Below are 57047 nucleotides of genomic sequence, written 5' to 3' on the forward strand. Positions count from 1 at the left end.
GACGGTTGTTGTTATATTAGTTATTTCTAAGTAAACTTATTAGTGACTAATTAACTTTTTTTAAAGTTATACAGTCTATTTACTTGCTTAGTTTTCAATGATCTCAAACTATCTAAAAACCTCTACTCAAGGCTTCTTCAGGTCCTAAACTTTAGGTCTCTGTGTTTGTGGATGGGAATTATAGACAAATGATTCTTAGGAGAGGCTTAAATTTTAGGGGGATTTGGAAAGTTTGAATATTTTATTTAATTCTCTTCTATCCAGCCTCCGCCTATCAACTTATTACCTGTATAAAAAACGGCTGCTTGACCCGTTGCTACGCCAAAAGCACTCTCTTTTAACTCTACATATGCCTTAGAGTCTTTTACAATGACATGGCATGCTACGGCTTTGGTTCTGTATCTTAACTTAACTGTAGTATCAAACTCTTTTTCTTGCGTATAAAGGTTTAGGTTGCCAAGAACAACGCTATTGCACTCTAAATCCTCTTTTTTTCCTACTACTATCTGATTTTTTTTGGCATCTATACTTACTACATAGTGAGGGTCATGAGCGCCCTTAACCGTAAAACCTTTTCTTTTTCCGATTGTATAGTGCATATATCCTCTGTGTTCGCCTACTACATTTCCCTCTTTATCTAGTACTTCGCCTATCTTATCTACTTCAACATAATCTTTCAGTAAGTCGGTATAAGTAGTTTCAACAAAACAGATTTCTGTTGATTCGCCCTGCGATGCAAATGACGCAAGTCCTTCTATGGAAGCCGCTAGCTCTTTAATCTCGCTTTTTTTCTTATTTCCGAGTGGAAACAGAAGTCTTTGCAATATATTTTTATCGACATAAAAGAGAAAATAGCTCTGATCTTTTGTATCATCGTCCGCTTCATAAAAATATTTTCCGTCAGTTTTTATGTAATGTCCTGTTGCAATATAATCTGCTCCTATCGTATCTGCAAACTTAACCATTTCGCCGAATTTTAAGCTTCTATTGCATAATGCACAAGGATTCGGTGTTTTTCCTTCGGCATAAGTATCTATAAAGGGTTGAAAAACTTCTCTGTTAAAAGTATCTTGCAAATCTATTACATGTAGTTTCATGCCTACAAAATCAGCAGCTCTTTGAGCTCTTGCCTGATTAATCTCATGATATCCTACTTTAGAGTGAAGCTTCATATATAAACCTTCAACTTCATAGCCCTCTTCTTTTAAAAGCAGTGCAGATATCGTAGAGTCTACGCCTCCGCTCATTCCGACTAAAACTTTCTTATTTTTCATACTATCGGGCTTCTTTATTGTCTATGTTTTTATCTTTAAAAAATTCTATAAGTGATTTGCTATACTGAGTATCGCCAAGTCCACACTCTTGAAGAATTTTAATTTGATTTAAAACAGATGCCTCAATCTCCTCGACTACTTGCTCTAAATCATCTGTAAGTCTAATCTGTTCAAAATCTTCTTGAGTAATCATGCCGTTTTTATATAACTTATTTTCAATAAATTTAAAAAGAGGCTTGTAATAAGAGACTCCTATCATAAAAACTTTAACACCTGTTATTTTTTTTGTTTGTATAAGCGTCAAAGCCTCAAAGAGCTCATCCAACGTTCCGTAACCGCCCGGAAAAATAACATAGGCTATAGAGTATTTGACAAGCATTACTTTTCTTGAAAAGAAATAATCAAAACTTAGCTCTGTGGTAGTAAATTTATTTGGGATTTGCTCAAACGGAAGATCTATATTCAGACCGATAGATTCAACATTTTTATATTCAAACGCACCTCTGTTTGCGGCTTCCATAACTCCCGGTCCACCGCCCGTCATTATATTAAAACCTCTTTGTGCCAATATAGAAGACAACTCTTGCGCTTTTTTGTAATACTCGCTACTACTGTCTACTTTTGAGCTTCCAAACATAGTAACCGTAGGTCCAAGCTCTCCTAATTCGTCAAAACCTTTTACAAAATCTGCGATAATTTTAAAAACACTCCATACATCGGCTGATTTAATCTCTTTAATATATTTTTTGGCTAAATCATCTCTATTTTTACGCATTTAAAATTATCCCTTATGATCTTAACTGATTAAGTCTCTCTCTCTTTGTCCCTATTGTCGTTATCTGAACACCGAAATTACCGTCTACGATAACAACTTCACCCTCTGCTATAACATGGTCGTCTACTAATATCTCAAGCGGATCGTTTGCCAATTGATTTAACTCTACCACAGAACCTATATCCATATTTAAAACGTCTTTTAAGAGCATTTTTTTCTTTCCGATTCTAACTTTTACCGGAAGTTTAACATCCATAATAAGGGATATATTACTCATCTCTTCATTGTTTAAAGAAACTGCGGGTGCATTGCCTTGTGTTTTATAGGAGTCAAATGTTTTTTCTTCCACGGATGGTTTAGGTTTATTTAACATCGCATTTTCCAGATTTTCATCAATAATGAACATAAAAAGAGATTTTACATTTTCTATTTTAAAAGTGTAAACAAACATTTTGCTGTAATTTTCTAAAGAGATCTCTTTATTTTCTCCGATATACTCAACTTTGTCTACACTAAAAGAGAGAATCGGCAGCTCTTTTTGAGCAGATAAACTATTTCCGATTGCACCAAATATATTTGAAGTAATCTCTTTTGCAGCATCTAAGTCGTCATCGCTGATATCTTCTCTGCCGCTTCCCTCTTCGCCCATCATCATATCGGATAAAGAAGCAACCAAATTTGGTGTCAAAGCAATCATCGCCGATGCCTTTACACTTCCGCTTACGGTTATGTGCAGCAATACTATCGGAGGAATTATATTTGAAATAATACTTAACTCTTGCTCCTCTTTTAACTCTAACGATGGAGCTTGACCTATCAAAGCTTCAATAGTGCCTACTGTTTCGCTCTCAAATAGCTTCATAAAATTACTCATTGCCTACTCCTCTTCTAATCTCTGTTCTTCATCAAGCATAATATCTTTAACGCCTGATATTTTTTCTCGTCTTATAGTTTCAAAACTCTCCAATGCTCTTTTTACCGCATCTTTTTCAGTATCAATCACTTCAGTAATTTGAATGGATTTTCTGAATCTTCTAAGCCCGATTTTACCGCGAAATCTGTCTTTACCGTCAATACAAAGCGTAACAATATCATCAGCAGGGCTTGTAAGTCTGACAATATCACCGTTTTGCAGCTCCAAAATATCTCGCAAAGTTAATTCAACATTTCCCAGTATCGCTTCTATCCCTACTTTTGCACCGCCAAGAAGCACCTGAAGTTCCGTATTTCTACTCTTTTTTGTGCTTGTTTCATTTAGCATTAAATCTCTACTCGCTAATTTAGGCAAAATCGGCTCAAGCGCAATTACAGGATAACAGATATTCATCATACCTGAACTTTGTCCGATAATAATCTCCATAACGACCATTACGACAATCTCATTTTGAGCAACGATTTGTACAACATTCGGGCTTGATTCTTTAGACTCGATATTTGGAAAAATATCCATAACCGGTCCCCAAGCCTCTTTTAGAGTACTCATCATAACTCTTAAAATAGTTTCAAAAAGACTAAGCTCTATATCAGAAAATTCTCGGCTTGCATCAAACGGTTCACCTTTTCCGCCCAAAAGACGATCCAGCATAGGGAAAGCTATGGACGGATTAATTTCAATAACACCGCTTCCCTCTAACGGTTTTATCGAGAAAACATTAAAACTTGTAGGATTCGGCAGAGACATCAAAAATTCACCGTATGTCATCTGATCTACGGAGTGCAGTTGTATCTCGACGATTGATCGCATTATGGAAGATATCTGAGAAGCCAGCGACCTTGCCATTTTATCGTGAATACCGCGAAATGCACGAAGCTGCTCTTTTGAAACCCTATTTGGTCTTTTAAAATCGTAAAGAGTTACCTGCCTTTGCGAGACGGGCGAATCATCACCACTATCAAAGACATCACTATCTTCATCATCAACAACATCTAAAAGAGCGTCTATCTCTTCTTGTGAAAGTATATCTGCCATCTTAAGCTCCTATACTCTCTTTAATTTTATGGATTACAGATTTATGAATTTGTGAAATTCTTGATTCTGTAATATTTAGCATTTCGCTAATCTCTTTTAAACTTAGTTCTTCAAAATAGTAGAGTTGTATTATCAACTGTTCTCTCTCGCTATATTGGCTAAGAACCGTTTTAATAATATTTACTAATTCTTCTCTCTCTATATTTGCAAGTGATGCACCGTCATCACCTGTCTGAAGTTGATCATGCAGTGGCATTACCGTATAAATTGATGAAGCTATTCTTGCTTCATGTATTTTTTCTACGCTCTCATTTAAAATCTTTGCCAACTCTTCATCACTAGGTATTTCATCATGAATTGCTCTATAATCTTCAACTGCATAATCAATTGCCTTAATTAGTTTTCTACTAGCGCGGCTAAGCACATCTAGGCTTCTTAAATAATCAAGCATAGCTCCATAAACTCTTTTTTTGGCATATCCCCAAAACGAGTCATTTAAACCCTCATCATATCTTCGGGCTAATTTTATAAGCTCTTCAGTTCCTATAGCCGATAAATCCATATAGTCGATAGAACTGGGAAGCCTCTCTTTTAGCCTAAATGCCATAGCTTTTACGGCAGGCAAATATTGGATTGCCAGTTCATCTTTTTTGTGCTTAAGATCTTGTGTGTATGCGGTAACCATCTATTTTTTCCCAACATCTAAAGCATTTGTCTTTACTGCAATATCTGTAATTTTTATAGCTGAATCTATTAGTTTTTCTCGTTTATTTATCTCGTTTACAAATAAATCAAGCTGCTTCTCATGTAGTTCTTTTGGGAAAAAATAGAGTTTTCCGATAGTAGTTCTATAATAAAATGCAATAATTATATGAGAAAATAGGTAAAAAAATGCAGTTATAAAAAATGTATATATAAACAAGCCCTCCGCATCAAATGATTTTAGCACACCAAAAACTATTCCTACAAAAAAACCTTGAACAGTAAAAAAGTATACAAAATTTTCACCTAACATTTACAACTGCCCCGAATTTGATTTAGAAATGTTTTATCAAGCGTCTAAAAAGCCCCGATAACCCGCTCTCACTAGGTGTAACAAGCACATCTCGTTCCAAATTTTTATTAATTGCATTTGCTATATCGACTATATCCTTGTGCACTACCGAACCAGCATGTGAAACAGCAAAAAGTGCTCTCTGTTTTACGGAAGATGAAACCTTAATATCGCTGTTAATCTTTCCGATTAGTTTTAAATTTAATTTATCACCGATATTGGCCAAAGCTACTTTTTTTATCTTTTCATATACCGCCACCGCCTCTTTTTCACTTTTTACCTGATTCATTATCAGGCTTATATCATTTCTTGTAGTCGCTATCGTTTTTATAGTGGCATATGCATCCGTTATTGCCGCGGGATCCGGTACTGTTACGACTATAACATCATCCGCCGCATCCAAAAACATCTGAATATGCTCTCCTATGCCCGCGCCCGTGTCTATTATCATAATATCTAGTTTATCTAAAACTTCGGCTTCGCTCATAAATCTCTCAAATAGAGCTTTATCGGAATATTTTAGTATCTCATCACCGCTTTCGCCCGGAATAAGAATAAGATTTCTCGTAATTGGAATCAAAATATCCGAAACACTCGCTTCGCCTTTTAGTACATGCAATATATTTTTCTTTATTTTTACATTAAACATCACATCTAAATTTGCAAGACCGATATCGGCATCGAAAATACCGACATTAAGCCCGCTTTGAGAAAGAACATAGGCTAAATTAGAACTTATAGTGCTTTTTCCGACACCGCCTTTTCCGCTTGTTATAGCAATAAAACGGGTTTTTTTAGATCTTTTTTGCAAAGAAGATGAAACGAGTTCTTCTAGCTTTTGAGCCTGATGACCTATCATGTTTTACTCCTATTGAAGCCGTTTAACAAGCACTCCACTAAAAAATCACTGCTTGCACAAACCAAATCTTCCGGAACTTCTTGACCGACTGAGAAATAACTTATCGGTTTTTTTGTCTCATAGGAGAGAGAAAATATATTTCCAAAACCTCTAGTCTCATCCAATTTGGTAAACATGAGAGTATCGATATTGAGAGTTGAAAAGTTATCATATGTAGATTTTAAATCTTCATACTTGATGGAACTCGGCATAACTAAAACAACATCAATATTATATTTTGTATCATTTCCGTCTAAACACTCATAAATTTTTTCTATTTTTGTTTTATCATACGGACTTGAACCCATCGTATCGATAAGAATATAATCACAATACCTAAGCGAATCAAGCGCGCTTGCAAAATCTATCGGGTCCACAACCGTCTCAATACCCAATTTCATCATTCTAGCATACTGCATCAACTGCTCAACAGCACCGATACGGTAAGTATCTAACACTACTAAACCGACTTTATATTTTTTTTGCATAAGATATGAGTATCTTGCCGCCAATTTTGCCACGGATGTCGTTTTGCCGACTCCCGTAGGACCGACTAACATCATAACTTTTTTGTTTCCTACCGAAGGAGTACTCTCCAACCTGACAGGCACCATTTTTCTAAGAAGCGTCTGAAAATACCTTTTTATAGTTTCCGAATTTTCTCTCATTCTAAAAGGCATATGTTCCAGCGTCATTCTCATAATCGCATCAAGATGTTCTCTGTTCATACCGCTTTGAGAAGCAAGACGATAAATTTCCGCAAATTCTGAGGGAATATGACTCTCCAACTCAGGTGCCTTTTCGTCCCAAAACATATTTTGGATAATTTTAACTTTATCGCCTAGTTTTGCTATTTCTGCTTTTATCTCTTTGAGTTCTTTTGGCTCAAAAGTAGCTTGTGATTTAGGCTCTTGATACTCATGAAGAGGATCTCTTACATCTGCGATTTTAGATATCTGCTGCGCCGCATAAGAGATGTCATACAAAACATCGGCACTTTTTTGGGTAAGCGGTCTGCCGTCTTTTGGCATAGTGTTTGTTTTTTGGTATGTGCTATGCGTCGAGTCACTTTCTATGCCCATAACTATCTCATAAAGAGCCTCACGCCCTAATGATTTTTTCTGAACCTCTTTTGTATCGATATGAAGCATATTTTCATAATTTGGGTCTAATCTAGCTTTTTTAAGAGCCTCGGACGGTGTTTTTCCCGTAAAAGTTAATATCTTCATCTATATATATCCATTAATGGTATCAGCACACTCTTTCTCTCAAACCACTTAGCATGCGGGATTTGAAGCTTTGGCGTTTTAACAACTCTGTTATCAAAAAAAATAATATCCAAATCTAGCGTCCTTGGAGCATTCATAAAGCTTCTTTTGCGTGCAAATTTTTTCTCTAATCTCATCAAATAGCCTAAAAACACTCTGGGTTGCATATTTGTCCCCAGTAAAATTATTGAATTAAAAAAATCATCTTGATTTACAAAACCAAAAGGAGGATTTTTTAAAATCAACGATGTCTGGAGCAGCTCAACCCTTTTATCTTTTTTTAAATAAAAATATAAGCGATTAAATCTTCTCACTACATCACCGACATTTCCGCCGACTCCGACGGTAGCGATATATCTATGCGAATTCTTTCTAGAGCTCTTATAATCGGCGCGTAAATTTTTAAAAGTCTCTAAACTTCTATTTAATTTACGCTTTATATACATAGACTAGTTTGCTTGGGCAGCTTGAGACTGTTTTTGCATCTCTTGAACCGCTTTTATCTCATTCATTATTTGCACCATTCCGACCATTGCAAGATGATACCCAAAAGGTCCGAATCCTACGATAGAAGATGTACAAACGGGAGCAATCATATTTTGCTTTCTAAACTCTTCACGACGATGGATATTGCTAATATGAACCTCTATAGTAGGAAGATTTACGGCTGAGATTGCATCGCGTATAGCAATTGATGTGTGAGTGTATGCCGCTGCATTGATAATAATACCGCTAGCGTCTCCATAACACTCTTGAATTTTATCTACTAATTCACCCTCGAAATTACTTTGAAAAAACTCTATCTCTATCCCGCTTTGAGTTGCAAAATCTCTCATTTGCGAATGTATCTGCTCTAACTTCATTGAACCGTAAACTTGCTGTTCTCTTACTCCCAACATATTTAAGTTTGGTCCTTGAATCACTACTAATTTCATACTCTGCCTTTTTAAAATTACAATTTTTAAGGAGCTATTTTATCTAAATTAAGCATAATCTATTTTAAATTCTAAAAAAAGATTAAATATGCAGATAATTACTCCAAACTATATTTTAACGCCTGATACACTTCTCTCAAATATGTCGGTTGCTTTTGATAAAACCATACGAAAAATTGCTCCGCTTGAAGAGTTGAAAAAAGAGTTTGCTGATGCCGATGTGATAGAACTAAAAAAGAATTCACTTCTAATGCCCGGTCTTATAAATGCACATGTACATATAGAATTTAGTGCCAACAAAACAGAACTCTCTTACGGAGATTTTGTCTCTTGGCTTTACAGTGTTATAGAAAACCGCGAAGAGCTTGTAAACGGCTGCGGCGACGAATGTATGGCAAAAGCGATTAATTCCATGTTAGAGTCCGGAATTACGACATTCGGTGCGATTAGCTCGCACGGTATGGATTTAGATGTTTGCGCAAATGCTCCTCAAAATGTTGTTTTTTTTAATGAACTTATCGGTTCGCAGGCGACCATGGCAGATGCGCTTTTTGGCGATTTCTTAGCAAGGCTTGACGCTTCAAAAAGCGTTAAAAGAGAGGGATTTTACCCCGCCGTTGCTATCCACTCGCCATACTCCGTTCATCCGATTTTAATCAAAAAAGCACTCCAGAAAGTCAAAAATGAAAATCTTAAACTCACAGCCCACTTTATGGAGAGCAGTGCCGAGAGAGATTGGCTTGATAAGAGCGATGGTGATTTTAAGGGATTTTTTGAAAAATTTTTAAAACAAAACTCTGCCGTAAGTGATTCAAAAGAGTTTTTAGAGCATTTTGATGGTTTTAGCACTCTTCTAACACATGTTGTAAATGCTAATGATGAGGAGTTGAAAAAGCTCTCTTTAAATGGACATACAGTCATTCACTGCCCTATTTCAAATAGACTTTTAGGAAATGCTACGCTCAATATCAAAAAGCTAAATGACAATAATATAAAGTGGATAGTAGCAACGGACGGGCTTAGTTCAAACTATAAACTTGATTTGTTTGAAGAGATGAAGATGTCTCTTTTTATGCACTCTAATGCTCCTCTTGTGAAATTTGCAGATGCCCTTATAAAAAGTGTCACAATTAACGCTGCCGAGGCGCTTGGAATCAATACGGGAGCAATAGCTGAGGGTAAAAATGCGGATATGATTGTACTTGATTTAGACAAAGAACCAAACGATGAGTTAGCCGTTCATTTAATACTTCATAGATATAATATCTCAAAAATTTACATTAATGGGACATTAGTAAAATGCAGTCTATAAAAAATATATTTTCTCCGATTTTAGCAATAATGAAATTTATTCAAGATCATTTTAAAGCTATGATTTTTTTACTTATAGTTTTTCTGATTTTTGCACCGCAAAGCAATGATGATTTAACACAAAACAATCTTCAGCAAATAAACCTCTCCGGTCCTATTATGGAAGTTGCAGAGGTCGTAAAACAGATTGATGAAGCAGCCTCAAATAAGCTCATCAAAGGTATTTTACTAAATGTCGATTCTCCCGGCGGAGCGGTTGCACCCTCTATCGAAGTTGCCTATGCGGTAAAAAGAGCAAGAGAGATAAAACCGGTTGTCGTTTATGCCAGCGGAACGATTGCAAGCGGCAGCTACTACGCAAGTATTTGGGCAAATGAGATAATCGCAAATCCCGGTTCTATGGTCGGAAGCATCGGTGTAATTATGCAAGGGGCTGATGTGAGTGAACTTATGAACAAAGTCGGCATCAAATCCCAAAGCGTTCAAGCCGGAAAATATAAAAAAGTCGGAGCAAGTGATCGAGAGTGGACGGAATATGAAAAAAATGAGTTAAATAAAGTAATATACGGAACATACGACCTCTTTACTGCTGATGTTGCGGCTGCAAGAGGATTGGATATAAACAAAAGAGATACTTTTGCAAATGCCCATATATTTACGGCTCATCAAGCGAAAGATGTAGGCTTAATAGACAATATAGGTGTTGCATATGATGCTAAAAATAGATTAATTGAACTTAGCGGGGTAACTAAACCGAAATGGAATGAAGAGGATAAAATTGATAAAATCATGAAAAAACTCTCTGCACAAACGGCAGTTACTCTTCACACCTACTTTCCCGCTTTGGTGTTAAAATAAAATCTCTACTTTTACTCTTTCTCAAGAGAGAGTAAAAACTCTTTTCTCCATAATCCTCCGCTATACCCGCCTATGCTGCCGTTTGAAGAGATAACACGATGACAAGGTATAAGAATAGAGATTGGGTTCTTGCCATTTGCATTTGCGACTGCTCTTGTAGCTTTTGGATTGCCGAATATTTTTGCCTCATTTGCATATGATAGCGTTGAGCCGTAGGGTATTTTTAACAGTGTATCCCAAACACCCTTTTGAAATATAGTCCCGCTTGGAGAGAGCGGTATGGTAAAAATCTGTCGTTTTTTTGCAAAGTATTCCCCAAGTTCCACTTCTAATTGAATTAAAAGCGAATGGTTTGAGTTCTCATCCGCTACCGACAAGTCGTCTATAAAATCAAGATAAGAAAGAGCATCATCGTCTGCTTTAGCTATCATTTTGCCGATCGGAGTCGCGATAATGCGTACAAAAGAAGATGATTTCACGGGGCTGATTATTTCTCTTTTTTTTCTGGCTTTTTTCTAAACATATGGTATTTTTCTCTCTCAAGCAGATCTTCAACATATGACGGTTCTGCTTTTTTTACATTTTTCCAAATACCCGATGGAAGTCTTACTTGAAGTCTTTTCTTCTCTTTTAGTTTTATAATCTTTTTAATTGAGAGTATTTTTGAAACAGGAGAAAAGTCGACATCAGTTAAATCTATATCATTTTTATAAAAAAGCGTCTGCTTGTTAAAGTTTCCCCATCCCGGAATTCCATCTTCGGTATAGGGAACTTCATAATCGTTTTTAAAATTTACCATCAGTTTATAGTGGCTATTTTCAAAAATTTGAGAAACTTCACCTGCACCGAACACCAAACCATAGACGCTGTCTCCGACTTTAGCATTATCAAAATAAGCCATGTTATAATCCTCTTTTTTTTAGGATTATACACTATATTTATTACTAAAAAATTACAGTTCTACTACTTTAACGACGCTAGATTTGTTTTCAAATATTCTCTTAACTCTGTCTTGCCAAAGCGCACCGAACTCTTTTATCTCTTCCTTATTCGCCATACCGCCCATCATTTTTTGCATCAACTGCTGCATTTTAGGATTTCCGCCGATTGATGAAGGATCATAATATACATCCACGCTTTTGCCGCTGTCGGCTCTTGTAAATCTGACAGATGCACTGATATCTGCATTAAAATCCATCAAAGAGTGTCTTGCAAATTTCCCTGCCAGCCCTTTAAAACCGCTTTTGTCGGTTGCACCCGTGATTTGAGAAACAACATTGCTGATTACGCCTGCAACTCCGTCTTCAAGAGACTCTTTAAACTTAACTTTAATCTCCCCTCTAACTGCTAAAGAGTTAGGATAAAGAGCTTTTAATCCCTCTAAAGTGATTAAATAAGCCCCTGCAACAGTCGGACAACTATGCCCTGCCGATTTTACTGCATCTAAAAATGTAAACTCATATATGCCGTCTTCAAATGCACCTAAAACATTTGAGAGCGGATCTACAACTTTAATACTCTCTACACTGTTAAAAAACTCCGGATATTTCATACAAACCCCTTTATATCTATTTTTTTAAGAACTTTTGCGCTTACGACAACTTCATCACTCATCAAATCAAAGGTTTCATCTACTTTAAGCGATGAAATATCAATAACTTTGGAATCTTTAGAAATCTGTGCAAAACCCTTTTTACTTCTGAATTTTGGATGGTTGGATTCTAACATTTTTTGCAGACTTGATACTTGATTTTGAGCAATATTGATTTTATTCTCAATCACATAAGGAAATCTATCTCTTAAGAGTTCCATATCTTTACCAAAGCTTTGCATCTTAAATGAAATCGTTTGATTTAGCGTCTCTCTTATCTGCTTGATTTCATCTATTTTTTGAGTTATTTTTTTCTCAATCGAGTGTTGCAAATAGAGATTTGTAAGATGCGTAAGTTCCTGTTTGGAGTTATAAATTTTCTGTTCTATTTTTTGAGTAAAAGCAGATACAAGGGAGTCGATGTATTGATAAAGTTCATTAGAATCAGGCAATATCATCTGCATCGCGGCACTGGGTGTTGGAGCTCGCAAATCTGCTACAAAATCGCTTATAACCCAGTCTATCTCATGACCAACAGCGGAAACGATAGGCGTTAGGGCTTTAAAAATCGCATCTGCGACTATCTCTTCATTAAATGCCCACAAGTCCTCTATGCTTCCGCCGCCGCGACCTACCACGATTATGTCATACCCTTTGGTATCGGCCAAAGAAAGAGCTTTTACGATAGAAGAAGAAGCATTTTCTCCTTGAACCAAAACATCATAAATATCAATTTCCAAAGCTCTGTATCTGTTCTGTGCCACTCTTAGCATATCTTGAAGAGCTGCACCCGTTGCAGAGGTAATTAGGGCGATTTTTTTCGGAAATTTAGGAAGTTGCTTTTTCCTTGAGGCATCAAAATAACCCTGAGCCGATAGTTTGTTTTTCAACTGCTCGTAAGCCAAAGCCAAAGCGCCATGACCGGATGGCTGTATCGTAAAACAGTTTATTTGATACTCGCCGCGCGGTTTATATAAAGTTACGGCTCCATCAAGAATTACTTTTAATCCTTCTTGGAGTTGAAACTTTAGTTTTGCGGCGTTTGCTTTAAAAATAACGGCTTTAATCGTCGAGTTTTCGTCTTTGAGCGTAAAATAGATATGACCACTGTTGTGAAAAGTTATTCTTGAGAGTTCTCCCTCTACCAAAACTCTCTCAAATGTACTCTCAAGCAGAGTTTTTATCTGCTCATTGAGAGAAGAGACACTTAGGGTATACACCTTTTTACCTATTTTTTTCTTGCTATTAAGAGGGTTGAGATATCCATCGAGAAACTTTTTGCATAAACAATTTCAAATCCTGCATCAACAAGCTCTTTTTTCATATTTTCAACCGTTGAGAAATCCTCTATGGAGTTTGGCAGATATTCGTATGCTTCTAGGTTTTTAGAGATAAAACCGCCGATTTTCGGCAAAACTTTATTCATGTAAAAATCTCTGATTTTTCCAAGCATTGACGGATTTTCGTTTTTCATAAACTCAAGTATTACTACAAGACCGCCCTGTTTTAAAACTCTGTTAAACTCTCTTAGGGCTGCTTCTCTCTCAACGACATTTCTGATGCCGTATGTAATGCTTAAGATATCAGCACTGCTATCTTGAAGAGGGATTTCAGTTGCCTTTGATATATGGTAGTTAAATTTAGGAAATTTCTCTCTTGCTACACTCACCATTCCATTTGATGGGTCAACACCGACTATCTCTCCAACTGCTATACCGTTTGTCTCTGATCTTTTTTTCCAAAAGTCCATCATATCACCGGTTCCGCAAGCAACATCCACAATTTTATCAATAGAGTCTTGTGCATAAAAACCATATGCTAAATCACAAGCCTTTCTTCTCCAGCTCTTATCCACTCCCATGCTCATAACACGATTTGCAGTGTCGTATGTAGGTGCGATATTATCAAACATCGATACTATTTTTTCTTGTTTTTCCATAACTCTTAACCCCTTCTCATCCACATAATTATATCTTGCTCATCTTTTTGTATATTTAAAATATCAAATTTATCTTCAATTCCCGTAAAATTCATATTTCCGCCGATTTGCGCTGACAAAAAACATAGATAATAATCGACAAAATCTTTAGAGAGTTCAAACATACTTTGTCCCCCCTCAATCATAATGTTTTTATAATTTTCTAAAATAGAAAAATTGTCAGAAATTATTACTTTTCTGTCATTGACATTAAAAAGCGGGATAGTTTTATCAAACTCCGTGCTTTTTGATACGATTAATATATCCGGCGCTCTGCCATCAGCAAGCCTTGCATCTAAAGTAGGTCTGTCAATTCGTACCGTATTTCCGCCGATAACTAACAAATCACATACATCTCTCATGGCATGAACTAAAGTTCTGGAACTGTTTGAACTTATAGTTCCGCCGTCAACCGTACCGTTTAATCTCTGTGCCCACTTAAAAAAAACAAATCTCTTGCTTTGCCATAATTTAAAAGGGTTTAGCAAAGCATCGCACTCTTTTGCTAAAACACAATTTTCAACTTCAATATCTGCATCTTCGACTATTTTATTGCCGCCGCAAGCTGCTTCATTGGAGTCTAATGAACCGACAAAAAGTTTTTTTATTTTAAGTTTTGATAGAAGAGTCGCGCAAGAGGGTGTTTTGCCTATATGTGAACATGGCTCTAATGTTGTAAAAACAGTTATGCCGTTAAAACAGCCATTATGATTTTCTAAAAGATGTGTGTGTATTTGAGCTGAAGTAGTAAGTTCTAAAATTTTTTCATCATTTGTTAATTTAAAATACGCTGTTTTCAACGCTTCTACTTCAGCATGCGGCTCTCCTGCTCTCTTGTGAGCTTCCACTGCTAAAATTTCACCGTTATTTCCGACAATAGTACAACCTACTGCAGGATTTGCAAAAGTAACACCTTGATATTTCCAAGCCTCTCTCAAGGCTAAGTTCATGTAAAACTTTTTGTCAATTACCATTCAAAGTATGTTTTAGCTTTTGAAATTTGAGAAAAATCAACTACAACTTCTTCGCCATCAACATCTAAAAAAATCTTAGAATCTTCAACTTTAAGGAGTGTCCCCAGAAGTTTAACTTTTGCTTTTAATGTAAGAGCAACTTTTTCTCCGACTGACATTTCAAACTGTTTTATAGAGCTGATTTTTCTCTCTATTCCTGCACTTCCCACTTCAAGTCTATAATCTCCGGAAACAGGCGGTTTAACATCAAGAAGAGGGGAGATAAGACGGGTTAGATTAACGCACTCATCTAAACTGACACCCTTTCTTTTTCCATCTTCAAAAGTGCCTGAAAGCACATTTACTCTATAGATAGTGTCATCGCCGTCTCTTGCTACAGAGATATCATAAAGCTCTAAACCTACTGATTTGGCAAAAAGTTCTATATCTTTTTCTAAACTCATAAACTACCTACTCTTTAGCAATTTTTTTAAACAACTCTTCAATACTTTGAGCTTTTTTTAGTTGTTCATCAAACTCAAATGTAAATTTTACAGGGCGAAACCAGCCTTGATCTTTCATACAAAAATCTTCTACGATAGGTCTGGCTTTTTTTAGCAATTTTAAAAACTCACCCTTCTCTTCTTCACTAAATGAAGCTGGGTCAATGTAAACTTTAGCATCACTTCTGCCGCGTGAGCATTTGACATCTATAACGGTTAACTGATGCAATCTTTTATCATTTAAACTGCCAAGAGCTTCTGGAATCAATTCTAAGAGAACCGACTCCGTTCTCTTTACTTTTATCTGGGCTTCTGTCACAGAGATACTTTTTGTTCAATTTTTTTGAATGTTTCAATTACATCGCCGACAATAACATCATCATAGCCTTTAATCATAACACCGCACTCATATCCGTAACCGATCTCTTCAACATCATCTTTGAAGCGTTTTAGTGAAGTCAATGAACCCTCATGTACGACGACTCCGTTACGAATAACACGAACAAGACCGCCGCGAACAAGCTTACCGTCAACAACGACACATCCCGCAACCATACCCTTAGGAGATTTGAATGTATCTCTAACTTCTGCTTGACCTGTATTTTCTTCACTGAATTTCGGCGACATCATTCCAGTTAGCATGCCTGTCATATCATCAAGAAGTTGATAGATAATAGAATAAGTTCTTATATCTACATTTCTCTGTTTAGCTAACGCTTTTACACTACCTGTCGGACGAACATTAAATCCAAGTAAAACACAGTTTTCGCTATTTCCGACAAGTTCAACATCATTTTCGGTAATTCCGCCGACACCTGAGGAGATAATATTAATTTTTACTTCATCATTTCTCAGTTCACCAAGTGCACTTCTAATTGCCTCAAGCGAACCGTGAACATCTGTTTTAAGAACGACTTTAAGAGATTTTAATCTTCCCTCTGCAATCATGCTAGTCATATCTTCTAGCGTAGATTTTGTACTATGAGACAACTCTTTATGTCTGTCATACTCATGTCGTTTTTGTGCATACTCTCTAGCCTCTTTATCGCTAGCCATCGCCATCATGACTTCACCGGAAGGCGGAACTTCATTCAAACCTACAACCACTGCCGTATGACTAGGTTTTATGCTCTTAATCTGTTGCTTATTCTCGTTTATCAGAGCTTTTACACGACCGTACGAACTACCACAAACTACATAGTCTCCGACTTTTAAAGTTCCGTTTTGAACAATTACGGTTGCAACGGGACCGCGACCTTTTTCTAATGAACTCTCAACTACGGCAGCTTTTGCCATCGCATTTTCATTTGCTTTAAGATCTAAAACTTCTGCCGTGAGCAAAATATTTTCAAGCAAATCATCGATTCCCATTCCTGATTTTGCAGAAAGCGGAATAAACTCGATATCTCCACCCCAATCAATCGGATTAAGACCACGCTCAGCCATTTGAGCTTTTACCATATCAGGGTTAGCAGTCGGTTTATCCATTTTATTGAGTGCTACAATAACAGGAACTCCCGACTCTTTTGCCAACTTAATAACTTCATCCGTTTGAGGTTTAACACCGTCATCCGCAGCTACGACTATAATGATAATATCGGTAACATCGGTACCTCTTTGTCTCATTTGAGAAAATGCCGCGTGACCCGGAGTATCAATAAAAGTAATTGCTTTTCCGTGTTGCTCGATTGTATAAGCACCGATATGCTGCGTAATACCGCCTGCCTCGCTAGCCGTTACTTTTGCTTTTCTAATCGCATCTAAAAGTGATGTTTTACCATGGTCGACATGCCCCATTATAGTAATTACAGGCGGTCTCTCAGTGGCATTCTCATCTATCTCTTGTGATAAATCTTCTTCATAATTAAACTCATTTTTCGGGTCAATTATAGTTACTTCTACACCAAACTCTTCAGATAAAATCTCAATCTCGTCATTTCCTAAAAAGTCATTTTTTGTCTTCATTACACCGAGATTAAACAGAGTTTTTATAACATCGGAAATCGGGCGGTTTAATTTCTCTGCAAATTCGTAAACACGAATATCTTCAGGAATTTCAACATGTGTTATAACTATATCTTCCGGCTTGTCCTTAGAATATTTTTTTCTCTTATCGCGAGAAACATTTTTTACTTTCGGCGCTGATTTTTTATTTGAATTTCTACCAAGCGGCTTCGGAAGTTTAGATTTTTTTGGCTCATCTGCAATAATTTCATGTCTCTCCGTAGCATTTAAGTCAAGTAAAACAATCTGGTCATCCATGTCCATAGAAACTTCGCTTAAAGATCCTCCAAAAATATCAATTTTTACGCCTTGCTCTTGCTTTTTGGCTCCGGAACTCTGTTTTATTTTTTTCTTTTTTGCCAACTCTTCTAAAACTTCGGCACTTATTTTGCCGTAAGAAGATACTGTCGGAGTCTGTTTTACCGGCTGAGCATGGCTTTGAACATTTTTTTCCTCTTCTCTTGGCTGTTTCTTTTTAACAATTTTAAGTCCGGATGGCTTTATCTGCATTTTTTTAGGATCGACAATATCTAATGCACTGTCATCTTCTTTAGTCTCTTTTTCTTCGGCTTTTGCCACCGATGCGACCGCCTCAGAATCTTCTTTTTTCTCGATTTTCTGAACTTCTCTTACGGAAGTATCTTTGTTTACACTCTCCGTATGTGTTGCTTTTGGTGCTGTCGTCTCTATTTTTTTGATTTCATCTTTAGGAGTTTTTTCTTCTTTTTGAGTATCACTTATTGATTTAACAGGCGTATTTGTTTCTGATTTCGGCGTTTCTGCATGTTCACCGCTCATAATATAGTTCATTAAGCCTTCAGCTTCTTGCATTGTAACTGAACTGTTTGCTGATTTTACATCAATTCCCATATCCAAGGCTTTTTTAACTACATCTTTAGAAGCTATTCCTAGCTCTTTAGCAATTTCGTGTACTCTAACTTTTTCTGTCATCAGTGATGATCTCCTTTAGTATGTTCGAAAATTTGTCCCTATCCCCACTTTTGCATTGTCGCATAAGTGCTTTTAATACTTTTTTGCTATCTTCAAGACAAATTTTACATATATAAAAACTTCTACCGTTACCTCTAAAAAGACTAAGTTGTGAATCTACGCACTGAAGTCTGATAAGATTGTTTTGTGCATCTCTTTGCCTGCAAGATATACACATCCTAAGAGGTTGATTAAATTTTTTTGCCATTATATCCAAAAGTTCCTTGATTTATAGAAGAAGTAAACGAACTTATTTATCTACAATAAGCCCGTCATTATCAAAATCTAATATTTTTACGACAAATTCAGGAAATTTTTGACTAAGCTTGTTGGCTATCGCTGCCGAATCCTCATCGTAAACCATTGAAAAAAATGTAGATCCGCTTCCTGAGAGCGTACTCATAAGCGCTCCGCTCTCATACGCTATTTTTTGTACGTTAAAAAGCTCCGGCAGAGTTTTCATTCTGGCTTTTTGATGAAACCTGTCTTGAGAAGCAAGTTTTAAAATTTCCCAATCTTCATTAAAAAATGCAGCAACACTGAGTGCCGTATGAGAAAGATTGTAAACGGCATTCTCTTTTGAATATGATTTTGGAAGAAGCGTTCTTGCTTTTGCCGTACTCATCTGTTTGTTCGGTATAACAACAACTGCTTTAATATAGTTTGGAAGATGTTTCTTTTGGGAAAAAACTTTTCCTTTCTCTACCGTAGCGGCATTAAAACCGCCCATAACCGCTGGAGTAATATTATCGGGGTGGGATTCATAAACTAGCGCATGATTGAGTATTCTTCTGTTTGAAACTTTAATTCCGGCAGCCTCATGAGCACTTGCAATTGCACTTACAATTACCGCAGATGAACTTCCAAGCCCTCTTGACATCGGTATTTGGTTATAAAAGGTAAATTTAAAACTTTGTCTTTTTTTTGTCAATCTATTGTAGTGTTCATTAAAAATACTAATAAATAAATTATTACCTTTTAATTTTGGGTTATCTTCACCTTCGCCTTTAATGCTTACACTAAAAAATTTCGATGGATGAAATTCAACTATATTTCTTAAATCAACTGCTAAGCCTAAAGAATCAAATCCTGGTCCAAGGTTCGCACTGGTTGCCGGTACACTTACTGTCACTTTATTCCTATCCAACCGCCCCGATGCCATAAAGAGGAGTAGCAGTTGTGCTAAACTCACTATACTCAAGCACATCCGGAAGCATAAAACTTACCTCTGGCGCTATTTCTAGTTTTTGAGTTTTTATTTCTGATGAAACTTTAACAAAAAATAGCTTTCCAATCGCTTTGATTGGCTGATTTTTATTAAAATAAAATGCATCTGTTGCTAAAAGCGGTATATTTTTTAATATGCTCATTGATTTTAGAAATATATATGCTATTTTTATTGCCATAAAACTACCCGGTCCATTGGCATAAAAGAGTTTTTTTATCACATACTTGCGTGATAGCTCATCAAATATTTTTGGCAAAATATCTGAACTTTTTTCGTGAGTTACAATAGTCTCTATAAGTCTGTTATCTTCATATATTCCTACTTGAAGCGGGGAAGAGAGGGTAATAAAGAGTAAATCAACACTCTTAAGCATACGCTTTTTCTAACTCTTTTGTTTTCTCGCCGACAAGTTCTACCACTTCATAATTTTGAGCATCTTTTAAAAGCTCAAGTGTAAGCTTATGATTAAGGTCATGACTTCCCGCCATTGCTTCGTAATTACCTACAAAATTCATACCGATAAGAGCCATATCGCCGATTGCATCAAGTATTTTATGTCTTACAAACTCATCGGAGTATCTAAGCCCCTCTGGATTTAAAACTTTTTTCTCATCTAAAACGACGGCATTTTCCAGTGATCCGCCAAGAGCAAGACCTTTTGAGCGAAGATATTGAACTTCATGCAAAAAACCGAAAGTTCTGGCTCTTGCTATCTCATCTTTATAATTTTGCTTTGTAAAATTTAAAACATACTCCTGTTTTTGAATAACCGGATGCGGAAATTTGATAGTAAAACCATACTTCAAATCCGGTGATGGAGAGAGCTTTACATATTTGTCTCCCTCTTGAACTATCACCTCTTTTTTTATAAGCATAATTTTTTTAGGCACATCCAATTGGACTACTCCCGCCTCATCTAAAAGCATACAAAAACTTGCACTGCTTCCGTCCATTACGGGAATCTCATCGGCATCAACGACTATTCTAAGATTGTCAATTCCATAAGCATAAATAGCAGATAACATATGCTCGATTGTTGAGATAACATAACCGTCTTTTCCGATAACCGTAGCCATCTTCGTATCAACAACATTGTCGGGAATAAGAGGAATAGCTACATCTACATCGCTTCTGTAAAACACAAGCCCGCTGTTTGATTCTAACGGCTCTAGCTTTAATTTAACCGCAGAACCCTTATGCAACCCTATTCCAACCAGCTCGACACTCTTTTTTATAGTTGTCTGATACATATCATCCCTTGTTCATAATCTCTTTAGCACTATTTATAACATCCGTTATATTTAACTTCATCCAAGAACGATCCATCCACTCTGCAGGACGAACCTCAATACCTTGAATAAGGACTCCAAAATGTAGATGATCTCCCATAGCATATCCGCTTTTACCTGTATTTGCTATACTCATACCCGGTTGTACGGTATCCCCTATATTTACATTTAGAGTTGAACAGTGACCGTAAAGTGTATATAGACCCAAACCGTGATGAATAATAGGCATATTTCCGTACAAACCGTTATAAGCAGCATAAACAACTTCGCCGCCGTTTTGAGTTTTTATCTCAGACATTGCATTGCTGGCTAAATCTATTCCCATATGGTATGCCTCACTAACAACCTTCTCTTCATAAGAGTAGATTCTATGATCACCAAACTGAGCGACGACGGCACCGTTTATAAGAGGATACATCTCAGTTATGGCAAAATCGCTAATCATTTCCGTCGGTACTTTTGACGTTACCTCATGAATCAATTTCTCATTTTTTATTCTTACCGTTTCATTAATCATTTTAAACTGCTCTATCGGAACGGAAATACCCTGTGTTTCATCAAACTCTTCTGCCAAATCGGCAATCTTTCCTTTTAAAAAGTCATTACTTATCTTTATATTTGAAACATTATAAATTTTATTTTGTAAAAAGAACGGAACATACGCTTGAGATACATTTTGTGCATGATCTTTTGCAACAACGGTCGCTTTAAAGTTCTCTTCCGTAATAGGCCAAGCTATAAGAGATATAAAATATCCCTCTTTGTAAAACGGCTGTGCTAAAAATTTTTTACCGAAATTTGTTTCGACATAAAACTCTTTTAAATTTTCATCCTCTGCCTTAAATATAACAAGTGCGGCACCGCCCCTGCCTATTTTATATGAATTTGAAACAATATTTAGCTGCGGTCTTTTTTTATCGATAATATATTTAGCTTCGGCTACAACGCTGTTTCCTTTGAAAAAGTTCCATTTACTCGCATCTAGCGCTTCAACAATTATTTTAATCTCTTTATCTTTCATAACATAAGCACTCTTTGGCGGTTCTACTTTTACATGCACTGATTCTTTAGGAACCATAAACTGCTCATGATACAAAACCGTCTCTTCTGCAGAGCTCTTTAGAGTAACTTTGTATGATTTTAGTCCGCTTGCATCATTTATCGCAATCTCAAGCGGATTTTTTAAATTCCAATATCCGCCGCTTTGCATTGAAATCTTTGGAGCATCTTTCTCAAACGTTGCTGAATTATATACATAAAAAACTCCGCCCGCAATCATTGCAAATATACCCAACAGCACAAATGAAGAGCCGTTATTTCTTCTTCTTTTCAAACTAAAAATCCTTTTTTTATTAAAATTAATACTTTATTTTTTGCTTCTTCTAAAGACAGAGTGCTATTTAGATCAAAACCTGCTCTATATGCATGTCCGCCGCCCCCGACTTTAGAGGCGATTTTACCGACATCGGCACTAGATTTTGAACGAAGCGAACCTTTTATCGTAAAATCGCTGTTTTGTCTAAGAAGCAGGGCAACTTCTACATAAGCGAGATTTAACGACTCTTCAAGCGGAGCTTCGCAATCATCTGCAACTGCGCCACTTGCCCTCATCTCTTCATCGCTGACGCAAAATAGCGCAACTCTTCCGTCACACTCAAGCGACATATTTTTAAACATAATCGCTTTTAATCTCAAAGCTGCCAACGAGATGCTTTTCATGATATTTTTATTACAAAGCTTAAAATCAGCCCCTAATTCTATCAATGTTTTTACATTAGCAAATGTCGTGCCATCGACTCTATCGGATAAAAAAGCATCAGAATCATCCAACAATCCTGCATATAAAGCCGTTGCCATCTTTTTGTTTATTTTTACGCCGTTTGTCGTAAAAAAATCATATAAAATCTCAGTCGTACTTATAAAATCAGCTTTAACAAAATTCACGCTGCCGTAAAAAGTGTTGCCAGCATGATGGTCTATGTTTATCAAATCACACTCTATCTCTATGCCCAAGCGTTTTTTATCGGCACAATCGAGTGAAATTGCCAAATCGGCAGAGCTAGGAAAAGATGTTCTAATCTTTTCAAACCACGGTACACATGAGAGTTTTTGATCTATAATTTCTGTTTTGCAAAACCATGAAACTTTTTTATGATTTTGTAACAAAAAACTATACATCGCACTTGCACTGCCTATGGAATCCGCATCAGGGTTTAGATGGGATACCACAACGATATGGTCGGCGCTCTTTATCATTTGTATAATTTCGTTCATAAAAACTCTCTTTAGATTCAAAATTATATACTATTTCCTATTCATTTTATAAACATAAGCTAAAACTTCTGCAACTGCTGCAAAAAGCTCGGCAGGAATAGGTTTGTCCAAATCTACTTGTGCATATAAATTTCTGGCAAGCGGAGGATTTTGAACTACATGTACTCCATTTTCTCTGGCTATTTTTTTAATCTGCTGCGCTATATTGTCCATACCTTTTGCAACAACAATAGGCGCATGCGACTTCTCTTCGTCATACTTTATGGCAACCGCATAGTGGGTCGGATTTGTTATAACTACATCCGCGCTAGGAACTGCCGCCATCATTCTTTTTCTTGAAGCCTGCATCTGAATTTGACGGATTTTTGCTTTAATGTGCGGATCTCCATCCATATTTTTCATCTCATCTTTAATCTCTTGCTTACTCATCTTCAAGCCGTCAAAATACTGCTTTCGAACTATTATCAAGTCAATCATGGCAAAAACAAATATAATCAAAAGCATTACAAATGCGATAATAAGAGCTTTATCCTTAAGCCATCCCATCTGATCGGCAAGCCCAAAGAGCGCAACGGTCGGCAACTCAACTATAAATAAAAAGAAAAAAATAAATCCAACGCCTAAAGTTGCAAAAGATTTAAATGTTATCTTTATGCTTTCAATCATTTTTTTTATTGAAAATAGATTTTTTATTCCTTTAATAGGGTCTAGTTTTGCAAAGTCGGGAGTAATTGCTTTTGTCGTAAATAAAAAGCCAAATTGAGCGACTGCAGCAGCCACACCGGCAACTGCAACAGCGATAGAAAGCGGCATTATTATAAGAAGAAACTCTCTAATCGTTACTATAGCGATATCAATCATCAGTGCCTTATCAAGAGGCATACCCAGCAGTGAAAAATAGTACTTAAACAAAAGTACTATATGCTCTTTCATATATGGAAAAAGTAGTAAAAAAGCTAAAATTGCAACAAAGAGAGTTATAACCCCTGAAGTATCTTGAGATTTAGGAACATTACCCTCTTTGCGGGCATCCTCTATCTTCTTGGGGGTGGGTTCTTCGTTTTTTTCAGCATCATCTGCCATATAATGCTACCTTATATTTAACTGTAGATTCAATCTATCTTCATAGACAAATCTATCCAATTTGCTTGGTGTATAAGCGAACCGCTGCTAATAGCATCAACACCTGTTTTAGCATAGCCCTCTATGGTTTCAAACGATATGTTTCCGCTTGCTTCAAGGAGTATATGTGAGAAATTTTCATCTCTGTATTTTACTATTTCCTCCACCTGCGAAGGCGTCATATTATCGCACATAACGATATCGGCTCCCGCGGCAAAAGCTATTTTTGCCATCTCGAAGTCTTCAACTTCCACCTCTATTTTTGAAGTAAAAGGTATAACTTTTCTTGCTTTTTCTATATAACTTTTGAGATCTTTTATGGTTTTATGGTGCGTATCTTTTATCATCAAAGAGTCATCCAAACCCATACGATGATTAACCGCTCCGCCGCATCTTGTAGCATACTTTTCAAACACTCTCAAAAGCGGTCTTGTTTTTCTGGTATCTAAAAGTTTAACGCCGTACGGCTCCACTATATCTACATATTTTTTTGTTAGCGTTGCGATAGAACTTGCATGCAGAAGCATATTTAAAAGAGTCCTCTCGATTTTTAAAAGTACATGCGAAGTTCCATGCAAAGTTGCTAAAACGTCACCTTTAGTAAAAGTTTGTGAGTCGTTTTTATTCCATTTTATCTCAAAATCTTCTAGCTTTGATAAAACATTTATATACTCTACTCCAGCCATAACGCCGTTGCTTTTTGCAATTATTTTTGCAGTTGCATCCATACTAGGCTCAACCAACGCGTACAAATCACCGCGACCTACATCTTGAGCCAATGTTGCTTTTACAAACTCTTCTATCATAGCGCCAACATTCTCTCTAAGGCAATTTTTGCCCATTTTTGCGTTTTTTCATCTACAAATATCTCATTTAGCGGTTCGCCCTCATCGATTGACTTCAGTACATCATAAACATCTTTAAGCGTCGTCTCATTCATAGTCGGACACTCCGGTTTTGTTGAAGAGAGGACATAAGTATTTTTAGGACGAAGTCGGTTTACAAGGTTAAATTCCGTACCGACTGCTACTTTTTGCTCAATCGGCAACTCTCTTATATACTTTATGAGCTGAGAAGTTGAGCCCACAAAATCAGCTGCACTGCAAATCGCAGGGTCACACTCAGGATGAACTGCTATCAAAATTCCCGGATATTTTTTACGATAAAATTTTATATCCTCAACCGTGAAAAGCTGATGCACGGAACAAAAACCGTTAAAACATATTATGTCGGCATCTAGCAAACTTGAACCGTCACCGATTACGCATGATTTCAGCCCCATCTGATTTGCTATATTTTGTCCCAAACATCTGTCAGGTACGAAAAGTATCTTTTTCCCCTCTTGCAAAGCGGTTGTAATAATTTTCTTTGCATTTGAACTGGTACAAACCATACCGCCCATCTCTCCGACTTTTGCTTTTACATCGGCGTTTGAGTTAATGTAAGTAATCGGCAAAATGTTTTCATTTGGGATTCCCGCTTCATTAAGCGCTTTTACCGATGCATCAAACTGTATACCGTCTATCATTACCGCCATCGCACAGCATGCCGCTTTTGGCATAGCAACCCTTTTGTTGGGAGAGAGAACTTTTACGCTCTGTCCCATAAACCCTACACCGCAGAAAACGACAAATTCAGAGTCGTCGTCTCTTGTTTTGATTGCAAGCTCAAGGGAATCGCCGGTTATATCGCCGACTTCAAAAACTTCATCTCTTTGGTAAAAGTGCGCGACAACGGTTACGCTTAACTTTTTTTTGTATTCGTTAATTTTTTGTTTTAATTCTTCATTTGTAAGTTGCAAAAAAATTTCCTCATATTTTTATAGTGGCGTTATTATACCAAATAGATTTTATATCTCTATAATAGTATGTGAAGTACAATATCAAAAATTTTTAACAGGTTGATAGATGGACTTTTTATTTAACACGAATGCTCAGTTTTTTATTGCGGCTTATTTAGTAGGCGGGATTCCTTTTGGTCTGCTTTTGGCTAAAAAATATGCAGGTGTAGACATTAAAGCAAGCGGTTCGGGCAGTATCGGTGCAACAAATGTTTTAAGAGTCGTCAAAGAGACAAATCCCTCACTGGCAAAAAAACTCGGCGCGGCAACACTGGCACTTGATGCTATCAAAGGTGTTTTAGTTTTAATTGTTGCATATTTTGCCGGAGTTAGCGAAGCTACGCTTTGGGGCATATCGGTTTTAGCCGTAATCGGTCACTGTTTTAGTCCATACTTAAACTTTGAAGGCGGTAAAGGCGTGGCAACAGGAATGGGTGTTATGATGTTTATGCTTCCGCTTGAAACCGTTATCGCACTTGTTGTTTGGGCATTTGGAGCAAAAGTTATAAAAATCTCTTCACTCTCTTCTCTTACGGCTCTCGTTGCACTTATGATTGCCAGTTTTATACTTCATCCCGATATGGCTCATGCTCCCGTAGTTATCATAGGATTTATACTTTTTTATAAACACATACCAAATATTATTCGTCTTTTTAAAGGTGAAGAAAAAAGAGTCGTATGACGATACATATAGAAGATTTGAAATTTCAATGCATTATTGGAATTTTGGATTTTGAGAGAACTACGCCTCAAGATGTAATTATAAATCTTGCTATTGAGTATGACTACCAAAAAAATTTTATAAACTATGCAGATGTTGTCGAAATTGTTAAAAATATGATGAAAAAAAATAAGTTTTTACTAATTGAAGATGCTTTAGAAAATATAAATTTAAAATTAATTAAAGAATTCAACACCATAAAAAGTATCCATTTAAAAATAACAAAACCATCTATTTTAAAGGGCTGCAAGGTGAGTGTAAGCAATTATTACAAAACCCAATCTTAAATATAAGTTAAAAATTTATTAAAAAAAATTGAAATTTTCTTTAAATTAACCTAAAAATATGATATCATTCCGCCAAAATATTCACTTATAGGACACAATTTATGCGCATTCTTATTATAGAAGATGAAGTTACATTAAACAAAATGCTTGCTGAGGGATTAAAAGAGTTTGGCTACCAAAGCGATGTAGTGGAGACTCTTAAAGATGGAGAGTACTATTTAGATATTCGTAATTACGATTTAGTATTAATGGACTGGATGCTTCCGGATGGAAATAGCGTTGACATTATAGGTGACATTAAATCAAAAACTCCAAAAACAGTTGTTGTGGTTTTATCTGCAAGAGATGACAATGAGAGCGAAATCGAAGCTCTAAGAAGCGGAGCCGACGACTATATAAGAAAACCATTTGATTTTGATGTTTTAGTTGCTCGTCTTGATGCTCGTCTTCGTTTTGGCGGTAGCAATATCATCGAAATCGAAGATTTAATAATTAATCCTGAAGAGGAAAAAATCACTTACAAAGATCAAGAGATAGAACTTAAAGGTAAACCTTTTGAGGTTCTTACTCACTTAGCGCGTCACCGTGATCAAATTGTATCTAAAGAGCAACTGCTTGATGCGATCTGGGAAGAGCCTGAACTAGTTACTCCAAATGTAATTGAGGTTGCTATTAATCAAATTAGACAAAAAATGGACAAACCTTTAAATATAACTACCATTGAGACTGTTCGTCGCCGCGGTTACCGTTTCTGCTTTCCAAAAGAGATTAACTAATCCTGCTAAAAACCGTTCTGTACCACTCCGTGCATGGCACGGAGTCAATCTCTCTCTTAATCATAAGTTTCAACTAAATAGGCTACAATTACACACTTTTGTTTCTATAAGGTGAAGAGATGTTCTCAAAAAGAAGTATCAGACAAAGCTTTTTAATCCAACTTATCTTTGCTTCCGCATCGCTTATATTTATATTTTCATCTCTTTTATACTTTTATATCCAAAGATCAATCATCGAAGAGAAACATCAAGAACTTCTCAACTATGCAAAAAATGTAGCAAGTAACGAGTCTATTTACGGTAGCGAAATACCTACACCTGAAATATATCTAGGACTAAGCATTGAGATAGCACATCTAAATAAAGCACACTTAGATATCGATCTATACGAAACGACTAAAAATGCGAAATCCTATTTGACTCTTATATATCCGTTTAATTTGGATGAGCTCAGTTATCTAAAAATCACTAAAGAGATAACATCCACAAAACTGCTTCTTGATAAAATACTAAACTATCTTTTTATTATAAATATTGCAGGATTTTTGCTTGTTGTCATTTATGCTATAGGATTATCCAAAATGTTGGTGACACCAGTTAAGACTCTAAGCAACAAACTCTCAAATATGAATGAACATCTTATGCGTCCGATAGTCGTAGAAGAGCTGCCTGAAGAGTTTGAGCCTCTAGGAACAACTATAAACCACCTAATAGCAAGAATCCAAAACTTTGTTAAATACCAAAAAGAGCTATTTATCGGAACTGCACATGAACTAAAGACTCCGCTTGCCGTTATAAAACTAAAAAATCAAGTGACTCTTATAAAAAAACGCTCGGCAGAAGAGTATATAGATGCCCTTAAAGTTACAAACAAGACGGTAGACGAGATGAATATCATTGTCTCAAATATACTCAACATCGGTCGCCAAGAGGGTGCACAACTAGAAAAACCTCAAGAGGTAGATGTTATAGATGTTCTTCATCAAAAAGCGGATGATTTTAAACTTTTAGCTGAAAACGAGGGCAAAACACTTTATATGAGTTTTGAACCAAACGGATACATGGCATTTCTTCAAGTAAGCCTGCTTAACCAAATTATTCAAAATTTCTTACAAAATGCACTAAAATTTACTCCAAAAGACAAGAGCGTATCTCTTATAAGCTCACTAAACAGCTATGGATTACTTATCGAAGTGATAGACGAAGGGTGCGGAATAGATGAGAGTTCGGATCTATTTGCACCGTTTAAGAGAGAGGGAAATAAACCGGGAGTCGGACTTGGGCTCTTTTTGGCTAAAAGTGCAGCCGATGCACTGGGTGCAAAAATAAGCATAAAAAACAGAACGGACGGAGTTGTGGGAACGGTAGCCAGCATAAACCTAAACTCAAAGCTCTCATGCATACTGCCTATAAATAAAAAATAGTAAAATTTAAAAAATAATAAAGCTTTATTTCGATATAAATCGTGCACATGAAAATATATTTTTGAGATGTATTTAAATTGGATTATAACTAGAAGGTATTTAAATGGCTTTAATAATAATGGATGAATGTATAGCATGTGATGCGTGTCGTGAAGAGTGCCCTACTATGGCTATTGAAGAGGGAGATCCCGTCTATTTCATAGATCCTGATCGTTGCACGGAGTGTGTAAGTGTTTATGATGAACCTGCATGTGTATCGGTATGTCCTGTTGATTGTATTATTCCTGATAAAGATAATATAGAATCAATCGCAGAACTTCAATTTAAATATAAACAACTACAAGACGAAGAGTAAAAAGTATTAGATGTCAAAAAGAGTAGCAGTCATAGATATCGGTTCTAACTCGGTTAGAATGGTAGTCTATGAAAAAAGTTCTCGCTTTGCGTTTCATATTTTGCATGAAGCAAAAAGCAGAGTTCGACTCTCTGAACATGCTTATCAAAACAACGGGATTCTTCAAGAGATTCCTATGCAAAGAGCCTTTGACGCGTTAGAGAATTTCTCATCCATAATCTCTTCTCTTAAGGCCAGAAAAACACTCTGTGTCGCAACTTCTGCACTCAGAGATGCACCAAATAAAAAAGATTTTATAAACAGAGTAAAAAACTCTCTGGGTATACAGATAAAAGTTATAGACGGAGAGAGAGAAGCATACCTCGGCGCTATTGCATGCGCAAATCTTTTACCTGAACAAAAAAATGCTCTGAGTATAGATATCGGCGGCGGTTCAACTGAATTTTCACTTATAAACAATAAAGAGATTAGTTTAAATATCTCTCTTAATCTCGGAACAGTAAGATTAAAAGAGCTATTTTTTGATAAAAACGATATTGATGGTGCTAAAAAATATATTGATTCACAGCTAGCGCAATTAGAAAATATAAATCCCCAAACTATTATAGGAATCGGCGGCTCGTTTAGGGCAATATCTAATGCCATACTAAACAACAGCGACTATCCCATACAAAAGCTTCACGCTTTTGAGCCAAACTATGACGAATTTATACAACTTTTGAAAAAAATCTTAGTTTCAGATGAAGATGATTTGCAAAAATTAGGAATAAAAAATAGCAGATTTGATATCATAAAACCGGGTGCATTAATACTCTTAAGGGTATTTAAAAAATTTAAAGTAAAAAATTTAATCACAAGCGGTGTCGGTGTGAGAGAGGGAGTCTTTTTAGCCGATTTGCTTAGAACATCAAAGGATAGATTTCCTCCAAATTATAATACGTCTATGCGATATATACTTGATTCACATGTGGATAATCTTGCATATGCGAACCAACTATGCAAAGCTACAAAAGAGCTATTTGATCTAACGCATGAAACGCTTAATATTGATAGAAAATATCGTTATGAGTTGGCAATTGCGGCAAAACTCTACATTAGCGGAAGTTCTATCCATTACTACTCTCACAACAGACACAGCTACTATCTCATAGAAGATGCCCTAGAATTTGGCTTTACGCATAAGCAGATAATTCTTATTGCAACATTAGCACGATATGCAAAGAGAAAATTACCGTCATCTGCGCATGTAGAGAGATTCAGAGAGCTTCTTCCCGATACAAATCAACTAAACTCTCTTAGCTATCTTCTATCTTTGGCTGTTGCCCTGCTAAGCCATCAACCTAGAAATATAGATTTTACGCTTAGTTTTGAAAACGGTGAACTAAAAATTGAGTCTAAAAACAGTCTTTATCTGGCAAAAGAGAGTATAGAAAAATTAGAACTCATTAAAAACGGCAGTATAACCATCTCTTTTTATAACTAAATATAAGGTGCCAGAGATTGCTTTGCCGCGTTGCTTCTCGCAATGACAGTCATGGAGATTGACGCGCTTGTCACTGCGAGCGAAGCGCGGCAATCTAATCTTGATTTATCAGAGACTTCAATTTATTATATACGGATACCGTATACTAAAATCTTTGCCCCATAGTAAACTCAAACACGGCTGTTTTATCACCCTTTTCCTCTGCTAGAGGTTTTGAGAACATCAACTGAATCGGTCCTACAGGAGAGAACCACTCTAGTCCTGCTCCGCATCCGCCGCGAGATAGGTTTTTCACATCATAACCGTTTCCGGCACTCTCATTTGTTCCTATATAACCCCAATCAAGATAAGTTACCACGCGCATTTTTGCTTTTGGAACCAAAGGAAAACTCAGCTCGGCACTATTTGTGGCACTATACTCGCCCCCGTATCTTCTTATCCCGCCTTTAGCGTTCGGGTCTACTTTTGTTTTTGGAGATAATGAATATGACTCATATCCCCTAACACTTCCGATACCGCCCATGTAAAATCTCTCGGCTACCGGTAGAAAATCAAGCTCTTTTACATAGTTTAACCTAGCTTTGTATCTTGCAATAAGATCAAAACCAAAATACTCTTCAAGCCCTTTAAATGTCGAAAAACCAGTTCTGCTTTTTATAAAACTTGCATCAGATCCAAGCCCTGCATTTTCAATACTTTGAGTTACTACAACACCTTTTCTAGGCATATAAAAATCATCTGTATTATCATATTTTGCACTTACGGTAACGGAGCTTTTTGCATAATCTTGAAAATAAGGATTATCTTTGTCTAGTGAATTATTCTCAAACTTATAACTATTGTCTGAAAAACCGTAGCCAATATGTCCGCTGATATATCTGGTAAATCTATGCCCTACCCCAAGAGTCAATCCGTCTGACATAACGGTATAATCGTTATACTGATACTCAGATGTAAAAACAGAAAAGTTACCGCTAAAATCGCTATCGTTTAATCGTGGATTTGATATATTAAATGAGTAGTTCGACGTCAATTCGGAACGCTCCGCTTTTATACCGATATCAATACCCGAGCCCCAGATATTTCTATCATTAACGGCAACACTTATGAGAATCCCGCCGTAGCTTCCATATCCGCCGCCAAGTTGAATATTTCCGGTCGGTGCTTCTTTTACCTTAACAATCAAATCCATAGTTTGATTGTTTATCCTTTTTTCTTCGATAGTATTTCCGTCAAAAAAACCAAGTCGCCCCAACGCATTTCTTGAGTCTGTTAAATCCGTTAGCGAGTACATATCATTTGGACCGAGATATAGTTCTCTTCTTATAATTCTATCTAATGTTCTGTTGTTGCCCGAGATGATTACATTTCTAATTTTTACTTTATCGCCCGGTATAATTTTAAAGACAACTTCAACGGTTTGCTTCTCTTTATCTTTTTTCAAATCAGGAACAACTTCAACAAACGCATAACTCAAATCCGCTATAAGAGTTTTGATTCTTTGTGCGTCTTCACGAAAAGTTTTAATATTAAAAGGTTTGCCGATTTGTAGCTTTATAAGTTCTTGAATAAGAGCGTCATCGACTACATTTTTAACCTGATTTATTTTGATTCCGCTTACGCTGTAAACTTCGCCTTCTGCTATCTGATAACTCATATCGGCGGTATAATTATCAAAATTTACTTTTGCAAACGGTTCGTTTACATCAATATCCAAATAACCGTGTTGCATATAAACATCGCGGATTCTAAGAGGATCGTATGCCAAGTCGGCTACTTTCATCTTACCGTCGTTTCTTCCCCAAAGCCATCCCATAAACTCTCGCTCTTTATTTGCGATAATATCATCAAGCTCGCTAATATTTAAATTATTCATACCGCTGTAAAACAGATCTTTAATAATTATCTCTTCACCCTCGTTTACCAAAAATGTAACGGCAATACTTCCGTTTTCAAGATACTCTTTTTGGATTTCAACGACACTATCAATTTTTGCCTCTTTATTTATCGCTTCAATAATTCTTTTTTTTGCAGCTTCGAGTTTTTTCTCATCATAGAGTGAACCTACTTTTATCTGAAGAATACTATTTCTTATATCAGAATCATGCTCTTTCCACCCTTTTAACTCTATCTTTGATATATGCGGTTTCTCTTTAAAGTGAAATGTCAAAACTCCTTCATCATCAATATCTGCCCAAATATCTTCAAAATAACCCTGTTTATAATACGTCTTTATTGATGCATCAAGTATCTCTTTGTTAAGCGTATCGCCCACTTCAAACTTAAGCATTCTGAGTGCTACGGACTCCGACATATGAACCATACCGTCATACTTTATTGATTTAATTGTGTCTGCAAAAGAGTTTGCTGCCAGAAGAGATAGAAATAGTGGTAAAAATATTCTCATTAAGTTTCCAAGATTGTGAAATAAGGATAGATTTTACCTTTTATGAGGTTAATATTAAGTTAAAAAAAGCTTAAATTTAGGCAATGTTGTTGCAATAAAAACTCGGAAAAATAGCACTTTTATAAACAAGCTTCAATCCTCATATTGCAATCTTCTTGAAAAAAAACGGTACAAAAACGGTACAGTTTTTTATCTATCTTTCCATTTAAAAATATCTAAAATTACTATAAAATCATTATCAATTAAATAAGGTACAGTATAGCCCTCAAAAATCATATCTCTAATATTCAAATCATTATAATAGTAAGACTTTCTAAATTTCTTTGGCATATAAGTAAGCTTTGAAATGCTCATATCTAACTTATTTAAAAAATCTAATGACTTATTGATACTACCAGATTGAGCTATATAATCAAGAATACTATCTAACTGTTCTAAATATTTTAAATCCCTAATTATTTGCATATTTAGCTTTTAATTTTTCAATAGAGTTATTTATATGAGAGTTATATTCTTCCTGATTTAGGTAAGTGCCGCCACCATTTTTATATCTGTCTACAGCTGCCGCCACCCTCATTCTAGCCTCATCAGTACTAATTGCAGGATAACCATCATCTTTTATATCTTCAACTATATCTACTTGTTGTTTATTTTGTTTTAAAAAAGAGAGTAACTGCGCATAAAATCCATCATCTACTTTCAATGTCAATGAGTGCATTTTTAAATCCTTAATCTTAATAAGGAAAATTATAGCACAACAACAGTACAAAATTTTATGGACTAATACAATAATTTGACATTCTTTTAAAATAAATGTACAATTTTAATGTACATAGAAAATTAAGTTATAAAAAGGAGAAAAAATGTACAAAATGGCTATTAAAAAAGCACAAAGTGCTGATATCAAAAAAGTTGGATTTAATTTGCAAATCCCAAGTGATTTAAAATTTGAATTTGAGAAGCAATGCAAACAAGACAATGTTACTGTAACATCAATGATTATTTCACTTATGGAAGTAAGTTTGGTCGAATCGTATCTAGCTACAGTTTCTAGAATTGAAAATGCTTTGGCAAATTTAAAAAAAGTTCTCAATAGTGAAGATATTTTTATACCTAATCCTATAACTAGTGATAATCCAATGTTTTCAAAAACAGTTTCAGAAAGCGATTTTAAGAAACTTATGGAAATTGATTTAGAGCTTGCACTTGGAATAGATGAGTTTAAAGAATACTTTAAAATTGATATATTCGGTGAAGCTCCATATATATATGAAGCTTTAAGTCTATTAGAGTCTTCAAGGTCTTATATTCGTAGAATTGCTCGCAATATGAATAAAAGAGATGATTATAACGCTGTTCAAGAGCATTATAACGATATAGTTTTTCAAAAATTCAATTTAGAGACTAGCAAATGAAAATCATAATAGAGGGAATGTTGATATCAACATATGTTAAACCAGACTTTAAAGATAAAGACTCGGGAGAGGTTACAAAAGGTAAGCCCGTTTTACAACTTTTAGTAGATACGGAGCTATCAAACGGAAGCATTAAGCAAGAAATGCAGGATATAAGTATCCCTATTGAAAAATTATCACAGTATAAAGACCAAGTGGGCAAAAAGGTACAAGTAAAATGTAATTTTATGTCTAAATCTAATGTAAGTTTTTTCGTAACCAATTAAGCCACGATTTTTATTTATAAAAATGTGGGAACAACCGAATGAAATGAGGGCGTTAGCTTAATAATTTTATAGTTTTATAAAAGGCTTTATAATGGTAATTTTAGTAAAAGATTTAGTCTCACGATGTGATTATTCTCCTAGTTTTTTTAAAAAAATACTTACAAAAAATGGTATAAATAATCATTTTATTTTAAAACTTGATGATTTAGAAAAACTTTATAGAAATTTAGATGTAAATAATCATAAATCATTTTCTTTTAAATTAGTATTAGAAGATATTTTAAATAAAAGCATATAGAGAGTCACTCCGCCAAGACTGCACTCTCTACTGCGTTTCAAATTGAATAAGGAATGAAACAATGAATAATACAAAAAAAAGTATTAAGACTTCATCATATCTGTATGAACATATGAGCGAAATTAAAAGTGCCAAAGGTAACGGCTTTGAAGAGGCTCCACTCATTGTGGAGAACTTAAAAGCCGTTGCCGTAGGCACCTTGACTAATTATAAAAAAGATGTGGACATTTTAAAAAAGTACGGTATTTCAAATGGCGACTTAGTGTCAGTGAAGCTTAAGATTCAAAAGCAAGAGGACTTTTTAAAATATAGTTACATTAAAGACAAAACAACGGGCAATACTTTTTCGCTTAAAGAGTGCATAATATCATCAAACCATAATCCGCAAAGATATTACGCTGAAATTCAAAACCGCATAGACACTTTACAAAGAGAAGCACAAAATGCAAATCTTACTCCTGTCTTTTTAACAATAACGCTACCTAGTGAATTTCATCCTATGAAACAAAAATCGCTAAAAGATACAATTCTTGTTAAAAATCCAAAATATAACGGTGTAGAGCCAAGAGAAGCTACAAAGATATTAACCAAAATGTGGGCTAAACTCCGCCAAGACAGGTCACTCAAAGAATTATCAAAAAATCAAAGAATGTATTACAAAGTCAATGAGCCTCACAAAGACGGAACGCCTCACGCTCATATACTTCTATTTATTCCAGCTGATAGGATAAAGAAAGTTGAAAAAGCTTTTAACCGCCTCTATTTTCAAGAAGCAAACAAATTTGTAAAAGATATATTAAACGCTAAAAGTTACATTATGAAATATATCAATAAAACGCTTCCAAAGTCAAAAGAGCATATTACGCAAGATGATGAGTATCTTAATGCGTGGTATATAAAAAATCGTGTTAGTAGATTTTGTTCCAGTCGTTCAACTGCTCCTATGTATCTTCATAGACTTTTAAACCATAGATTTACGCTCTATGCACTTACTCAGATCAAAAAGGGCAATAGTTTAAAAGTATTGGTAACTCTTGATAGTGAAAAAATAATGGAAATATGGGACGATAAAGAGCTTTTATATATGCGTAATGAAAATATGGAAGTGCATACAATAAACGAATATAAAAAGGCTGCATAATGAATTTACAAGCATTTGAAAATTTAGAGCTTATTCCTATGCTACTAAAAAAAATTGAAAATATGGAAGAGAGAATGTCAAAATTAGTGCCCCCAATAACAACCAAAAGAGAGGTGGCAAAATTTTTAAATGTTACAGATAGAACTATAAATAATTATATAGCTCAAGGACTACTTAAAGAGCAACATCACTTTTATAGAAAAAACGGTAAAATTCTTGTGTTTATAGAAGATGCTATTGCCGAGTTCAAAAAAGAGTTGAACAAAGGAATAGTAAGTGAGAAAGTTACGATTTAAAAATCGAAACGGCATTTTGTACTTTGGTTTTGGAGATAACCTCAAAAGCTCAAAGATGAAATATAGCAATGTTAATAAAAATATTATCATCGGAAAATTTAAAAGCGGTGATTTAGATGTAGAACTAGGAATAAATGAAGTAAAACAAGTTCCAACCGTTGCTATATTGCTTGATGAAGTGATGAACGGCAAAAGCAAGGTATTGAAACATAAAACTTTATTAGCCTACAAAGTAACTTGTAGAAATTTAATTATACCATATTTTAAAGATGTGCTAGTTACGCAAATAAAACCTATTGACATTAAAAAATTTCAAGATGCTTTAGTAGATAAAGGTCTCGGTAAAGGTTCTTTAAATTTAACAAGAGTGCTTCTTAAAGAAGTATTTAGTCTAGCAATTTTAAAAGAATTGGTTATACTCAATCCAATAAAAATGGTTGATATGCCAAAGTTTAGAATTGCTAACGACAAAAAAAAGCAAAAACCTTGCACTTTGGATGAGATAGATGAGATTTTAACCAATACTCAAGAAGCGGTTAAAAACTTTCTAGGTATTGCTTTTTTTTCAGGTATGAGAAGCGGGGAGATATTAGCTCTTAAATGGGAAGATATAGATTTTGTAACGGATACTATATCCATAAACAAAACTATTGCAGAGGGCTATATAAACTCTCCTAAAACTGCATCTAGCCTTAGAGATATAGAGATGTTACCACAAGCTAAAAAGTTTTTAAAAGCTCAACGGCTTTTAACCGGTCTGAAAAATGATTTTGTTTTTGTAAACAAAAAAGGCTCGTACTATGGAAGCAATACTCATTTTTACAATCACTTCCAAAAAGTATTAAAAAACTTAAACTTTGAACAAAGAAGTTTACATAACACAAGACATACATTTGCAAGTATGATGTTAAATAATGGAATAGATCCTTTGTGGGTATCACATACATTAGGACACGAAAACTTGCAAATAACATTAAATACATATACTCACTATATGCCAAAAAAAGAAAAAATGAGTATAGGTTTTTTAGAAAAACGGTACAAAAACGGTACAGAGAGAATATAAAAGCCCCAAATTAGGCTATTTATGGTTAATATTAAGTAAACTCTGTATAATTTAGCAAATTAATTACAAAGAATTATAAAATGAATGTAGCGATAGTAGGATTAGGGCTTATGGGAGGTTCTCTTGCCATAAGTCTAAAAAAATTAGATTTTATCAACAGCATCGTTGGAAGCGATCACAATAAAATCCACCAACAAGAAGCTATGGAGCTTGGTTTAGTTGATAGCATAGTAGAGTTTGACGAAGTGAAAAATTATGATGTTATCTTTCTTGCAATCCCCGTTGACGGAGTTATATCGGCACTTAAAAATTTAACAGATGTTAAAGATGATGCAACAATCATAGATCTCGGCAGTACAAAAGCCAAAATAGTCGCTTCCGTTCCGCAAGAGATAAGAAAAAACTTTGTTGCGGCTCATCCGATGACCGGAACTGAAAACTTTGGTCCAAAAGCGGCAATTGATGATTTATACAGAGATAAAGTCGTAGTTTTATGCGACATTGAAAACAGCGGAGAAAAACAAGCAAAAGTTGCAAAAAAGATATTTAAAGCGCTTGAGATGAAAAAATATTTTATGCCTGCAAATGAGCATGACCGTCATGCGGCATTTATATCGCATATGCCTCATGCGATCTCATATTCTCTTGCAAATACGGTCATGAACCAAGAAAACAAACGCAATATTTTGGCTCTTGCGGCGGGAGGATTTCGCTCTATGAGCCGCTTGGCAAAAAGTTCTGCAAATATGTGGGAAGATATCTTTAGACAGAACAAAACAAATCTTATTGAAGCTATAGAATTATTTGAAGATGAGCTAAAACTCCTCAAGGGGTACATTGAAAATGAAGAGTGGGAAAAGGTACATAAAAACTTAGAAGCCGGAAACAGACTTCACGATATTTTAGATTAGATTTTTATGAAATTTTTTTATTAGAATTCTTGCAAAACTAGACCCTGAATCAAGTTCAGGGTGACAAAAACTCAGAAATTTCATCATTTTAAACTTGTACCGTAATGGTATTTCCTTTGGTTATTTGGAATCTAATTTTGAGGTTTTGAGGTCTATTTAAGAAGTATAAAAAAGAGCAACACAAAAGGTGCTGCTCTTTGAGTAATTATTTAGTTGCCGGAGCTTCAGTCGGAGCCGGTGTAGCCGGAGTTTCTGCAACCGTAGCTGCAGGAGCTTCTGCCGCCGGAGCTGCCGGAGCCGCAGCTTCAACCGGAGCTGCCTGAGTTACTGCCGCCGGAGCTACAACCGGAGTTGCCGCTGCCGGAGCCTCTTTTGTTTTTTTATCACAACCTAAAAATAATACTGATACAACTACTAAACCGCTTATTAACTTTTTCATCTCTTTCTCCTGTGTAATTAGCAACTCAAGCTGCTATTTTTAAAAATGGAGTGGAATTGTATAGTGATATTCTTAAACTAAAGTTAATTTAACATAATAAAAAATATAATTTATTGTAATGTCTCTTTATGAAACAGTTGCATTATAAGAAATACAAATCATTCTATAAAATTTTATATCTATTCTTAATTTTATTTAGAACTTTTTTATCCAATCTTATATCTTGATTTGAGTATATATTTTTCTCTAAATTTTCTATTATCTCTTTTACTTCTGCATCATCTTTAAACGGAAGAAGTCTCATCAGAAGAGTTTTCGGCTCTTTTTGGGAGCTTTTTTGCTCTCTTTTAAAACTCATTTTACCTTTAAAAATCATAATCAAAATCCCGCATACAAGACCTAATGAAAATAGTACAAATAGCATAAGATTGTCTTGTTTTGCAGTTGAGGGCGCCTCTACTGTTTTTGGAGCTTCTCTTTGTATATTTAAGCTCTGTTTTTGTTTGGAGTTTTTTACCTTTACTGCCATCTCTTTGGTTGAGGCTGTTTTTACATCTTTTGTTTTTGTGTCAAAATAGTTTAGAGAAAATGATGGAATGACAAAATCTCTCTCAGCGACAAAAGCTATCTTTTGAGTCAATTTTGTACCCTCAATGACAATCTTTTCATCAAAAACAGCAACTCCCTCTACGCTTGGTTTAAAACTTTTTATATCCTCTAAATTTCCGCTTCCCTGCACTTCTATAGTTACATTTACCGGCTCATTTGCATCTACTTGAGTTTTATCGACCGTTGCATTTATGCTAAAACTGCCTGCCAATGTAACTCCCGACGGAAGCGGTTTTACATCAAAAGAGAGTTCGTTAGAGAAGTAAGTTTTCCACTTTATAGTAGGAACCCAAGCGCCCCAGCTATCTGCACCGCTGCTTCTTGAAGCTATCTGCATTTGAGCTTTTGTAACGGTAAGCTCTCCTGCTCTTTGAGGCGCCATTGTATAGATTATCTTTGTTATTATATATTTTCCATCTTCATATCTCTGGGGTTTTGACTCGCCTTTAACCCAAAAACCTTTTAATTCAGGAGGCGTAAACTTGCTATCAACGGCCTCAGCATTGCTTTTTTGCTTAAAAGTAAGCGTCAAGTCAAACGCTTCACCGACAAAAAGCTCTTTTTTGTCACTGCTAAGAGTTAAAGCAAAGTCCGAATCTTTTGTTCCGCTTACAGGAGAGACTTCTATCTCTACCGCATTGCTTGCTTCTAGCTTAGAGCTAATCTCAACTTCGGCAGGCTCAATCTTACAGCTCTTTTGCGGCACGAATTTATAACTTAGCGTATAACTTTTACTAACTTTTCCGTTAATAATCTGCATATTTGTTTGAGAACTTGTAGAGATGACATCGCTATCGCACAATCTTCGGATATCGGGTCTTGTGACATCCTCTCCTACAATCGTCAAAGAGTAAGTAACCATCTCTCCGAGTTCAACTTTTTTAGAATCGACTTTAGCCGTAACGGATGCTTCTGCTCCATATGAAGTTATCAGCAGTAAAAATAGCAGTTTAAAAATAGTGTTCAATTTTTTTCCTTTAAATTACCAAGGCTTATAGTTTAAATTTTCGTTCTTTGTTTTTTCATCATTTAGCTTGTAGAGATATGTACTGTTTTTTGTACTCAGCTGCTCTATCCACTTCTGCTGTTCTGCATCGCTCATGCTCTCTTTATCCGGCTTTTGCTCTCTTGTATGCGAACTCTTTGAAGTGTTTTTATCACTTTTGTCTAACTCTTTTTGCTCATCTTTTTTACCATCTTGCTTAGGTTGATCGGATTTGCCGTTTTGTTCTTTTTGACTTTTAGCCTCATCGGAACTTTTCTCTTTATCTTTGGACTCTTTATCTTTTGAACTCTCTTTGTGTTCTTTTGATTTATCTTTTTCGTCCGATTTTTTTTCACCCTCTTTCGAATCTTGATCTTTATCGTTTTGTTTATTCTCTTTGTCTTTGTTTTGTTCGTTCTCTTTTTGCTTCTCTAGGAGTTTTTCAACCTCTTGCAGATTTTCTCTTGTCTCTTTATCTTCTTTAATGCCAAGAGATTTTTCATAAGCCTCTTTTGCCTTTTGCAAACTATCCTGTTTTGCCTCTTTGGCATAAGCGTTGCCCAAGTTTGATAAATTTTTTGCTTTTGCATTTTCATCATTAAACGCTGCTTTATTGTATGACTCTATCGCCTCTTTATACTTTTTTTGTTTATAAAAAGCATTTCCCGCATTAAAGTATCCCTCAGGTTTTGCACTCTCTTTTGCGTACTTTTCATATAACTTTGCCGACTCTTCAAACTCTCCGTTTTCATAAGCTTCTTTTGCTTTTTTCAGCTCCATAAAATCAAACATTCCCGCTTGCGCATATGATGAGTTAAAAAGAAGAGAGATGAGTAGATATGCAGCACTTACACTTTTTCTCTTATTCAAAGAGCTTGTAGCGATAATTAAAATGAAGAGTGCAACTCCAAGAGGATAGTAAAAAAGCGGTCTATTTTTTTGAATCTCTTGGCTCTTTAGCTCTTTTTTATCGCTCACGCTCTTTATCTCACTTAGCATTGTTTTTATATCATCCAAAGAGGTTGTGCTCTCTATGTAAACTCCGCCTGTATTTGTCGCCAAATCCGCAATTTTTTCATTCAGTTTTGAGATAATGATATCACCGTTATATTTTATAAAAGTTCCGTCTTGAAGCTTTATGGGCGAGCCTTTTTTTGTTGCAGTGCCTAAGATGAAAACTGTTATATTGTGCTTTTTTGCCAGCTCTATCTCATCTTTAAAATCACTATTGTCTCCGCCGTCACTCAAAAGTAGAAGACACTTTTTATCTTGACTCTCTTGCGTTTTACTCACTACATCTAAAACAGATGAAAAATCAGTTCCTTTTTCGGTAATTGAGGATGTATCCAACTGACTAAGCAAAAATGACACCGCACTTTTATCAAAACTAAGTGGTGAAACAAGATATGAATTTTTAGCGAATGCCACTATGCCGACGCGCTCATTAAAATCCCCTCCTAAAAGAGCAAGAACCTTCTGTTTTGCAGCTTCTAAGCGGTTTGGATAAATATCTGCTGCGAGCATAGAGTCAGATATATCTATGGCAATCATAATATCAGCACTTTTTGCCCTCACCTGGGCTTTACCCTCTTTTATAACTGGTTGGGCAAGGGCAATTATCATAAAAAATCCCATAAGCAAAAAAAGAGCATTTCTGGCTTGAAGAGTCAATGTATTTGCGCTTACGCGAAGTTTATCCATAACCTCTTTGGAAAAAAAGTGCGCTTGAGACTCTTTTTGGGTAAGCAAAAACCCAAAGAGGATAAACAGCGGAGGCAGCATATAGTATAAAAATTCAGGGTGCAAAAAAGTCATGCATACCCTCTTTTATTTCTAAGATAGATATAGAGCATCAAAGCAAGAAGCGATATAAAGAGCGGAAATTGATAGTAATATTTTGCATAACTAAAACTCTCATTTTTTATCTCGGATTTTTCCAACTCATCGATTTTTTGGTATATCTCTTTTAATTCATTTGCACTTGAAGCGCCAAAAGCAACTCCGCCGCTCTCGTTTGCTATTTTTTGCAGCACTTCCCTGTTGTACTCATGCGCCATTCCGATACCTATCGGATAAACTTTTATACCCTCTTTTTTTACCATATCTATGGCAACATCAAGTGGAATTTTGTCTATTTGGGGCGTACTGTAACCGTCTGTAAGCAAAATAGCTATTTTGGTTTTTGATTTGCTCATTTTCAGAAGATTCACACCTTGTGCAAGCGAGGTATTGAGTGCCGTATATTTTCCAGCCATTCCGATATAGAGCTGTGAGACAATCTTATTTAAAATATTCTCATCGTAAGTAAGCGGTGAAGCTATGAAAGAGAACGCTCCAAAAACAACCAAACCTATGTTGTCGTTTTTTCTTTTGGTTATAAAATCGCTAACTATGCTCTTTACGACATCAAATCTGTTTAAGCGCTGATTATTTGCATCGAATCCTTCTGATTTCATGGACTCGGAAGTATCTAAAATTAAAGCAATATCATACCCGTTTTTTGGCTCTAACTCATATGTCTCATCTTTTACGGGCGACATAAGTGCGACTATCATCATCACGATTCCAACCCATTTTAGAAAAAAAAGCGGCTTGAATACCGCTATGGAGTTTTTTAAAAAACCGCCGGTATGAGGAAAGTAGATAGATGGCAATCTCATTTTACAAAGCTTCGCACACAAGATAAAAAGAAGAAGTACGAATGCTATTTGAGGAAACTCAAAGTAGATTCCATCAAACATCAACCATACCTTTGTAAAGTTCTATATAACCGAGAGTTTCGCTATCATATCCCTCAACCTCTTTTTTATACTTATATTGCTCAAGTCTGCCGACTAAATTATCATACATCTCTTTATGTCTTAAAGAGTCATTTTTAAATGTTGCGCCGTAAAAAGTAATCGCGTACGCACTCTCTTTCGTACTCTTTAAATCCAGCATATTTAAATGATTAAAATGTTCTTTTCTTTTGTTGTATCGGTTTCGTTTCTTTAGCCATGAAAAGAGAAGATAAGATAATCCAAAAATCAAAGCAACGGCAAAAAAAGAGAGACCCAAAAAGTAGTATAACGAATACTCTTCTATCTGGACAATCGGCTTGATATCATGAAGCGGTATATCATAACTTTGCATATCAGCCATCTATATGCCTCCAAAAAGTCTGCGAAGCTCTACGCTTGCAATAGAATCCGTATACACTTTTGTAAATCTTATGTCGTCTTTTCTAAGCCTCTCAAAGAGGTTATGGTCATGCAAGGCAACTTTTTTGCTGTATGCCCTCACGCTTGAAGCGTTAAAATCACCCTCTAGCACCGCTCCGCTTTCTGGATCTACCAAAGAAGCAAAACCCATCTCGGGCGGATTTTCCTCAAGTCTGTCTCTTACAATGACTGCGACTACCTCATGTTTTTTAGCTAAAAGTTTAAAATCAGGTATCTCAAAATAATCACCCACTATTAAAATCAAAGATTTTCTTTTAAGTCTTTTAAAAAGAGTATCTGCTATAACTTTAAAATCAACTTTTTGGTTTAATGCATCAAAATTTAAAACCTCTTCAACGCTTTTTTGAACAAGATGTAGTTTTTTGCTCGGTTTTGAGTGTGAAATCATCTCATCAGTAAAGATATACGAACTAAGCAAATCTCCGTTTTTAAGCGTTGAATACCCAAGAAGTGCCACTACCTCAGCGATACTCTCTTGTTTGAATTTTTTTGAACCAAAATGTACGCTTCCGTTTAAAACAGAAACTATCACGACACTCAGTTCTCTCTCTTCGCGAAAGATTTTGATAAAAGGTTTTTGCATTTTAGCGGTGATATTCCAGTCAATACGGCGGATATCATCACCGGGCATATATTCGCGAAGTTCGATAAAGTCATAACCCTCGCCTTGAAAGATAGAGGGATTGTTACCGACCATTTCGCTAAATACTTGTCGCCTTGCACGAACCAAAATTTTTTGCAGTTTACTCATATTTGTATACTTTGGCTTACGGTATCGCTACGGTTTCTAAAACTCTTTGTATAATCTCATCTGTCGTAATACCCTCGGCTTCTGCTTCGTAAGTAAGCACTATACGATGACGCATAAGCTCTTTTGCAATGAAAGCCACATCAACAGGCGTTACAAAATCTTTACCTCTCATAAACGCCATAGCTTTTACGGCTTTAAACATATCGATACTCACACGAGGCGATGCACCGAACTGGATGTAGTTTTTAATCTCGCCGAGTCCATACTCCTCAGGATTTCTTGTCGCATTCACAAGCTCTATCATATACTCTTCAACCTGCGGATCTACATGCACATTTTTTACGGCTTTTTTTAACTCTTGTAAATCATCATGCGTTATAACGCTATGAATCGTCTCAAAATTGCCGCTTGAGATTCTTCTGGCAATCTCAAGTTCTTCAACTTTTGTGTTGTAATCGACTATAAGTTTTAACATAAATCTATCAAGTTGAGCTTCTGGAAGCTGGTAAACTCCCTCTTGTTCAACCGGATTTTGAGTCGCCATAACAAAAAACGGAAGTTCTAATTTAAAAGTAGTATCACCGAGCGTGACTTGTTTCTCCTGCATAACTTCAAGAAGTGCCGATTGGACTTTTGCGGGAGAGCGGTTTATCTCGTCTGCTAAGAGCAGATTTGTAAAAATAGGACCTTTTTTGATTTTAAAGCTGTTGCTTTGCGGGTCATAAATCTCGGCTCCGAGTATATCTGAGGGAAGCAAGTCGGGAGTAAATTGGGCACGTTTAAAACTAAGTCCTAAACTTTGAGCGAGTGCATTTACCGTCGTAGTTTTTGCAAGCCCCGGAACACCTTCTATAAGGATATGCCCCTCACACAACAGCCCGATAAGAAGAGCGTCTATCATCTTCTCTTGACCTACGACAACCTTTGAAACCTCTTTTTTTATCAACTCTATTTTTGAAATCATAAATTGTAACCTTTATCTGATAAATTGAGACCTCTGATTTAAATTATCAGTGAGTTTAATTAATATTTTTATTTACGGAGTATAGCAAAACGGTGTTAATAATAAGTGAAAAAAACTACAAATCAAGCCCCAAAACTTTACCTACACCCTCTTTTTTTATCATCTCGCCGAATTTTATAGCGACACTCTCTTTAGCTATCTCGTAACCTTGCGTGGATTGCCCTACTATATTTAACTTTTTGCTTCCTATAACGGAGTTTTTATAATCTTTTACGGTTATCTCTATAGCAGAGCGGGCAAGCGTAAATCCGTATGAAGATGCTTTTTGAATATTTGAAGATACGGTTATATAAAAGTGTTTTTCACCGCTGCCGTTTTTGATTTGCACTTTTTTTGAGCCAAGTCCCTCTCTTATGAAAGCCTCTAAATTTTTTGATTCATCATCACACTCAATGCTCATGCTTATGGATGCTAACAAAGTACCGTAACGGCTCTCTATCATCTCCATCTTGCCCATATACTCTCTTGCGTCAAAAGCGCCGTTTAAAACATTCATTACGGTTAACATATTCGGTACATCATTGATATCTGTTTTTGCTTTTTTATAACCGTTTAACTGCTCTATCGCATTATATTTTTGAGACTGTTTTATCTGGCTCTCTGTAAAAGCAAACTTCTGTTCCAGCTCATTTTTTAGACTCTCAAAGAGCTTTTGCTTGTCAGATTTGATTAAAACTATATATTTTTTAAAACCGAGTTCCCAAGAGTTAAGAATTTCATAATGGCTGATACGGATTTTTTTGACATCGCTTTGAACCTCGTTTGAAACTGTTGAGCTAATGCTATTTTCCAACCCCTCTTTCACAACTTTTTTTGAGTTAAATTGAGATGCTATGGATACGCTTAGGGTTGAAGCCATCATACTTAGCGCATTTGCCACGGCATCATCCCTATTTTCTCCCTCGCCCGTTGCATAGAGTGTTGTTGATGTTGTTTGCGGGGGATTTGCATACCAAGAGGGAAGCACTTTTTTTTGGGTTAAATCAACCTCTTTTTGGGATAAACAGCCGGAGAGAAAAAGTACACTCGTTATAAAAACAGTTATAAAAATATATCTATTCATTTCCTGCCCTACTTTGATAACTGTTCTTTGGCTCTGTTGTTTTTTTCTATCAAATCCTCAATCCTCAAACACGCTTGACTTATCTCGCCTACGGGCTTTATCATCAACTCGTCTGCTCTTTTATAATACTTTTGCGCCTCTGCATATTTCCCCTCTGCCTCTTTTATAACGCCTAAATTATAAAAAGCAACATAACTTTTTTGCCCCGTAGAATCAATCAAATCAATAAGAAACTTTTCCGCTTTATCAAACCTGTTTTGTTTTATGTACTCCAAAGAGACATCCAAGAGTTTATCTTCTCTATCGTTATACTTTATATCCGGCTTTTCCAGTAAAACAACCTCAAAATAACGATAATGCGGCGTTAACTTGTATGCAAAATTTACCGCAATTGTAGCGGCTAACTTTTGTGCCGCCATCTCCGTAGAAGGCAAAGAGTTAGAATCATCGATGCAATGCGACCACTGAGATGTTTTACTCATCGTATCGGCATAGATAATATCGCCTTTTGCAACATCAACCATACGAACCTCCGCAGATAAAGCGACTTCTCTTTTTGTGCATCCGACATTATAAGGAACCAGCTCTTTGCACTTATTGTCGGCACATCTTAATCGAGTCTCCAAGTAGTGCGTATCATTTGAAGCCACTCTGCCTACACTACCGGAAATTATAGCCTCTGCACCTAGCAAATTACCGACTTGAACGGCAGTTGAGATATCTACAAGACCGCTGTTTTGAATCTTCTGTTCGGCTACTATTTTGTCAAAATTTTTTCTATTGACCATAGTAAAGTAGTTTTTGTTATCGATTTTTTGATTTGCGAGATTTGCCTCTATCTTGTCTGAAAGCCCTACTCTGTCGTTTTCAAACACAGCTACACTAAGCTTTTTTGTTGATGCCACGCGGTCTATCTCAGACGGCTCAAGCGCACGAATGGTAACTTTTTGTGAACATCCGACGCTTATGATTAAAATTAAAAATAACGACAAAATCTTAAAAATTTTAATCATACACAGCCTTTACTATTTTTAGATTACCGCGCCTCTTTTAGAGGCTCGCGATGACTCTCGTTGCAAAATTAAAAAATTCCCGAGATGGATTTTGCCAATGCACTCTCAAGAACAGGTTTTGCCTCTTCAAATTCAAGATTCATTTTGTTTGCGGTACTAACTATGCGGGTGCGATATGTTTTCCATTCCACTTTTCCGCCTTTGATATCCTGTTTTGTCGTAGTAGAGCTTCCCTGTTCCAAGTAGGCTTTTTGTGTTTGAGTAACTACTTCACCCTCTAACGGTCTTTCACGAATCTGCAAATCCGTTACCATAATATACATAATATCCGTAACCAAAGCATCACCCACAAAACCTATAGCAGCCCCTGCCAAAGCCGCTCCCGCCGTACCTCGGTTGCTTCCGCCCATTGCGTACGAAGCTCCGCCTGCCACAGCCGCACCGGTCAGTCCTGCATCAAAGCCTGAGCCAAGGTGTGATTGCGCTTCTTTAAGATTTGATTTGCCTACTTTTAAGATATTTCCCTGAAGCATATATGTTGCCTCATTAGGATTATCGGTAATCCTGTAGCCTCTGCTTTTAAAAGCAGCCATTATATTCTCTTTTACATTCATCTCTTTATCGGATGTATTTCTGATATCAAAATAAACGACTCTCTTCTCCGGTGCAACAGGCTCTAAAAATATAGTCTCGGACATTTTAGTCTGAACATCCAAATCTCTTTTTTTAATTGCGGTATCCATAGCACTGCACCCGCTCAACATAAAACCTAAAACTATCATACCTGCCGTTACCGACAGAGTAAAAACATTACTAATCTTTTTCATAAAAAAACCTTTTTACTAAAATGTAACGGATATTATCCAAAATGATTTTGAAAGAAAATTAAAAAATAGCATTAGATACTTTTTTGCAATATCTTTTTTGCATTATTTAACGATATGATTTTTTTTCTTTCAATATCCAAGATTATCTGCTCATATTTTTTTGAATCATTTAACGCCAAAATCATCATCAACTCTTCAAGTGATTTTGCCTTATCTATCTTTTGTTTAAACTCTTCACCTGCACTCTTTTTTACAACCCTCTTTTTTATATCTATTTTTGAGACTAAAAAACCGGCTATAAAAATCAATACATAGTATATATAAGTGTAGTTAAATTTAAAACTATCATCCTCTGCCTTATCAAGCAGCTCCTCTTTGCTAAACCCTTTTTCAACACTTACGGTTATCGCTTCATATACCAAAGCATTCATTTTTTTCTCTTTGGTGTTAAAATATTCTATCTTAAATTCGGGAATAAGAAAATCCCTCTCGCCTACAAAAGCAAATTTCTGACTCCATTCTCCGCTCTCACCCGCTTCACTTAGCTTCTCTTTTTGCAAAACCTCGCCTGCAAAAATTTTCACACCTTCTATGTTAAACTGAAGCGGTTTTAAAACTTCAAAATTTCCGTCACCTTTTATTGTTATCGTTAGATGATACGGCTCGTTTGCTTTGACTTTTGGCTCATTTTTCTTAATTTCAAAATTAAAATCCCCGACTAAAGAGCTATTTGTCTCTTTTACATCTACTTCTAAAATTTCTTGTTTAATAATTTTTTTTGTAACTGCCTCTTTTTTTACATTATCTCTGCCGATTACCATATCTTCTATAGACTCTTTTGTCGTCTGCTTAATTAAAGCTTCAAAATCAAACTTTATCTTCCCTGCCGTTTTGGCAAATGCGACAAATTCATAACTGCTTATCTTTTTGCCATCAACTATATTTTGACTCTCTTTTAAATTTTTTACTATATATTTTTCATACTCTCCTGCAGGATTAAACTCTACGCTAAAGAGTTCTGCACGGTCGCTAAACTCGCAGACATATTTGAGATAAATAGGCTCGTTTACATAAGCAGTCGTTTTATTTGATGTTGCACTCCATACATAAGTAGAAGCAAAAACTTCTGCATGTAAAAAAATCAATATCGCTAAAAAGACCCTACCAAGGTTTTTTTTCATCTACTTTCCTCTTATTTATAAGTTCATACTGTTTTGAACTGAGTTTTGCCTTGCCGCTGTTTAAATCCACCCGACTATCCGATTCTGCTTTTTTGCCCTTATCATCTCCGCCGCTTGCAGCCGCGCTTACATTCATATTTGAACCGCCGCCCTCTTTTTGCTTTTGTGAGCTCTGCTCTTTTTTTGCCAAGGCAGATTTGTCTTTGCTCTGCTGTTGCCCCGTACTCATCTCTTTTTTATCACCGACATCTCTGATAAACTCCAAATTTTCATCTGCTTCTTTAGAGTAAAAAAGCGTCAAAGATTTGATATACGCCTCTCTTGCTTTTTTAAACTCTTGAAGCCTGACAAGCGAATTAGCAATGTTATAGTAAATGATTGATTTTGTTTGAAGGTCATTTGATTTTACTCTTTCATAATTCTCAAGCGCTTTTTCGTACTCGCCGCTTCTATAAAACTCTGTCGCTTTATTGAAAAATTCCATATTTTGGTTTGCGCCAAGATGTACGCCAAAAAGCAGCAAAAAAGCCACGACAAATCTTTTTAGAGTCGTCACGCTTAGTAAAAATGTAATAATTGCCAAAATAATAAAATAGTAAAAAAGTTCCAGATTTCTAACTATCGTTGTTTTGCTCTCTTTGTCTTTTGATTTTTGAGCCGCTAACGCATCAAGAAGCTTATCAAAATCTTTTGTATAAACTCCGCCCGTAATGTCTGAAACCTCTTTAATCGCGCTGTTTTCCCTGCTTACGACTATATCGCCAAGCTCATCTTTTAAAAGCTCTCCACCCTCAAGCCTCATTGTTCCGCCCATTGTTGAAGCAGTCATAAAGATATTTACCACAAGATTGTTATTTTTAGCAAAAACGGCTTCGGACTCGTAACTCAGCTCATCGGCTCCGTCGCTAAAGAGTACAACGGTAGCTTTTTTTGAGTTTGACATCTTTCTTGAAAGCTCTAACGCAGACATAACGCTGCTACCTTTTGTAATGATAAGTTTTTCATCAAGAGAGGCAAAAAGATGCAGTAAAAGCTCCTTATCTTCCGTCATCGGGGATAAAACAATGGCATTTGTAGTAAAACCGAGAACGCCGAATCTGCTCTTTTGCTCCATCTCAACCAGCCTCTTTAACATCTCTTTCGCAAAGGAAAGTCTTGTAGGTTCGATGTCGTTTGTCTGCATAGAGTATGACAAATCAACCCCGATTATAACATCGCTTAGCATCTGTTTTGATTCGATAGGTTCTTGTTCTATGACAATACGGCTGAGTGCAATTACTATAAAAATAAAAGTCAGCATATATCCATAGACGACGACTCTAAACTCTCTAAAATCCCTCTTTATAAAAAACGGTAAAAGAAGAAGCAGGAGCCAAAAGTATTGCGGATACAAAACGCTCATCTTCTAACCTCCCTAAAGAGTAGATATAGCAAAATTCCGAGTGCAAAAAGCAAAGCCACCCAATAGTAAAAATCTTTCAAAAGATACTCTTTGCTCTTTATCTTTGAGGACTCCATCTCATCGATCTTATCATAAACCTTTTTCAGTTCTTTTGCAGACTCCGTGATAAAAAATTCTCCGCCGCTCTCATCGGCAATTTTTCTTAAAAGCGCCTCATCAGGCTCGCCTTTGTTACCCATACCGATTGTGTATATCTTTATATTTTCATCTTTTGCAAGAGAAGTTGCCTCTTTTGGAGAGATATCACCGCTATTATGCTCACCGTCGGTTAAAAGTATAATGATTTTTGTTTTTGCTTTAGAGTGTTTAAATGCACGGACACTCATAGCAATTCCCTCGCCGATGGCAGTATTTTGCCCTGCCATACCGTGAGAGAGATAACCGAGCATCTCACTTACTATCTCTTTTTCATAAGTTATAGGCGAAGCTATAAAAGCAAAATCTCCATATAAAACTACGCCGACATTGTCGCTCTCTCTTTTTTTTATAAAATCCGTTGCGATAATCTTTACTATCTCAAATCTGCTCAATCGCTCCTCTTTGCTCATCTCTTTTTCAACATCAAATCCTGATGCATTCATAGAGCCGCTCCCATCAATTGCCAAGACTATATCTTTTCCGTCTCTGTTTGACGGATTTATCTTATCAACGACTATGGGCGAAGCAAGAGCGATACACAAAAGCACAAAAATAGCTATTTTTAAAAGCCACTCAAGTTTTAAAAAACTCTTTTTTGCAGATAAAAAGTGCAGATGCACGAAAAATCTAGGCTTCATTTGCTCTCTACATTTATACATACAGTATATTATCGGAGCTAAAAGTAGTATGATAAACGGGTATTCAAAGCTAAAAAGATTCATAATATACATTTTACCAAAAAATTTTAAAATTTATATCTTTTTTTCTTGACATATAAATTCTATTTGTCTATAATTCGCGTCCACAAACAGTAGGTTTGTCAATGTCTTGTTAGCTCAGCCGGTAGAGCATCTCACTTTTAATGAGGTGGCCGATGGTTCGAATCCATCACAGGACACCATTTTATTTTTTGGCCCCGTCGTCTAGCGGTAAGGATCCATGGTTTTCATCCATGTTACAGGAGTTCGATTCTCCTCGGGGTCACCAATTAAAATATCTACTTATCTTTAAACTTTTCAACAACCAAATCTAATTTCTTTAACCCTGCCTTCCGACTATACTTAGAAAATTGCAGTTACATTTAGAATTGGCGATTACATACTAGCAATTTCAATAAGCTCTTTGTCTTTACTCAGTAGTTTGTTTATAATTTGTGTTAAATTGGTATTTTGTTTTTTTGCTAAAGTAGAAAAAAAACTTTCAATTTCTGGTTCAAGATATATGGGTAAATTAAACGCTGCATCTTCTTTGTAAAACTTACCTCTAACACCCTTTGAAAAATCATATTCTTCTTTCATTTTAATCCCTCCAAGTAGATTTGTTGCTCTTTTTTGGTTGCTTTTCTAGAACTTATTATTCTTATATTACAGTTATCGTTGTCAATTGAGATGTATGTGTGCACTACAACAAGCGTTTTTGTGTGCAAATCCATCCCGATAGTCACCCATCTATCTTCACTATCGCTATGTTCATCATCAAAGATAGAAATCATATTTTTATCTCTAAATACCGATGTAGAATCTTCAAAACTAACATTATGTTTGGCAATGTTACTCTTAGCTTTATTTACATCCCATTCAAAATTGTAGTTCATAAATAGCCCTGATAATATTTATGATGTATTGTATCAAAAGAATTACAAATTTTGAATTACACTCTTCTTTAGATACCTAAAGAGTGGCTTTTTTAAAATGTGGTGTGGTGCTTGATGCTAGGCATGTGGAAAAAATGTAAAAGCTCAATAAAATTTATAAGCCTTTATTTTTTTAATTCTAAATTCAAATTATAAGTGCTAAAATGGCTCTTATAGCAATTTTAACAAAAAAGAATATCTATTGACAAATAAAAAAAATCTCATAAAATATCCGCTTATTTTTATCACCTTAAGCGCTATTGCTATTTTTATATCAAACTATCAGATAAAAAATCATGAAAAAGAGATTTTAGATCAGGAAAAAGAGCTTCTCTCTATAACTTATAACACGATAACAAAAGCTTACAAAACACACGCGGAAATCTACTTTAGCACTAAAATCAATGTACCTGCCATATATGAAATAATGAAAAAAGCAAATAGCAATGATATATTGGAGAAAAACAGAGCAAGAGAAGAGCTTTACGACTCGCTTATAGATAGTTACAACTCCATAAAGCTCTTTAGAATCAGACAACTTCACTTCCATCTCCCAAATAACGATAGTTTTTTAAGATTTCACAAACCCGAGAGATACGGAGATAATTTAACAGGCATAAGAGATACCGTTGCCTATGTAAACAAACATAAAGAGCCGGTTTCAGGTTTTGAAGAGGGAAAAATATATAACGGATACCGCTTTATCTACCCTCTTCTTGACAAGAAAGAGCATTACGGAAGTGTTGAGATCTCCGTATCGATGTATGAAATCATTCAACACATGAGAGATGAAGCCGTTGCTAATGTTGAATTTATTATAAAAAAGAGCGAAGTTAGAGAAAAAGTTTTTGACGATGAGTTAAAAAACTATATTCCTAGCAAAATAAGTGATGATTATCTATATGAAAAGAGTATCTCAGGTGATGGAGACAAGCTTCTTGAAACTATCGTAAATACTCACCCAGAGACAAAAAAACAGATATCAACGGGGGCGGCATTTAACTTTTTTACGCCGTATGAGGGGAAAGTTTATATTACGACATTTATTCCAATCTACAACAAATATACAAAAAAACATGTTGCAAGTATTATAGTAAACAGACCAAATCTATCTCTTGAATATATAGTAGAAAAAGATAGATTTATCAACATCTTAATGGTTCTTTTTATCGGTCTCTTAACCTACGCTTACTATAGAATCCAAAACAGTGCTTGGGTTTTGAAGAAAAAAAACAGCGCACTTAATGAGATTCAGCGTATCGCGAAACTCGGTTCATGTGAGTTTGACGCAAAAACAAAAAAAATTTTATGGAGCGATGAGGTATATAACATTTTTAAAACCAAACCTCAATCATTTGAACCCTCTTCCGATAAATTTTTATCATTTGTTCATCCGCAAGATGTAGGAAAAGTAAAAAGCGAATTTGCAAAATCCGTAAAAGAAAAAAAGCCGTATCTTATTCAACATAGAATTATAAATCCCGACAAGAGTATATCTTATATCAACGAAGCCGGATACCATGTATATGACGAAAACGGCGAGCATATTCAAACCATCGGAACCATTCACGATGTAACAAATATTATAGAGTACGAAGAGAAGATTAAAAGTATAGAGAATGAATTGGAGTCTATTATAAATCACATTCCCGATATTTTATTTAGATGCAAAATCGATGACGAGATGACGATGCTCTTTGTAAATAACGCTATTTACAAAATCACCGGCTATAAAGCAGAAGGTTTTATACTAAATAGCGTCAGAAGTTACAGAAGCATAATAGACCCACAAGATAGAGAGACTTTAACTAAATGGATTTTGCAAGCTCTTAAAAACGGAAACGACTACTCTTTTGAGTACAGAATCATAAACTCCATAGGAGATACCGTCTGGGTTCGTGAAACAGGCAAAAAAACTATAACCAAAGAGGGATTGGAAATAGTTGAGGGGCTTATTTCAGATATTACAAGCCAAAAAAATGCTATGGATAAACTACAAAAATTTATTGATATACAAGACAGCATCGTTATCTTAACGGATGAGAAAAAGATTTTATTTGCAAATAAGAAATTTTTTGACTTCTTTGGATATAAAAACCTAGAAGAGTTTAAAAAGGATTACAACTGTATCTGCGATAAGTTCGTAAAAGATGATAACTTTTTTTATTTGGACAAAATGCTGCCAAAAGAGGAGAATTGGGTAAGAAGTCTGCTAAATCTATCGGGTCGAGAGAGAATCGTCTCCATGACAAACAGTAAAAATCAAGCTCATGCTTTTTCTGTATCTATAAACAACTATGATCCGCAAAGTTATATTATAAACTTTAGCGACATCAGCGACACTATGTTTGAAAAACTTCAGCTTGAGATTAAAGCAGTTCGGGATCAGCTTACAAATGCTTATAATAGAAACTATTTTGAATCCTCCATAGAAAATATCATAAGCAATAATGAAAAACAAAACGGTAAAACCGGAGTTATTATGTTTGACATAGATCATTTTAAAAATGTAAATGATAACTATGGTCATAGCGTGGGCGATGAGGTTTTAAAGAGTTTAGTCGAAGTCGTGAACCGTTTTATAAGAAAAGACGACAAACTTATAAGATGGGGCGGTGAGGAGTTTATCATAATTTTTTATGCTAAAAACATAGAAGATATTAAAAAAGAGGCTGAACATTTAAGAGTAGTTATACAAAATCATAAATTTGAACACGCCAATAACTTGACATGCAGTTTCGGCGTTGCCATGCACGAAGAGGGAGAATTGATTGAAGATACGATAAAAAAAGCGGATGAAAAACTCTATATCGCAAAAAAAAGCGGAAGAAATAGAGTCGAATTTTAAAATATTAAATTAAATATAGGAGTAAAAATGATATCTATAGGGAAAAAAATTACAATACTTATTACTGTAATATCTTTGGTGTTGCTGGTTACCAGTTTTTTTGTTTTAAACTATTTCAAATCAGGAATTGAAACGACTGTTTATGAAAATGAAAAAAATGCTCTCACCTCCAAGATAAAAGATAGAATGGGTGCTAAATTTGATGTCGGTATAACAAACGCGGTTGCAATCGCAAACGGTGCAAGTATCATAAAAGCATTGGATGAAAATAACAGAGAGCTAGCTATAAGCACTCTAAAATCTATCGGAGAGATATATAAAAGCGAGACAAGTTTTAAAAATGTCAAAATCCACATCCACGATAAAGATCTAAAATCTTTTCTTAGAAACTGGGAAGTAGAAAAATTCGGAGATGATTTAAGCAGTTATAGACACACTCTAAACAGCGTAAAAGCCGATAAAAAATCAATGGCGGCCATAGAGGTAGGCAGAAACGGGCTTACTATCAGAGGTTTGACTCCGATTATAAAAGAGGGTAAATACATAGGTTCCCTAGAGTTTATGCAAGCTTTTGAGTCCGTTATAAATCAGTTTGTATCACAAAAAGAGAATCTTTTAGTATTGATGGATGACAAACTTCTCAACATTGCAGATTTGGCAGATACTAAAAATAGAGTCTCCAACTATATATTAAGCCAAAAGACAATCAATGAGGACTTTTTAAAATTTGCACAAAAAATAGATAGTAAAAAACTCATAGAAAAAGGTTATGTATCTGATGATAAATATTTTTATACATACTCGGATATAAAAGATTTTAAAGGCAACTCAATCGGTATATATCTTTTAGGAAAAGATAAAGCAAGCGTTGAAAAAGCCATAGACGGTGCTAG

Annotated in this window: 63 protein-coding genes and 2 tRNA genes (1 of these 65 running past the window's edge); 19 read left to right on the top strand and 46 right to left on the bottom strand. The window is 35.6% G+C overall.

Annotated features, from left to right (window positions below; genetic code table 11):
* Positions 1 to 245 precede the first annotated feature (245 nt).
* From mnmA to aroQ, 10 genes are read right to left on the bottom strand one after another with little or no spacing between them, the layout of a single operon-like run.
* Positions 246 to 1274: a tRNA 2-thiouridine(34) synthase MnmA gene (gene mnmA, locus PHQ93_RS03320; RefSeq protein WP_299940844.1), complete on the bottom strand. Its 1029-nt coding sequence runs from the start codon at positions 1272 to 1274 to the stop codon at positions 246 to 248.
* A gap of 1 nt (position 1275) precedes the next feature.
* Positions 1276 to 2049, bottom strand: a complete 774-nt coding sequence (locus tag PHQ93_RS03325; RefSeq protein WP_299940846.1) for a TIGR00730 family Rossman fold protein — start codon at positions 2047 to 2049, stop codon at positions 1276 to 1278.
* A 13-nt stretch (positions 2050 to 2062) separates the two neighbouring features.
* Positions 2063 to 2923 (bottom strand): flagellar motor switch protein FliY, encoded by an 861-nt coding sequence (gene fliY / locus PHQ93_RS03330; protein ID WP_299940849.1) that lies wholly within the window; start codon positions 2921 to 2923, stop codon positions 2063 to 2065.
* A 3-nt stretch (positions 2924 to 2926) separates the two neighbouring features.
* Positions 2927 to 4018, bottom strand: a complete 1092-nt coding sequence (gene fliM / locus PHQ93_RS03335) for a flagellar motor switch protein FliM (RefSeq protein WP_299940852.1) — start codon at positions 4016 to 4018, stop codon at positions 2927 to 2929.
* 1 nt (position 4019) lies between these two features.
* Entirely contained in the window at positions 4020 to 4703 is a 684-nt protein-coding gene (locus tag PHQ93_RS03340; RefSeq protein WP_299940855.1) for an RNA polymerase sigma factor FliA, read from the bottom strand.
* Complete coding sequence (locus tag PHQ93_RS03345; protein ID WP_299940858.1) at positions 4704 to 5033, bottom strand: hypothetical protein; 330 nt, start codon at positions 5031 to 5033, stop codon at positions 4704 to 4706.
* Between the two features lie 22 nt (positions 5034 to 5055).
* Positions 5056 to 5931 carry a P-loop NTPase gene (locus tag PHQ93_RS03350; RefSeq protein WP_299940861.1) on the bottom strand — a complete coding sequence of 292 codons (876 nt, stop codon included), beginning with the start codon at positions 5929 to 5931 and terminating at the stop codon, positions 5056 to 5058.
* Complete coding sequence (gene flhF / locus PHQ93_RS03355; RefSeq protein ID WP_299940864.1) at positions 5928 to 7199, bottom strand: flagellar biosynthesis protein FlhF; 1272 nt, start codon at positions 7197 to 7199, stop codon at positions 5928 to 5930. The genes PHQ93_RS03350 and flhF overlap by 4 nt, the downstream gene beginning before the upstream one ends.
* A complete protein-coding gene (gene folK / locus PHQ93_RS03360) occupies positions 7196 to 7684 on the bottom strand; it encodes a 2-amino-4-hydroxy-6-hydroxymethyldihydropteridine diphosphokinase (protein ID WP_299940867.1) in 489 nt (162 codons plus the stop codon). Before folK ends, flhF begins: the two co-directional genes overlap by 4 nt.
* A gap of 3 nt (positions 7685 to 7687) precedes the next feature.
* Positions 7688 to 8173 carry a type II 3-dehydroquinate dehydratase gene (gene aroQ, locus PHQ93_RS03365; RefSeq protein WP_299940870.1) on the bottom strand — a complete coding sequence of 162 codons (486 nt, stop codon included), beginning with the start codon at positions 8171 to 8173 and terminating at the stop codon, positions 7688 to 7690.
* Positions 8174 to 8261: 88 nt separating this feature from the next.
* Between aroQ and PHQ93_RS03370 the strand changes: the two genes are divergently transcribed.
* Together PHQ93_RS03370 and sppA are read left to right on the top strand one after the other, a co-directional pair.
* Positions 8262 to 9485: a metal-dependent hydrolase gene (locus PHQ93_RS03370; protein WP_299940872.1), complete on the top strand. Its 1224-nt coding sequence runs from the start codon at positions 8262 to 8264 to the stop codon at positions 9483 to 9485.
* Positions 9473 to 10342, top strand: a complete 870-nt coding sequence (gene sppA, locus PHQ93_RS03375; RefSeq protein ID WP_299940875.1) for a signal peptide peptidase SppA — start codon at positions 9473 to 9475, stop codon at positions 10340 to 10342. The genes PHQ93_RS03370 and sppA overlap by 13 nt, the downstream gene beginning before the upstream one ends.
* Positions 10343 to 10353: 11 nt before the next feature.
* Here sppA and PHQ93_RS03380 read toward each other — a convergent pair whose 3' ends face one another.
* Genes PHQ93_RS03380 through nadA form a run of 18 tightly spaced genes read right to left on the bottom strand, consistent with a single transcriptional unit; the run spans position 10354 to position 26075 of the window.
* Positions 10354 to 10821 (bottom strand): methylated-DNA--[protein]-cysteine S-methyltransferase, encoded by a 468-nt coding sequence (locus PHQ93_RS03380; protein ID WP_299940878.1) that lies wholly within the window; start codon positions 10819 to 10821, stop codon positions 10354 to 10356.
* A gap of 8 nt (positions 10822 to 10829) precedes the next feature.
* Positions 10830 to 11243 carry a hypothetical protein gene (locus PHQ93_RS03385; protein WP_299940881.1) on the bottom strand — a complete coding sequence of 138 codons (414 nt, stop codon included), beginning with the start codon at positions 11241 to 11243 and terminating at the stop codon, positions 10830 to 10832.
* Between the two features lie 51 nt (positions 11244 to 11294).
* Positions 11295 to 11894 (bottom strand): FmdE family protein, encoded by a 600-nt coding sequence (locus PHQ93_RS03390; RefSeq protein ID WP_299940884.1) that lies wholly within the window; start codon positions 11892 to 11894, stop codon positions 11295 to 11297.
* A complete protein-coding gene (gene xseA / locus PHQ93_RS03395; RefSeq protein WP_299940886.1) occupies positions 11891 to 13153 on the bottom strand; it encodes an exodeoxyribonuclease VII large subunit in 1263 nt (420 codons plus the stop codon). The genes PHQ93_RS03390 and xseA overlap by 4 nt, the downstream gene beginning before the upstream one ends.
* A gap of 8 nt (positions 13154 to 13161) precedes the next feature.
* Positions 13162 to 13872 (bottom strand): bifunctional demethylmenaquinone methyltransferase/2-methoxy-6-polyprenyl-1,4-benzoquinol methylase UbiE, encoded by a 711-nt coding sequence (ubiE, locus tag PHQ93_RS03400; protein WP_299940889.1) that lies wholly within the window; start codon positions 13870 to 13872, stop codon positions 13162 to 13164.
* 5 nt (positions 13873 to 13877) lie between these two features.
* Positions 13878 to 14861, bottom strand: coding sequence for a bifunctional diaminohydroxyphosphoribosylaminopyrimidine deaminase/5-amino-6-(5-phosphoribosylamino)uracil reductase RibD (ribD, locus tag PHQ93_RS03405; protein WP_299940891.1), 984 nt, complete (start codon positions 14859 to 14861; stop codon positions 13878 to 13880).
* Between the two features lie 17 nt (positions 14862 to 14878).
* Positions 14879 to 15328, bottom strand: coding sequence for a ribosome maturation factor (locus PHQ93_RS03410; RefSeq protein ID WP_299940893.1), 450 nt, complete (start codon positions 15326 to 15328; stop codon positions 14879 to 14881).
* Positions 15329 to 15335: 7 nt separating this feature from the next.
* Positions 15336 to 15686 (bottom strand): 30S ribosome-binding factor RbfA, encoded by a 351-nt coding sequence (gene rbfA, locus PHQ93_RS03415; RefSeq protein WP_299940896.1) that lies wholly within the window; start codon positions 15684 to 15686, stop codon positions 15336 to 15338.
* Complete coding sequence (infB, locus tag PHQ93_RS03420; protein WP_299940899.1) at positions 15683 to 18322, bottom strand: translation initiation factor IF-2; 2640 nt, start codon at positions 18320 to 18322, stop codon at positions 15683 to 15685. Before infB ends, rbfA begins: the two co-directional genes overlap by 4 nt.
* Entirely contained in the window at positions 18306 to 18569 is a 264-nt protein-coding gene (locus tag PHQ93_RS10715; RefSeq protein WP_367278364.1) for a DUF448 domain-containing protein, read from the bottom strand. Before PHQ93_RS10715 ends, infB begins: the two co-directional genes overlap by 17 nt.
* A 42-nt stretch (positions 18570 to 18611) precedes the next feature.
* Positions 18612 to 19493, bottom strand: a complete 882-nt coding sequence (gene thrB, locus PHQ93_RS03425) for a homoserine kinase (RefSeq protein ID WP_299940901.1) — start codon at positions 19491 to 19493, stop codon at positions 18612 to 18614.
* Between the two features lie 7 nt (positions 19494 to 19500).
* Complete coding sequence (locus PHQ93_RS03430; RefSeq protein WP_299940903.1) at positions 19501 to 19962, bottom strand: hypothetical protein; 462 nt, start codon at positions 19960 to 19962, stop codon at positions 19501 to 19503.
* Positions 19955 to 20839: a UDP-3-O-acyl-N-acetylglucosamine deacetylase gene (gene lpxC, locus PHQ93_RS03435; protein ID WP_299940906.1), complete on the bottom strand. Its 885-nt coding sequence runs from the start codon at positions 20837 to 20839 to the stop codon at positions 19955 to 19957. Before lpxC ends, PHQ93_RS03430 begins: the two co-directional genes overlap by 8 nt.
* A 1-nt stretch (position 20840) precedes the next feature.
* Positions 20841 to 22211, bottom strand: a complete 1371-nt coding sequence (locus PHQ93_RS03440) for a M23 family metallopeptidase (RefSeq protein WP_299940908.1) — start codon at positions 22209 to 22211, stop codon at positions 20841 to 20843.
* Positions 22208 to 23152, bottom strand: a complete 945-nt coding sequence (locus PHQ93_RS03445; RefSeq protein ID WP_299940910.1) for a bifunctional oligoribonuclease/PAP phosphatase NrnA — start codon at positions 23150 to 23152, stop codon at positions 22208 to 22210. The genes PHQ93_RS03440 and PHQ93_RS03445 overlap by 4 nt, the downstream gene beginning before the upstream one ends.
* 30 nt (positions 23153 to 23182) lie before the next feature.
* Positions 23183 to 24235, bottom strand: a complete 1053-nt coding sequence (flhB, locus tag PHQ93_RS03450; RefSeq protein ID WP_299940912.1) for a flagellar biosynthesis protein FlhB — start codon at positions 24233 to 24235, stop codon at positions 23183 to 23185.
* Between the two features lie 29 nt (positions 24236 to 24264).
* Complete coding sequence (gene nadC, locus PHQ93_RS03455; RefSeq protein ID WP_299941449.1) at positions 24265 to 25080, bottom strand: carboxylating nicotinate-nucleotide diphosphorylase; 816 nt, start codon at positions 25078 to 25080, stop codon at positions 24265 to 24267.
* A complete protein-coding gene (gene nadA, locus PHQ93_RS03460; protein ID WP_299940914.1) occupies positions 25077 to 26075 on the bottom strand; it encodes a quinolinate synthase NadA in 999 nt (332 codons plus the stop codon). Before nadA ends, nadC begins: the two co-directional genes overlap by 4 nt.
* A 106-nt stretch (positions 26076 to 26181) precedes the next feature.
* Here nadA and plsY point away from each other — a divergent pair, with 106 nt between their 5' ends.
* The 6 genes from plsY (at position 26182) to PHQ93_RS03490 (ending at position 31160) form a co-directional block, all read left to right on the top strand.
* On the top strand, positions 26182 to 26796 hold the full coding sequence (gene plsY / locus PHQ93_RS03465; RefSeq protein ID WP_299940916.1) for a glycerol-3-phosphate 1-O-acyltransferase PlsY: 615 nt from the start codon (positions 26182 to 26184) through the stop codon (positions 26794 to 26796).
* Positions 26793 to 27122, top strand: coding sequence for a dihydroneopterin aldolase (locus tag PHQ93_RS03470; RefSeq protein ID WP_299940919.1), 330 nt, complete (start codon positions 26793 to 26795; stop codon positions 27120 to 27122). Before plsY ends, PHQ93_RS03470 begins: the two co-directional genes overlap by 4 nt.
* Before the next feature lie 101 nt (positions 27123 to 27223).
* Entirely contained in the window at positions 27224 to 27898 is a 675-nt protein-coding gene (gene hsrA, locus PHQ93_RS03475; protein WP_299916145.1) for a homeostatic response regulator transcription factor HsrA, read from the top strand.
* 119 nt (positions 27899 to 28017) lie between these two features.
* Entirely contained in the window at positions 28018 to 29322 is a 1305-nt protein-coding gene (locus tag PHQ93_RS03480) for a HAMP domain-containing sensor histidine kinase (RefSeq protein WP_299940921.1), read from the top strand.
* Between the two features lie 103 nt (positions 29323 to 29425).
* On the top strand, positions 29426 to 29677 hold the full coding sequence (locus PHQ93_RS03485; RefSeq protein WP_299916140.1) for a YfhL family 4Fe-4S dicluster ferredoxin: 252 nt from the start codon (positions 29426 to 29428) through the stop codon (positions 29675 to 29677).
* Between the two features lie 10 nt (positions 29678 to 29687).
* On the top strand, positions 29688 to 31160 hold the full coding sequence (locus PHQ93_RS03490) for a Ppx/GppA phosphatase family protein (RefSeq protein WP_299940925.1): 1473 nt from the start codon (positions 29688 to 29690) through the stop codon (positions 31158 to 31160).
* A gap of 145 nt (positions 31161 to 31305) precedes the next feature.
* Here PHQ93_RS03490 and bamA read toward each other — a convergent pair whose 3' ends face one another.
* From bamA to PHQ93_RS03505, 3 genes are all read right to left on the bottom strand, one after another.
* Positions 31306 to 33567 (bottom strand): outer membrane protein assembly factor BamA, encoded by a 2262-nt coding sequence (bamA, locus tag PHQ93_RS03495; RefSeq protein WP_299940928.1) that lies wholly within the window; start codon positions 33565 to 33567, stop codon positions 31306 to 31308.
* Positions 33568 to 33756: 189 nt separating this feature from the next.
* On the bottom strand, positions 33757 to 34032 hold the full coding sequence (locus tag PHQ93_RS03500) for a type II toxin-antitoxin system RelE/ParE family toxin (RefSeq protein WP_299940930.1): 276 nt from the start codon (positions 34030 to 34032) through the stop codon (positions 33757 to 33759).
* Positions 34019 to 34285 (bottom strand): hypothetical protein, encoded by a 267-nt coding sequence (locus tag PHQ93_RS03505; protein WP_299940933.1) that lies wholly within the window; start codon positions 34283 to 34285, stop codon positions 34019 to 34021. Before PHQ93_RS03505 ends, PHQ93_RS03500 begins: the two co-directional genes overlap by 14 nt.
* A 145-nt stretch (positions 34286 to 34430) precedes the next feature.
* On the opposite strand from PHQ93_RS03505, the gene PHQ93_RS03510 reads away from it, so the two are divergent.
* From PHQ93_RS03510 to PHQ93_RS03540, 7 genes are all read left to right on the top strand, one after another.
* Positions 34431 to 34982 carry a hypothetical protein gene (locus PHQ93_RS03510; RefSeq protein ID WP_299940936.1) on the top strand — a complete coding sequence of 184 codons (552 nt, stop codon included), beginning with the start codon at positions 34431 to 34433 and terminating at the stop codon, positions 34980 to 34982.
* Positions 34979 to 35248 carry a hypothetical protein gene (locus tag PHQ93_RS03515; RefSeq protein ID WP_299940939.1) on the top strand — a complete coding sequence of 90 codons (270 nt, stop codon included), beginning with the start codon at positions 34979 to 34981 and terminating at the stop codon, positions 35246 to 35248. Before PHQ93_RS03510 ends, PHQ93_RS03515 begins: the two co-directional genes overlap by 4 nt.
* Before the next feature lie 91 nt (positions 35249 to 35339).
* Positions 35340 to 35546, top strand: a complete 207-nt coding sequence (locus tag PHQ93_RS03520) for a hypothetical protein (RefSeq protein ID WP_299940942.1) — start codon at positions 35340 to 35342, stop codon at positions 35544 to 35546.
* Between the two features lie 61 nt (positions 35547 to 35607).
* Positions 35608 to 36687, top strand: coding sequence for a replication endonuclease (locus PHQ93_RS03525; RefSeq protein WP_299940945.1), 1080 nt, complete (start codon positions 35608 to 35610; stop codon positions 36685 to 36687).
* Positions 36687 to 36983 carry a helix-turn-helix domain-containing protein gene (locus PHQ93_RS03530; RefSeq protein ID WP_299940948.1) on the top strand — a complete coding sequence of 99 codons (297 nt, stop codon included), beginning with the start codon at positions 36687 to 36689 and terminating at the stop codon, positions 36981 to 36983. Before PHQ93_RS03525 ends, PHQ93_RS03530 begins: the two co-directional genes overlap by 1 nt.
* Positions 36964 to 38049 carry a site-specific integrase gene (locus tag PHQ93_RS03535; protein ID WP_299940951.1) on the top strand — a complete coding sequence of 362 codons (1086 nt, stop codon included), beginning with the start codon at positions 36964 to 36966 and terminating at the stop codon, positions 38047 to 38049. The genes PHQ93_RS03530 and PHQ93_RS03535 overlap by 20 nt, the downstream gene beginning before the upstream one ends.
* Before the next feature lie 80 nt (positions 38050 to 38129).
* Positions 38130 to 38960: a prephenate dehydrogenase gene (locus PHQ93_RS03540; RefSeq protein WP_299940954.1), complete on the top strand. Its 831-nt coding sequence runs from the start codon at positions 38130 to 38132 to the stop codon at positions 38958 to 38960.
* Positions 38961 to 39165: 205 nt separating this feature from the next.
* Here the strand turns inward: PHQ93_RS03540 and PHQ93_RS03545 are convergent, their stop codons facing one another.
* The 13 genes from PHQ93_RS03545 to PHQ93_RS03605 form a co-directional block, all read right to left on the bottom strand.
* On the bottom strand, positions 39166 to 39399 hold the full coding sequence (locus tag PHQ93_RS03545; protein WP_299940956.1) for a hypothetical protein: 234 nt from the start codon (positions 39397 to 39399) through the stop codon (positions 39166 to 39168).
* Positions 39400 to 39562: 163 nt separating this feature from the next.
* Entirely contained in the window at positions 39563 to 40975 is a 1413-nt protein-coding gene (locus PHQ93_RS03550) for a BatD family protein (RefSeq protein ID WP_299940959.1), read from the bottom strand.
* A gap of 15 nt (positions 40976 to 40990) precedes the next feature.
* Positions 40991 to 42808, bottom strand: coding sequence for a VWA domain-containing protein (locus PHQ93_RS03555; RefSeq protein WP_299940961.1), 1818 nt, complete (start codon positions 42806 to 42808; stop codon positions 40991 to 40993).
* Positions 42805 to 43734: a VWA domain-containing protein gene (locus tag PHQ93_RS03560; RefSeq protein ID WP_299940963.1), complete on the bottom strand. Its 930-nt coding sequence runs from the start codon at positions 43732 to 43734 to the stop codon at positions 42805 to 42807. The genes PHQ93_RS03555 and PHQ93_RS03560 overlap by 4 nt, the downstream gene beginning before the upstream one ends.
* A complete protein-coding gene (locus PHQ93_RS03565; protein WP_299940964.1) occupies positions 43727 to 44134 on the bottom strand; it encodes a hypothetical protein in 408 nt (135 codons plus the stop codon). Before PHQ93_RS03565 ends, PHQ93_RS03560 begins: the two co-directional genes overlap by 8 nt.
* Positions 44135 to 44965: a DUF58 domain-containing protein gene (locus PHQ93_RS03570; protein WP_299940966.1), complete on the bottom strand. Its 831-nt coding sequence runs from the start codon at positions 44963 to 44965 to the stop codon at positions 44135 to 44137.
* A gap of 16 nt (positions 44966 to 44981) precedes the next feature.
* Entirely contained in the window at positions 44982 to 45929 is a 948-nt protein-coding gene (locus PHQ93_RS03575) for a MoxR family ATPase (RefSeq protein ID WP_299940968.1), read from the bottom strand.
* Positions 45930 to 46044: 115 nt separating this feature from the next.
* Entirely contained in the window at positions 46045 to 47052 is a 1008-nt protein-coding gene (locus PHQ93_RS03580) for an LPP20 family lipoprotein (protein ID WP_299940971.1), read from the bottom strand.
* A gap of 8 nt (positions 47053 to 47060) precedes the next feature.
* Positions 47061 to 48065 (bottom strand): CsgG/HfaB family protein, encoded by a 1005-nt coding sequence (locus PHQ93_RS03585; protein ID WP_299940973.1) that lies wholly within the window; start codon positions 48063 to 48065, stop codon positions 47061 to 47063.
* A gap of 68 nt (positions 48066 to 48133) precedes the next feature.
* Positions 48134 to 48892: a complement resistance protein TraT gene (locus PHQ93_RS03590; protein WP_299940975.1), complete on the bottom strand. Its 759-nt coding sequence runs from the start codon at positions 48890 to 48892 to the stop codon at positions 48134 to 48136.
* 71 nt (positions 48893 to 48963) lie between these two features.
* The gene (locus PHQ93_RS03595) at positions 48964 to 50073 is read right to left on the bottom strand and encodes a hypothetical protein (RefSeq protein WP_299940977.1); all 1110 of its coding nucleotides are present in this window, start codon (positions 50071 to 50073) and stop codon (positions 48964 to 48966) included.
* Positions 50054 to 51475: a VWA domain-containing protein gene (locus PHQ93_RS03600; protein WP_299940980.1), complete on the bottom strand. Its 1422-nt coding sequence runs from the start codon at positions 51473 to 51475 to the stop codon at positions 50054 to 50056. Before PHQ93_RS03600 ends, PHQ93_RS03595 begins: the two co-directional genes overlap by 20 nt.
* Positions 51472 to 52395 carry a VWA domain-containing protein gene (locus PHQ93_RS03605; RefSeq protein ID WP_299940983.1) on the bottom strand — a complete coding sequence of 308 codons (924 nt, stop codon included), beginning with the start codon at positions 52393 to 52395 and terminating at the stop codon, positions 51472 to 51474. The genes PHQ93_RS03600 and PHQ93_RS03605 overlap by 4 nt, the downstream gene beginning before the upstream one ends.
* Before the next feature lie 103 nt (positions 52396 to 52498).
* On the opposite strand from PHQ93_RS03605, the gene PHQ93_RS03610 reads away from it, so the two are divergent.
* A tRNA-Lys gene (locus tag PHQ93_RS03610) sits at positions 52499 to 52574 on the top strand.
* A gap of 11 nt (positions 52575 to 52585) precedes the next feature.
* Positions 52586 to 52660: transfer RNA gene (locus PHQ93_RS03615), tRNA-Glu, on the top strand.
* Between the two features lie 107 nt (positions 52661 to 52767).
* On the opposite strand, the gene PHQ93_RS03620 is transcribed toward PHQ93_RS03615, so the two are convergent.
* Positions 52768 to 52971 carry a hypothetical protein gene (locus PHQ93_RS03620; protein ID WP_299940986.1) on the bottom strand — a complete coding sequence of 68 codons (204 nt, stop codon included), beginning with the start codon at positions 52969 to 52971 and terminating at the stop codon, positions 52768 to 52770.
* Positions 52968 to 53267, bottom strand: a complete 300-nt coding sequence (locus tag PHQ93_RS03625) for a BrnT family toxin (protein ID WP_299940988.1) — start codon at positions 53265 to 53267, stop codon at positions 52968 to 52970. The genes PHQ93_RS03620 and PHQ93_RS03625 overlap by 4 nt, the downstream gene beginning before the upstream one ends.
* Before the next feature lie 241 nt (positions 53268 to 53508).
* Between PHQ93_RS03625 and PHQ93_RS03630 the strand changes: the two genes are divergently transcribed.
* Positions 53509 to 56154: a diguanylate cyclase gene (locus PHQ93_RS03630; RefSeq protein ID WP_299940990.1), complete on the top strand. Its 2646-nt coding sequence runs from the start codon at positions 53509 to 53511 to the stop codon at positions 56152 to 56154.
* Between the two features lie 27 nt (positions 56155 to 56181).
* Positions 56182 to 57047, top strand: partial view of a methyl-accepting chemotaxis protein gene (locus PHQ93_RS03635; RefSeq protein ID WP_299940993.1) — the 5' end (the start) only. It continues 1129 nt past the right edge of the window; only the first 866 of its 1995 coding nucleotides appear in the window; its start codon is at positions 56182 to 56184; its stop codon lies beyond the right edge, outside the window.

This window comes from Sulfurimonas sp., assembly GCF_028714975.1.
In the GTDB taxonomy this organism is placed as follows: domain Bacteria; phylum Campylobacterota; class Campylobacteria; order Campylobacterales; family Sulfurimonadaceae; genus Sulfurimonas.

Excerpts from the sequence above, each read along its gene's own strand:
- mnmA (WP_299940844.1), bottom strand. The coding sequence starts at position 1,274 with ATGAAAAATAAGAAAGTTTTAGTCGGAATGAGCGGAGGCGTAGACTCT.
- PHQ93_RS03325 (WP_299940846.1), bottom strand. The coding sequence starts at position 2,049 with ATGCGTAAAAATAGAGATGATTTAGCCAAAAAATATATTAAAGAGATT.
- fliY (WP_299940849.1), bottom strand. The coding sequence starts at position 2,923 with ATGAGTAATTTTATGAAGCTATTTGAGAGCGAAACAGTAGGCACTATT.
- fliM (WP_299940852.1), bottom strand. The coding sequence starts at position 4,018 with ATGGCAGATATACTTTCACAAGAAGAGATAGACGCTCTTTTAGATGTT.
- PHQ93_RS03340 (WP_299940855.1), bottom strand. The coding sequence starts at position 4,703 with ATGGTTACCGCATACACACAAGATCTTAAGCACAAAAAAGATGAACTG.
- PHQ93_RS03345 (WP_299940858.1), bottom strand. The coding sequence starts at position 5,033 with ATGTTAGGTGAAAATTTTGTATACTTTTTTACTGTTCAAGGTTTTTTT.
- PHQ93_RS03350 (WP_299940861.1), bottom strand. The coding sequence starts at position 5,931 with ATGATAGGTCATCAGGCTCAAAAGCTAGAAGAACTCGTTTCATCTTCT.
- flhF (WP_299940864.1), bottom strand. The coding sequence starts at position 7,199 with ATGAAGATATTAACTTTTACGGGAAAAACACCGTCCGAGGCTCTTAAA.
- folK (WP_299940867.1), bottom strand. The coding sequence starts at position 7,684 with ATGTATATAAAGCGTAAATTAAATAGAAGTTTAGAGACTTTTAAAAAT.
- aroQ (WP_299940870.1), bottom strand. The coding sequence starts at position 8,173 with ATGAAATTAGTAGTGATTCAAGGACCAAACTTAAATATGTTGGGAGTA.
- PHQ93_RS03370 (WP_299940872.1), top strand. The coding sequence starts at position 8,262 with ATGCAGATAATTACTCCAAACTATATTTTAACGCCTGATACACTTCTC.
- sppA (WP_299940875.1), top strand. The coding sequence starts at position 9,473 with ATGCAGTCTATAAAAAATATATTTTCTCCGATTTTAGCAATAATGAAA.
- PHQ93_RS03385 (WP_299940881.1), bottom strand. The coding sequence starts at position 11,243 with ATGGCTTATTTTGATAATGCTAAAGTCGGAGACAGCGTCTATGGTTTG.
- PHQ93_RS03390 (WP_299940884.1), bottom strand. The coding sequence starts at position 11,894 with ATGAAATATCCGGAGTTTTTTAACAGTGTAGAGAGTATTAAAGTTGTA.
- ubiE (WP_299940889.1), bottom strand. The coding sequence starts at position 13,872 with ATGGAAAAACAAGAAAAAATAGTATCGATGTTTGATAATATCGCACCT.
- ribD (WP_299940891.1), bottom strand. The coding sequence starts at position 14,861 with ATGAACTTAGCCTTGAGAGAGGCTTGGAAATATCAAGGTGTTACTTTT.
- PHQ93_RS03410 (WP_299940893.1), bottom strand. The coding sequence starts at position 15,328 with ATGAGTTTAGAAAAAGATATAGAACTTTTTGCCAAATCAGTAGGTTTA.
- infB (WP_299940899.1), bottom strand. The coding sequence starts at position 18,322 with ATGACAGAAAAAGTTAGAGTACACGAAATTGCTAAAGAGCTAGGAATA.
- PHQ93_RS10715 (WP_367278364.1), bottom strand. The coding sequence starts at position 18,569 with ATGGCAAAAAAATTTAATCAACCTCTTAGGATGTGTATATCTTGCAGG.
- PHQ93_RS03430 (WP_299940903.1), bottom strand. The coding sequence starts at position 19,962 with ATGCTTAAGAGTGTTGATTTACTCTTTATTACCCTCTCTTCCCCGCTT.
- lpxC (WP_299940906.1), bottom strand. The coding sequence starts at position 20,839 with ATGTATCAGACAACTATAAAAAAGAGTGTCGAGCTGGTTGGAATAGGG.
- PHQ93_RS03445 (WP_299940910.1), bottom strand. The coding sequence starts at position 23,152 with ATGAACGAAATTATACAAATGATAAAGAGCGCCGACCATATCGTTGTG.
- flhB (WP_299940912.1), bottom strand. The coding sequence starts at position 24,235 with ATGGCAGATGATGCTGAAAAAAACGAAGAACCCACCCCCAAGAAGATA.
- nadC (WP_299941449.1), bottom strand. The coding sequence starts at position 25,080 with ATGATAGAAGAGTTTGTAAAAGCAACATTGGCTCAAGATGTAGGTCGC.
- plsY (WP_299940916.1), top strand. The coding sequence starts at position 26,182 with ATGGACTTTTTATTTAACACGAATGCTCAGTTTTTTATTGCGGCTTAT.
- PHQ93_RS03470 (WP_299940919.1), top strand. The coding sequence starts at position 26,793 with ATGACGATACATATAGAAGATTTGAAATTTCAATGCATTATTGGAATT.
- hsrA (WP_299916145.1), top strand. The coding sequence starts at position 27,224 with ATGCGCATTCTTATTATAGAAGATGAAGTTACATTAAACAAAATGCTT.
- PHQ93_RS03480 (WP_299940921.1), top strand. The coding sequence starts at position 28,018 with ATGTTCTCAAAAAGAAGTATCAGACAAAGCTTTTTAATCCAACTTATC.
- PHQ93_RS03485 (WP_299916140.1), top strand. The coding sequence starts at position 29,426 with ATGGCTTTAATAATAATGGATGAATGTATAGCATGTGATGCGTGTCGT.
- PHQ93_RS03490 (WP_299940925.1), top strand. The coding sequence starts at position 29,688 with ATGTCAAAAAGAGTAGCAGTCATAGATATCGGTTCTAACTCGGTTAGA.
- bamA (WP_299940928.1), bottom strand. The coding sequence starts at position 33,567 with ATGAGAATATTTTTACCACTATTTCTATCTCTTCTGGCAGCAAACTCT.
- PHQ93_RS03500 (WP_299940930.1), bottom strand. The coding sequence starts at position 34,032 with ATGCAAATAATTAGGGATTTAAAATATTTAGAACAGTTAGATAGTATT.
- PHQ93_RS03505 (WP_299940933.1), bottom strand. The coding sequence starts at position 34,285 with ATGCACTCATTGACATTGAAAGTAGATGATGGATTTTATGCGCAGTTA.
- PHQ93_RS03510 (WP_299940936.1), top strand. The coding sequence starts at position 34,431 with ATGTACAAAATGGCTATTAAAAAAGCACAAAGTGCTGATATCAAAAAA.
- PHQ93_RS03515 (WP_299940939.1), top strand. The coding sequence starts at position 34,979 with ATGAAAATCATAATAGAGGGAATGTTGATATCAACATATGTTAAACCA.
- PHQ93_RS03520 (WP_299940942.1), top strand. The coding sequence starts at position 35,340 with ATGGTAATTTTAGTAAAAGATTTAGTCTCACGATGTGATTATTCTCCT.
- PHQ93_RS03525 (WP_299940945.1), top strand. The coding sequence starts at position 35,608 with ATGAATAATACAAAAAAAAGTATTAAGACTTCATCATATCTGTATGAA.
- PHQ93_RS03530 (WP_299940948.1), top strand. The coding sequence starts at position 36,687 with ATGAATTTACAAGCATTTGAAAATTTAGAGCTTATTCCTATGCTACTA.
- PHQ93_RS03540 (WP_299940954.1), top strand. The coding sequence starts at position 38,130 with ATGAATGTAGCGATAGTAGGATTAGGGCTTATGGGAGGTTCTCTTGCC.
- PHQ93_RS03545 (WP_299940956.1), bottom strand. The coding sequence starts at position 39,399 with ATGAAAAAGTTAATAAGCGGTTTAGTAGTTGTATCAGTATTATTTTTA.
- PHQ93_RS03555 (WP_299940961.1), bottom strand. The coding sequence starts at position 42,808 with ATGACTTTTTTGCACCCTGAATTTTTATACTATATGCTGCCTCCGCTG.
- PHQ93_RS03560 (WP_299940963.1), bottom strand. The coding sequence starts at position 43,734 with ATGTTTGATGGAATCTACTTTGAGTTTCCTCAAATAGCATTCGTACTT.
- PHQ93_RS03565 (WP_299940964.1), bottom strand. The coding sequence starts at position 44,134 with ATGGCTGATATGCAAAGTTATGATATACCGCTTCATGATATCAAGCCG.
- PHQ93_RS03570 (WP_299940966.1), bottom strand. The coding sequence starts at position 44,965 with ATGAGTAAACTGCAAAAAATTTTGGTTCGTGCAAGGCGACAAGTATTT.
- PHQ93_RS03575 (WP_299940968.1), bottom strand. The coding sequence starts at position 45,929 with ATGATTTCAAAAATAGAGTTGATAAAAAAAGAGGTTTCAAAGGTTGTC.
- PHQ93_RS03580 (WP_299940971.1), bottom strand. The coding sequence starts at position 47,052 with ATGAATAGATATATTTTTATAACTGTTTTTATAACGAGTGTACTTTTT.
- PHQ93_RS03585 (WP_299940973.1), bottom strand. The coding sequence starts at position 48,065 with ATGATTAAAATTTTTAAGATTTTGTCGTTATTTTTAATTTTAATCATA.
- PHQ93_RS03590 (WP_299940975.1), bottom strand. The coding sequence starts at position 48,892 with ATGAAAAAGATTAGTAATGTTTTTACTCTGTCGGTAACGGCAGGTATG.
- PHQ93_RS03595 (WP_299940977.1), bottom strand. The coding sequence starts at position 50,073 with ATGAAAAAAAACCTTGGTAGGGTCTTTTTAGCGATATTGATTTTTTTA.
- PHQ93_RS03600 (WP_299940980.1), bottom strand. The coding sequence starts at position 51,475 with ATGAGCGTTTTGTATCCGCAATACTTTTGGCTCCTGCTTCTTCTTTTA.
- PHQ93_RS03605 (WP_299940983.1), bottom strand. The coding sequence starts at position 52,395 with ATGAATCTTTTTAGCTTTGAATACCCGTTTATCATACTACTTTTAGCT.
- PHQ93_RS03620 (WP_299940986.1), bottom strand. The coding sequence starts at position 52,971 with ATGAAAGAAGAATATGATTTTTCAAAGGGTGTTAGAGGTAAGTTTTAC.
- PHQ93_RS03625 (WP_299940988.1), bottom strand. The coding sequence starts at position 53,267 with ATGAACTACAATTTTGAATGGGATGTAAATAAAGCTAAGAGTAACATT.